Source organism: Haemophilus sp. SZY H8, assembly GCF_018829755.1.
GTDB lineage: Bacteria > Pseudomonadota > Gammaproteobacteria > Enterobacterales > Pasteurellaceae > Haemophilus > Haemophilus haemolyticus_K.
In genome coordinates this window covers 57672-115342 of the sequence record NZ_JAHKJY010000004.1, presented here as the reverse complement: position 1 = coordinate 115342, position 57671 = coordinate 57672, and the positions used below count along the sequence as shown (strand labels likewise).

Below are 57671 nucleotides of genomic sequence, written 5' to 3'. Positions count from 1 at the left end.
TACTGCACTTTCTTCTCGTTCTTCTTTTAAGAAATCACGCCATTTATTTAACCAATCTGTTAAAAATTGTTTCGAGCCCAGCAAATAACCACGCTTCGCTTTACTTGCGCTACTAAAATAAATATCTCTTTCGAAAGGCAAAGTTTCCACAAAATCAAAAAGATCCTGCACATTGTCAGATTTCAATTCAAACTCAATTTCACAAATAGGCTGCTCAGATTCGCCTGCAATAATTTTGCCTTGATCGAATGCCACTTCAATTTTGGATTGTTGAAATTCAACTAACCAAAAAGTGCGGTTAAAATCTGTGGAGAAAATAGGTTGTAGTGTAGAATTAGGTAATTCTTCAAAAGGATAAAGTTCTCTTAATTGGGCATTGGTTGGGGTTTCTTTTTCGGTTAATGGTAAATTATATTCTGGGCGACTATGCAATCCACCAACAACTTCGCCGTTAGTTTTAAGCGTTAATGTAAGTTCTTGATCTTCTTGACGAATACGTAATCCCATCTTTTGTTTAGCAAGGAAATGATCAGGATAATCATAATAAGTATTGCTCAGAAACTGTTTTTTATGCACTAAACAAGTAAAGTTTTTTAAATGTTCTTCTAATTCATTAAACGCTTGGTCAGATACCGCTAATTTAATTTCAATTTCATTACTCATAAAATTATACTCCCTTCAACTTAAAACTGTTCAAATATACAGATAAAAATAGATAAATCAAGGTTTTTGTGGTGTTTTACTTTACATATTAAACAGCTATAAATTAATTTATATTTATTGTGCAGTATTTTCCTATAATTAAAATATAGGAAATTATAAATGAAAGGTTCATTCAAAAATTATGTGAAAAATTTTCATTATATGAAATTGAATAAATTGGAAATCAAATGTTTAGATTTATAACTGAAAGATTTCATTTAAGCGGAGAATATGATTCGGACTGTTCTCGAATCTATATTAAAAAGATTTAGATAATATATGGAAAATACTAACCAAGAAAAAATTAGGTGAAAAAGTCATCTTTTTCACCTATCTAACATTTTCTGAGTTTTTCTATACAAAATTTATCCCTCTTTCGGATAAAGCACTTCAGCATTAATCCAATTCACCCAAGTGCTTTCCAATAATGGAATTAAGGGGGTGCTATCTTCAACTACGGTATTTAAGGCAGATAATACCTCTTCTAAAGACGAAGGTTGTTCTTGTATATAACTTAATAGCCAAAAGTCAAGTTCAGATAAGCGTTGTTGTAGAATATTAAAATCGCTATCCCGCCATATAACAGCTTGCATAGGGTTTTCATCAAATTGTTTAAAATCGCTTGATAAAAAATCGACTTCATAGCGTTTTAAATAAGCTGCATCAGATAACTGCATTACGCTATGCTTATCCCACTCAAATTTTTCAGGTACTTTTGCTAAAGAAACTTCTGCAAGTAATTGAGTATTTTCAAAATCCATCAATGCCAGTATATTGGCGTCAAAACTCTCTTTTTCTTGACAAAATAAGAGAAATTCTCCAGCAATATCTTGAAAATAAGGCGAATGTGATTTTCCTTTTAATACAAAAAATTCTTTTGTCTGAGACCAACTCTCAGCAGAAACGTGTTTAGGCGCTTCAACAAAACAACGGTCAATAAAACCAAAGATGTTATTTCGAACTAAACGAGCATAAACAGCAAGGCGATTCGGAGCATAACCATTTAGAGGTTGAGCATTAGCCAATCGAACTGCTGTGGCAAGTGCTTTTTGTGTTTCAATAAGCGAAGGTTTAGGCTGCATAGGATATTACCTCTTTTTGAGCATATTTTTGCTGTAGTTGTGCAATATGTTCAACTTCAGCATAAAGTTCTGCAAATGGAGGGAAATTGAAATCACGCTCTAATAATGTTGGCGGAATGACGGGTAGTCGTTGATAGGCATATTCTAATAAATCCCACACAGTACCTTTTACCGCCTCACCGTGCGTATCAATTAATAACTCGGGTAAATGGCGATATGCTCCTTTTATTTTATTAAATGATTCTCCTTCTAAATCCTCCACAACTTGTGCCGCAGAATGTTCTTCGTCGTGTCCGGCAATATGAATGTAATTGACACGTTTTACATCTACTTGATCTAAAAAAACATAAGGATCAAGTAAACCGTGATTGACGCCATTTACATAAATATTATTTACATCTAAATGAATACCACAATCCGCTTCTTGTGCAATAGCATTTAAAAATTCTACTTCATTCATTGTGCTGGTGGGAGAGTGTAAATAATAAGAGGTGTTTTCTAATGAAATTTGTAATCCTAAAAAATCTTGTACATAGCGGATTCTCTGTGCTACGTGTTTTACAGCTTCTTCTGTAAATGGCATGGGTAATAAATCATATAAATGCCCTTCACATTCACAATAACTTAAATGTTCAGAAAAAAATGTCGAATTATATTGAGTCATTAATGCTTTAGTATTTTTTAATAACTCTCGGTCAAGTGGTGCTTGCCCGCCTAATGAAAGTGATAGTCCGTGTACCGCAAGTGGATATCTTTCAGCGGCTTGATCAAATTTATAACGAGCAGCTCCTCCCATTTTTACCCAATTTTCTGGAGCAACTTCCATAAACTGAATCGCATTATTTGATGATAAATTCAAAAAATCATCCGCTAAATCTCGACGATACCCTAATCCTGCACCTTGTAACATAATTATTTACTCCTTTTAATACAACACTGGTGTAAATTTACACCAGTGCTATGTATGGCATCTAGATTTAAATACGATTATTTAGAGCCGCATTTACCTTCACCACATTTACCTTCTGCGGCTTTCGTTTCGTTTGCACCACATTTGCCTTCTCCGCATTTACCTTCTGCAGCTTTTGTTTTCACACATTTATCACCTACACAAGGTGTTGCAGCTTTATCCATACTGCTTGATTTTGATTCAGCGTGCGTAGCAGTAGCTACTGTCATCGTTAATGCTCCAGCTAATGCGGCTAAAGTGGATAATTTTTTCATTTAAGTCTCCTAGAGTTTGATCTTGAATATATAGTTAGAGGAATTTCAACCAGCTTTTAGTTGGATAAACCTTCTTAATAAGCGTGTCTAAAGAGAGTTTCCCTGCTCCCTGCGTAATTAAGATTAATAAAGTTACCACATAAATTAATGGTAATTTATAACCATTATCACAAACGTTATAACCTGAATCAGCATGAATACTATACCACGCAACAGAGATTAAAATCGTTAAACCTAATGCACTAAAACGAGTTAGTACTCCGAATATTAGCAAGAAAGGGAGAATTAATTCCGCCCCCATTGCAACGTGCCAATTAATATCAGCAGGAATAAGATTAAACGGAAAAGGAAAACGATCTTGTATTTCAGTAAACCAATTTTGACCATTCCATTTTTCTAACCCGGCCTCTAAAAATTCCCACGCAAGAAAAATGCGTAAAATCAATAAACTCACACCGCTGCTGATACCTTGCATCTTACAATCCTTCATTTTTTACCTTTCAAATTTTCTCGCTTTTAAAGCGAAAAGTGTATTGAGTTACTTATCCTACCACACTGGGAAATATTACCCAGTTATTTAGTTAGTCGAAGACAAACCTTTTTTCTTACAAATTTTTTTGAAAAATTTTAAATATCAACAAAAATCGGGTAATATGCGCACGAATTTTTAACCCCTTATGGAGTAAATCACTTATGGCAATGAATAATATTCTCGGATTATTTGCCCATTCGCCTTTAAAGCCATTGCAAAAGCATTCGGAAAAAGTCACTGAATGTAGCGATCTTTTAATTCCTTTTTTTGAGACCACCTTCTCAAAGGATTGGGAAAAAGCGGAAGAAAAACGCTTAGAAATCTCTCAGCGTGAACGTGAAGCGGATAGCTTGAAACGTGAGATTCGTTTGAAATTGCCACGTGGTTTATTCTTACCTATCGATCGTACTGATCTCTTAGAATTAGTCACGCAACAAGATAAATTAGCAAATTTTGCTAAAGATATTGCAGGGCGTATGATTGGGCGCCAATTTGGTATTCCTGAAGAAATGCAGGAAGAATTCTTACATTACGTAAAACGTAGTTTAGATGCCATTCATCAAGCTCATCGAGTAATCGAAGAAATGGATCAACTTTTAGAAACAGGTTTTAAAGGCCGTGAACTAAAATTAGTTAACGATATGATTCAAGAACTCGATGCAATTGAAGATGATACCGACCAAATGCAGATCAAATTGCGTAAAATGCTTTACACCATCGAAAGCCGTTATAACCCAATTGATGTGATGTTCTTATATAAAATTATTGAATGGGTTGGCGTGCTAGCTGACCAAGCTCAACGTGTTGGCTCACGCATTGAATTAATGCTGGCGCGTTCATAATCAACAAAACATAGGAAATTAACTATGGAAGTTATTAGTCAATATGGTTCATGGTTGGTGTGGATTACAGCAGCCTTCGGCTTTTTTATGGCTTTCGGTATTGGAGCCAATGATGTTTCAAACTCAATGGGGACATCCGTAGGATCCGGTACTATAACAGCCAAACAAGCAATTATTATCGCGTTAATTTTTGAATCTGCTGGCGCATATCTAGCTGGTGGTGAAGTAACTGAAACGATTAAAAGTGGCGTAATCGATCCAATGCAATTTGTTGATACGCCCGATATTTTAGCACTGGGTATGCTTTCTGCTTTATTTGCATCTGGCGCTTGGTTATTTATCGCAACGAAAATGGGCTGGCCGGTTTCAGGTACTCACACGATCATCGGTGCAATTATTGGATTTGCGTGCATTACGATTGGCCCTGGCGCAGTAGATTGGTCAAATATTGGTAGCATCGTTGGTAGCTGGTTCATCACGCCAGTCATCGCAGGTATTCTCGCTTATGCAATCTTTGCAAGTACACAAAAACTTATTTTTGATACCGAACACCCTCTGAAAAATGCACAAAAATATGGTCCTTATTACATGGGGATAACCGTATTTGTGCTGTGTATCGTAACAATGACAAAAGGTTTAAAACATGTTGGTTTAAATCTTTCCAATAAAGAAACTTTGGTTATTTCACTTATCATTAGCCTTGTAGGCATGTTGTTTTTCCATTTCTATTTTAAAAGCAAAACATTCACTCAATCGGCAAGCAAAGGGACTTTTGGTGCGGTAGAAAAAGTCTTCAGCATTTTAATGTTATTAACAGCCTGTGCGATGGCTTTCGCTCACGGTTCGAATGATGTAGCTAATGCAATTGGCCCACTTTCAGCGGTTGTATCTATCGTTGAACAAGGCGGTAAAATTGTTTCAGGCGGAGCCTTAACTTGGTGGATTTTACCATTAGGTGCATTAGGTATTGCTGTAGGCTTAATTACTATGGGACAAAAAGTGATGGCGACTGTTGGATCTGGGATCACCGATTTAACGCCAAGCCGTGGCTTTGCCGCTCAATTTGCCACTGCGATGACGGTTGTAGTTGCATCCGGTACAGGCTTGCCGATCTCAACAACACAAACACTTGTTGGGGCAATTTTAGGTATCGGTTTTGCTCGCGGTATCGCGGCACTCAATTTAACGGTTATCCGAAATATTATTAGTTCTTGGATAATCACTTTACCAGCCGGCGCATTCTTCGCAATTATTATCTTCTATTTACTGCGTACGGTGTTTAATTAATTTATTGCAACAAAAAGTGCGGTTTATTCAGCCGCACTTTTGTTGTTTTTATTTTTAAGGAGAAAGCATGAAAAAAATCTACAATACACTTTTATCTTGCGCCTTACTTGGTGCAGGTATTGCAACTGCGCACGCAGAAACGCAATATGTTACAGAAAATCTTAGTACATTCTTACGCCGCGGTGCTGGTGAACAATTTAAAATTGCAGGTTCAATTCAAGCGGGCGAAGAGGTGAATGTATTAGATCGTCAAGGCAAATACACACTCATTCGCGACAATAAAAATCGTGAAGCTTGGATTTTAAATTCAGACTTAAGCAACACGCCAAGTAGTAAAGAAGAAAATCCAAAATTAAAAGCTCAAGTTCAAGAATTAACCTTAAAACTTAGTCGTTTAGATGGGGATTGGCAACAGCGTACCGTAGAAATGCAACGTCGAACCAAACAAGCTGAGCAACAAAGTGCAGATCTTTTAGAACAAAATTCACAATTGAAACGTGAACTTGAAATGACCAAAAATAAAAATCGTGATTTAGAAGCGATGCTTGATGCAGGTAAACGAGAAATTGCTATCCAATGGTTTATTTATGGCGGTTCAGTATTGGGCGTAGGCTTACTCTTCGGCTTACTTATTCCTTATGTTTTACCAAAACGTCGCCGTCGCGATGGCTGGGCATAATCACGAATGAAAGTTTATTTAGTTGGTGGGGCTGTTCGCGATCAATTATTGGGTTTACCGGTAAAAGATCGTGATTGGATTGTGGTAGATGCAACCCCCGCTACGCTACTCTCTCTCGGTTATCAACAAGTAGGCAAAGATTTTCCGGTTTTTCTCAATCCTAAAACAAAAGAAGAATATGCGCTTGCCCGAACAGAACGTAAATCTAGCGCAGGTTACACTGGCTTTATTTGTGATTTCTCCCCAACAATTACATTAGAACAAGATTTAATTCGACGAGATCTCACTATTAACGCCATGGCTCAAAGCGAAGACGGTGAAATTATCGATCCTTATGGAGGAAAACAAGATTTAGAAAATCGAATTTTACGCCATATTTCTCCAGCTTTTTCAGAAGATCCTTTACGTGTCTTGCGTGTGGCACGCTTTGCATCCCGTTATCATTCTCTCGGTTTTAAAATCGCATCGGAAACGCTATCCCTAATGGCAGAACTTGCACAATCGGGAGAATTACAACATCTCACGGCGGAACGAGTTTGGTTAGAAACAGAAAAAGCCTTAAACGAAAAAAATCCTGAAATTTATTTTGAAACCTTACATAAAACAGGCGCATTAAGAGTTTTATTTCCTGAAATCGATGCCCTTTATGGTGTGCCAAATCCAGTAAAACATCATCCAGAAGTGGATAGTTTTATTCATACCATGTTGGTATTAAAACAAGCGGTTAATTTGACTGAACATAACCCTATCTTAAATAAAAGTGCGGTCCGTTTTGCCGCAATTTGTCATGATCTTGGCAAGCCTCTTACACCTCAAAATATTCTTCCTCATCATTATGGGCATGAACAAGCTGGCATAAAACCGACTAGAACATTGAGCAAACGCTTGAAAGTGCCAAGTTATTTTCAAGAACTTGCAGAACTGACTTGTGAATTTCATACACATATTCACAAAGCCTTTGAGCTTCGGGCTGAAACCGTCATAACGCTGTTTAATCGTTTTGATGTGTGGAGAAAACCTCAACGCTTTCAAGAATTTCTACAAGTATGTCTAGCTGATACTCGAGGTAGAACAGGTTTTAAAAATAAAGACTATCCACAAATAGATTACGTCAATCAATTATTACAATCGGCCAATGAAGTAGATGTCCAGCAAGTTATTGCAGATGGATTTGAGAAACAAGAAATCAGAAATGAATTGACGAAACGAAGAATCTTAGCGGTTAAACAAACAAAAGCAAATTACCCAAAAAATTAACAAATAAAAGTAACTTTACTCAATTCAACTAAATCCTTAAAATACGCGAGCTTATTAACTTGATGAATAATATGAAAACGTTTAAATTTCTCACCGCACTTTTTGTAACCAGCATACTTACAGCCTGTACGATGGATGCTGAACGCCCAGTTAACGTGCAATACATCGATAAAGCTGACGCTACATGGCAACAGCATTTACAAAAGATTCAAAAAATTCAATCCTATCAAGCCAAAGGACAAATTGGTTATATCAGTCCTACAGAACGTTTTTCTAGCCGCTTTGAATGGCAATACCAAAATCCAAAATCTTATACGCTTAAACTCTATTCTTTAATCAGTAAATCTACTCTTTGGATTCAAATGCATCAAAGTGGAATGACAATTTCCGATAACAACGGCAATCAACAATCTGCAGCCAATGCTAAACTACTATTACAAGAGATCATTGGCATGGATGTGCCATTAGAGCATTTAGCTTATTGGTTAAAAGGTCAACCTGCAATAAATGCAGATTATCAAGTCGGTACCAACCATTTACTTGGCGCATTTACTTATCATGTGGATGGTTCTCAATGGACAGCAGATTATCTAACTTATCACTCAAATAATTCGATGCCTGAAAATATTCTACTAAAAAATGACAGCACGAAACAAACTCTAAAGATTCGCGTAGATGAGTGGATTTACTAATGAATACATTAATGAAATCACATCAATTTTCTACCGCACTTTGTCAAAATACCACACAATCAAATGGGAAACCATTGCGCTTCCCTAGCCCAGCCAAGCTGAATTTATTTCTTTATATCAACGGAAAATTGTCGAACGGCTATCATGAATTACAAACACTTTTCCAATTTTTAGATTTCGGCGATTGGTTAGAAATGAGTATCCGTGAAGAAGATAATCAAATTCTTTTAACCCCAGAAATTCCAAATCTAAAAACGGAAGATAATCTGATTTATCGAGCTGCAAAACTTTTACAAGAAAAAGCCAATATTCAATTGGGTGCAAATATTCATTTAGATAAAATTCTTCCAATGGGAGGCGGTGTTGGTGGTGGTTCATCTAATGCAGCAACCGCATTGGTCGCATTAAATTATTTATGGCAAGCCAATTTATCCATTGATGAACTGGCAAAATTAGGATTAACACTAGGCGCTGATGTGCCAATCTTTATACATGGACACGCTGCTTTTGCTGAAGGTGTCGGGGAAAAAATCACTTATTGTGAACCTGCTGAAAAATGGTTTGTTGTATTAAAACCCGATGATTCAATATCGACAGCTGCCATATTTCAAGATCCAAATTTACCACGTAATACACCGAAAAAATCCCTAAAACAACTTTTGAGCGAGCCTTATGTAAACGATTGCGAAAAAGTTGTGATAAATCATTATTCAAACGTTGAAAAAGCGCTAAACTGGTTGCTACAATATGCGCCGGCAAGATTAACAGGAACGGGAGCATGTGTTTTTGCTGAATTTGATCATGAAGCAGAGGCACAAGCGGTACTTAGACAAAAACCAGAAGAATTTTTTGGCTTTATCGCTAAAGGACTCAATGTTTCTCCCTTGCTCGCAATGTTGAAGCAGCTATCACCAATTCATACTCATCGACAATCTAAACCTGAGGTTTTATAAAATGCCTGACATTAAACTCTTCGCGGGTAATGCAACACCAGAACTTGCAAAACATATTTCTAAACGTTTATATATTTCACTAGGCGATGCCACTGTTGGCCGTTTCAGTGATGGTGAAATCCAAGTTCAAATCAATGAAAATGTGCGTGGTGCAGATGTATTCATTATACAATCAACCTGTGCACCAACCAATGATAACCTAATGGAATTGATTGTGATGGTGGATGCATTACGTCGTGCATCTGCAGGTCGTATCACGGCTGTTGTTCCCTACTTTGGTTATGCTCGTCAAGATCGTCGCGTACGATCAGCACGTGTACCTATTACCGCTAAAGTTGTGGCAGATTTACTTTCAACTGTTGGTATTGACCGCGTATTAACCTGCGACCTACACGCAGAACAAATCCAAGGTTTCTTTGATGTTCCAGTCGACAACGTATTTGGTTCTCCAGTTTTGATTCACGATATTTTGAAAAAATCTGATCTTGAAAATCCAATTGTTGTATCTCCAGATATTGGTGGTGTTGTACGTGCTCGTGCGGTAGCTAAATTATTAAACGATACCGATATGGCTATTATTGACAAACGTCGTCCACGCGCAAACGTAGCACAAGTAATGCATATTATTGGTGATGTAGCAGGTCGCGATTGTATTCTTGTAGACGATATGATCGATACAGGTGGTACGCTTTGCAAAGCAGCTGAAGCATTAAAAGAACGTGGTGCAAAACGCGTATTTGCTTATGCGACTCATGCTGTATTCTCTGGTGCTGCCGCGAAAAATTTGGCTAGTGGCGCTATTGATGAAATCGTTGTAACAGATACAATCCCACTTTCTGATGAAATCAAAGCATTAGGTCGCGTACGCGTACTTACTCTATCTGCAATGCTTGCTGAAGCTATCCGTCGTATTAGTAATGAAGAGTCAATTTCAGCTATGTTTAATTAAATTAAAATGCTAGACAATGATCTTTAAGAATTGTGGGAATTTTAACAATATTTGTGAAATTCCCACTTTTGTTGAGATGCACTTTATAATCTTGCAATTTCGTTTAACGAACCATCCTCTTTTAGAAATCCATAGAAAAACTCCACCGCACTTTTTACAGCTTCACTCATCGGAAAACCAAAAGAAACAAGATCGGGTTGAATACCAATAAAAATAACCTCAGGAATATCTTCCTCTAATTGCTCGATTAAAAAATTAAGTGGCAAATTATGCGTGCTGACGAAGAACATTTCGGCGATAAGTTCTTTGTCGATAATGCGAATTTTGCCAACGGGCAGTTCCATTTCTGTTGCATCAAAGATAATTAAACGCTTTGCTTTCATGGCTCGGATCTGATGCACAAGATTTTCTGGTGCTGAACCGCCATCAAGTATGGTCCAATTTGGCAACGGATTTTCACTACAAAGCTGAGCAAGATAAGGACCAGCCCCATCATCGCCCATCATTGTGTTACCAACAGTTAGGATTACATTTTCATTCATCACGACGTTTCACCATAATATACATCACAGGTTCACGCTGGATGGAAGCAAGCGTGTCCATTAAAATATCGACCCATTTTTGATGTTCCGGAGAAAAATTGGCTCTATTTTCATCAAGTGCCTTAGCCAATAAATTCACATGACTTGAATCAATCACTATTTCACCAAATTTCATTAAACCCGCAAACTTACGTTTTGCATCCCCTTCAGGGAAGGTATCTACAAAACGTTGGTAATCTGCATAATCGCAGATGAGTAATTTTTTAAAGCAATCAATTACACCAACATGATGACCAATCGCAAGGGAATAATACATTACTTGCTTGGCTTGCTCTGGGACTTGCTCATCGTTGTCAACAAAACGCTCATTGAGTAAATAGAAAAAAACTTGGGTTGTCATGGTACGTCCTATAAAACTTGTAAAGTAATAACGTAATTTCTTCGCTAATCAATACTGCCAAATCTCCCCTTACCCCTCTTTGCTAAAGAGGGGGATTTCTCTTTAGCAATAAAGAACTTCTCTCTCATTTTAGTTTTCTGTTGTTAATGCAGAAAACTAGATTAAAATCAACCGCTCTTATTCCCCTCTTTAGCAAAGAGGGGTAAGGGGAGATTTGGCAGAAATCAAAACGGAGCTATTAGTTTATTTAGCAATCGTTAGACTATCCCGAAAACGGCATACTAATTGCATGTAATCGATTTACGATTTCACTCAAGCGTGGATCTGCTTCACGTTCCAAAAATTCGCCAAGGCGAACACCAAATGGAACCTGATCTTTTTCAGACATCATACTCATAAATTGATTAGCAATGTCTCCACCTTGTCGATAGCCCGCTAAACGACGCGCTTCACGTTCTAATTCCACGCGTAAATCTAATGGAATATTTGGGAAACGTAATTTAGCCTCAGCATTAGGATCGGCAATTTCTTGTTTACCTTTGAGTTTTTGATCAAGTAAACCTAGTGCCATTGCAAAACCATAAATAGTCGCAGCTGGAGTTGGAGGACATCCAGGAATATACACATCAATTGGCACAATTTGATCGCTACCGCCCCACACGCAGTACAAGTCATGGAAAATACCGCCACCACAACCGCACGCACCATAAGAAATACAGATTTTTGGATCGGGTGCAGCTTGATAAGCACGCATTGCCGGTGTACGCATTGCACGAGTTACCGCGCCAGTAAATAATAAAATATCCGCATGGCGAGGTGATGCAACAACCTTAATCCCAAAACGTTCTGCGTCAAAGGTTGGTGTAATAGTACTAAAAATTTCAATTTCACAACCATTACAACCGCCACAGTCAACGCGATAAACATAAGCGGAACGTTGAATATTTTTCAACAAAGTTTGTTTCATTTTCGCAATGTTTTCATCCACACTAAATGGCGTTGAAATACCATTCACGGGCATTGGGATTTGTGTGTTCATCTTGCAATCTCCCTAACGTGATCAAATAACGCCAATTTCACGCGCATATTGGATTCCATATCGGCGGTTTTTTCCAAACTGTTTTGGCGTTTACAGGTTGGGCAAGTGTTGAGCACCGCTAATTTATGTTTAACCAGTTCATCGTTATCCAATGTTTGTTTGAATAAATCCACTGCATAATTGAGTTCTTTATGAGAAACAAAAGGCTGACCACATTGATGACAAATCGTTGTAGTGAAGGTTGTTTCTTGATAAAGATCCTGTTTATTGCTGACTGATAATTCAAAATCTTGGCTTAAACGAATGGCTTTTGTTGGGCAAACTTCTTCGCAACGGCCACAGAAAATGCAGCGGCCTAAAAATAATGACCAAGTACGTTCGCCTGTTTCTGGATCGGTACGCATGGTAAGCGCATTAGCCGGACACGCCATTGTACAGGCTGCACAAACAATACATTGATCAGAATTCAGTTCTGGTTTACCACGGAAATCAGGATCAACTTCATAGGGTTTAAACGGATATTTAGTGGTAACATCCCCCGCATTTAATACGGTTTTAAGTAATTTAAACATTGTGCCCCCCTATTTTAATGGTGAATTTTTACGTTCAATGCCGTAGCGTTCGATTTCTTTATAAGAAACCGTTTGTGCTTTTCGTTTACGTACATCCACCACAGTCACACGGTCAGTACAAGAATAGCAAGGGTCAAGGCTACCAATGATAAGCGGCGCATCTGATACTGTATTGCCACGCAACATATAACGTAAAGTTGGCCAGTTTGCATAAGTCGCTGCACGACAACGCCAACGATATAATTTTTGGTTATCACCAAGCATTGACCAGTGAATGTCTTCACCACGCGGTGCTTCCGTGATACCTAACGCAAAACGTCCAGGGGTGTAATTGAAACCTTCAGTGATAATCGCACCAGTAGGCAAGTTATCTACCATATAATCAATGATATTCATGGATTCAAATACTTCATTTACCCGCACTTTCACACGAGAAATGACATCGCCACCTTGTTCGGTGAACATATTGAATGGTACATCGCCATAGCCAGAGAAGGGATGAATTTTACGCACATCACGTGCGAAGCCGGAACCTCGAATCATCGGTCCGACTGGGCTGAAATCACGCGCAACTTGACGATCAAGCACTCCTACGCCCACAGTACGTTGTTCCATATTTGGCGTATTGAGTAAAATATCTACCAAAGTTTTAAGCTCTTCACGCATTTCTGCAATAAGCTTAATGCATTGTTCACGTTGGTGTTTCAACATATCGCGGCGTACACCGCCGATTAAGTTAATACCATAGGTTTTACGTGCACCAGTAAGCACTTCTGCAAGTGTCATCGATTTTTCACGAACACGGAAGAATTGCATAAAACCTGTATCAAAACCAGTAAAGTGGCTAGATAAACCTAAGTTCAATAAATGACTGTGCAAGCGTTCAACTTCCAACAAAATTGCACGAATCCATTGTGCACGTTCAGGAATTTGAATACCTAATGCATTTTCGACAGAGTTAGCATAAGCAACACTATGGGTAAAACCGCAGATACCGCACACACGGTCAGCCAAGAAATTGACTTGATCGTAATCCATTCGGGTTTCTGCCAATTTTTCCATACCACGGTGTACATAGAATAAACGGTAGTCCGCATCAATAATATCTTCCCCATCGACAAACAAACGGAAGTGTCCCGGTTCATCAGATGTAATATGGAGAGGGCCGATAGGCACAATACGCGCTTCGCCTTTTTCGTTAATAAACTCATAGGTTTCCGTTGCCGTAGTTGGATCTGGACGCAAACGGTAATCCATCGAATCTTTACGTAATGGGTAAAGATCATCTGGCCAGTCATCTGGTAACACTAAACGGCGTTGATCGGGAAGACCGACGGCTTTTAAACCGTACATATCAAATAATTCACGTTCGCCCCACACCGCCGCTTTGACTTTCGGTGTTACGGAAGGAAATTCCAGCGTAACAGGATCTACGAGTGCTTTAATCGTCACAAAAGTTTTGACCACACCTTCCATAGAAAGCACGTAATAAACGGCATAATGACCATGAATTGAGCGTTCATCGTTACCAAAAACTAATGGCAACCAGCCTTCATGTTGATAGTAAAGATATTCCACCACATCAGGTAACATATTGGTTTTCACTGTTAAAGTGACTTGATTCGGTGTAGACCACTCCTCATCTAAAATTGTATTCGGAAATTTTGCATTAACGGCTTCAATATAATTTTTGCCGAGCATTTTTACCGGATCGACCGATGTATTTTTAGTTAATTCCATTTTTTCCCCCAGTTGTCGATCATTTCGCTAAACTTTGCCAAGGTAAAACTAGCATATCGCCAAAGGACACATGTTCAGATCCAAGCACAATTCCTACCGCACTTTTTAGTAACTGCAAGATTGGCTCTGCAATATGGATACCCATTACAAACATTAACAACAATAGTATGGCCATTGCCGCCAAAGAGACTTTACTAACTTCGCCTGCTTCCACATTATCAGGTTGTTTGCCAAGCACTGTTTTTAATAGCATTAAGGCAAGTCCTGCAAGCACGATAGTGAGTAAAATTAAGCATAAAATAACTAACCAAGTTTTACCCGCTGTAATCCCTGCAACCACAACACTAAATTCACTCACGAATACGTTAAATGGAGGGATACCACCCAATGCCAACGCACCACCAGCGAAAAGCACCGCACTCACTGGTGCAACACGCCATAATCCACGCACTTGATTCATATCACGGGTTTTATATTTCAATAGAATATTACCCGATGCACAGAATAATAAGGTTTTCGCAAGGCTGTGGTTGATGGTGTGAAGTAAACCTGCAAATACCCCAATTGGGCCACCAAGACCGAAAGCAAAGCTGATTAAGCCCATATTTTCGATACTTGAGTAAGCAAGCAAACGTTTAATATCAAATTGCACGATGATAAATAACGCCGCCACAAGCACTGAAAGTAAACCAAAGATCAACATTAAAGTTTGTGGAAATTCTGCGCCAACCGCTTTTGAAACCAATGTGTAGTAACGCAACACCACAAGCATTGCACAGTTTAATAACACCGCTGATAAAATTGCACTCACTGGGCTTGGTGCCTCACTATGTGCGTCTGATAACCAAGTATGCATTGGAAATAGACCGCACTTCGTGCCGAAACCAATCAATACGAAAGCGAATGCGATATACATCAACATTGGGTTTAAACCAGTGGCTTGTTGATTCACTGCTGACCAAAAAATCGCTTGGCTTGGATCGGCAAGCACGCCATTTGCATTAGCAAAGGTTAAAAGTGTGCCGTATAAACCGAAGGCAACGCCCACAGAACAGATGATGATGTATTTCCACGCGGCTTCAAGGGATGTTTTTTGTTTGTAAGTACCGACCAAAAACGCAGAGCTTAATGTTGTCGCTTCAATTGCAACCCACATTAAAATCAAGTTATTGGTGATAACTGACACAATCATCGTAAAGAAGAATAAGTGTAAGAAACCGTGGTAATGAGCATAGGTTTTAAAATCAATATGCCCTTCTTCCAATTCTGTGTTCATATAACCGATGGAATACACCCCAGCAATTGAACCCACTACAGCAATTAAGCCTAAGAAAATGGCAGAAAGACTATCAACATACACCCAGTTGTTAAATGCACTGATACTGCCTTTTTCCAACACGCCAGAAATGACTTGTACGGAAAAGAACAACATCAAAATTAACCCGGTAACATGGAATGCGGTACAAACTGTCCGATTTTTTGTTCCGCGTAGTGCAAAGCTTTCAAAAGCGATGACTAAAGGTGCGACTAATAACGCGATTATCCATTGTTCATACATAGCGTTACCCCTTCAAACTCATAAGTTGTTTAGCATCAACAGTGTTGAAAGTGCGATAAATTTTATTCACTAACACCACCATAATGATGACTGCAAAAATCGCATCGGTGGCAATGCCGATTTCAACTAATTCTGGCGCATTGTTGGCAAGTAAAGCCAACGTTAAATGCGCACCGTTTTCCATTAAACAATAACCGAAAACTTGTTTCACAATATTGCGTTGGCTCACAATACACACTAAACCTAAAAGGAAGTGGCTAAGTGATACTGACAATGCTGGTTTTAAATGTTCAACTAACGGTAAGTTCACTGGAATGACAACAAAGTAACATAAGCAAACGATGATAGATGTGATCGGGATCAACCAAGCGACATTCATTCCTGCAGGAGTTTGACTTTCGTCAATTTTTCGTAAAGAAAAGATTAAAATTCCTGGCACTAATAATACTTTCGTGATGAATGCACTAATGGACCACATATAAAGTTCGTGAGCTTGCATTTCAAATGCCAAATAAACGAATAACACCACCAATACAAAAGACTGTAAGCCATAGCACAACGCGGATTTTTTTGCGGTTTTTGCCATAATGACACAAAGCGATGTAATGATGAGCAAACTCGCTAATACATTGATCATTAACATAATTCTCTCCTTAACCCGCAAGGCCTAACCAATAGGCAGCGATAAAGCTAGAACACACAGACATCACCATTAAAATCACTAAAACAAATGTCATAGAGAATGGCAATGGTTGCGCATTTTGCACATCTTCAGATGGTTTACCGATAACACATTGACCAAATTTATAAAGCAACCAAACAAATGTTGCCGTAGATTCAATCAACGCAATCACCATTAACCAAGTTACCCATGAATATTCTTGTCCAAGGTCGAAACCTGCGGCAAATAATGGGAATTTACTGAAGAAACCATTAAATGGTGGCACACCAGCAATAGCCAACGCGGCAATACCAAATCCTGTACCAACCACAGGCATGGTGCGCATAATCCCTTGTAAGCGAGGCATTGAACGTGTACCTGTGGCATAACTCAATGAACCTGCAACCAAGAAGAATAAGCTTTTCGCAAAGGCGTGGTTAAAGATATAAGCAATCGCTGCAACAAAGGCTAATTTAGAACCTAATGCTGCAAGAGAAAGCCCGATGAAAATGTAAGAAAGTTGAGTAATAGTTGAATACGCAAGTAAGCGTTTTAAATCTGCTTGTGGCAAGTACATTAAGAAACCATAAATCAATGTAATCATTGCCATCACAATTCCCACTTCACCCACAATGTGCGGAATTTCACCAGCTGACATCACGGAACGAGCGAAAATATAGACGCCCACTTTTACCATTGATGCCGCGTGCAAATACGCACTGACCGGTGTTGGTGCTTCCATCGCATTTGGTAACCAAATTTGCATTGGAAGTTGCGCTGATTTACCCCATGCGGCAAACATCACCCCAAACAACACGATAGTTTTCGCTTCTGGCGCAAGATGCTCTAACGCCGTGATAGAGAATGTGCCAGATTGGCTAAATAAATAAGCCGCAGCAAGGTATAAACCTAATGAACCTACGTGAGTGATAATCAACGCTTTCATCGCAGCCGCCATTGCTTTTTGGCTTTGATAATAGCTGATTAATGCCCAAGAACATCCCCCAGTGATTTCAAAGAAAAGCAACTGACCCGCTAAAGTTGATGAATACACCAAGCCTGCCATTGCACCGATGAAAATCAATAAGAAAGCATAAAAACGAGGTAATCCGTTATGCGGATGTTCGCGGTTTTTATCGGTTAAATAACCACAAGAATATAAGCAAATTAAGAAACCTAAACCCACAACGGCAAAGGCAATTAACGTACTTACTGCATCTAAGGTCACGCCGAAGATTGCAGTATCACCAAATTTAACTAAATCATAGGTGACAGATTGTGCGCCATTTGCATACCACTGCCCCGCCACAGCAAGTGTGCCAAGGGTAGCAAGTGCGGCAAAAATTGTGGCAATTTTTGGGAAAGATTGTTTGTTCACCCCCACAATAAACGCACCGACAAACGGCAAAATGATTGTAATTAGTGCTAAACGTTCCATATTTCCTCCTTACAATCCTGTGAAGTAAAACACAAACGCCAACACTGAAATGCCGAAACCGACCACAGTTAAACGTCCTGTTAGCATAAAGCGGGTACGTGCCAATGTGTTTTCAAACACACATGCGGCGATAAATACCACGAGCAATTTCACAAAGAAAGAAACGATACCTAAAATAACCGCACTTACCGTGAACTCTTGTGCTGCACCGAATGGGAAAAGCACGCTCACAAAGATAGAGGCAACCACCATTGATTTTAAACTCAAACCGACTTTCAATAAGGCGAAAGAAGGGCCTGAATATTCAGTAAGTGGGCCTTCTTGAAGTTCTTGTTCTGCTTCAGCCAAGTCAAATGGAATTTTGCCCATTTCAATAAAGATCGCAAAAGCGGCGGCAACTAAGGCAATTACTGTTGCAACAGGATATTGCCAAGGTTGGCTAGAAAGTGCGGTGCTAATTACTGCAAAATTTGTAGAACCTGCAATTAAAGCAATCACAATGAATGCCAACATTAAGATTGGTTCAACAAGTACGCCTAATGTCACTTCACGGCTTGCACCTAAACTTGAAAAAGTACTGTTAGAATCCAAACCCGCAATTGAGAAGAAAAAGCGGAACAACGCGAACAAATAAATAACGGTGATTAAATCACTGCCTGCCCCAAACGGTGAGTGATGAGTAAACATGGGTAAACTCATTGCAACCACCATGACTGTGCTAATTAACACATAAGGCATAGCACGAGATACCCAACCCGCATTATCTGGCCAAATATTTTGACGTGTCATTAATTTAGCAATGTCGCGATAATCTTGTAACAAGCCCGGGCCACGACGAGATTGAATACGAGCCCGAATCATCCGTGAAATGCCTGAAAAGAGCGGTGCCAAAGCGAGAAGAATTAACGCTTGCACAATGGCTAAAAGGAACATTCCAGCGGAAGTGGAAATTTCTGAAGGTAATGAAATCATAATTTCCTCCTACATCAACGCAATGGAAAGTAATAACACAACTAAGGCAATCACGAAGTAAATGCAATAAACGCGGAAGTCGCCTTGTTGTAGCCATTGAATTTTACGACCTAACCATGGGATAAAATGCGCAATCGGCATTGTTACTTTTTCTTCCCAGAATGGTTCTGTTTTGGTCGCACCTGAAATTAATGCATTGATACCTTTTGCACCAGCAGGCGCAGGATCAAGCACTTGACGCAAGGTATAAAGTGGTTTGAAGATAATACGAAGCGGACGAGTAAAACTACCCGCAGATGCGGCCATATCCATTTCGTAAGCATAACCACAAGCCCAAGGATTGCCTTTTGCACGATCTGCCATACGATTGCCTTTGGTGTAAGCGTAATACATAAACGGCAACACAAAGAATGCAATCAACATAATGCTCACCATTGGTGTAGAAAGCACAGTATTCGGTGTATTGCTTGCTACCACTACGCCATTTTCTGCTAAATTAAGCATGTCATTATGAGAAAGTGCGGTTGCAATATTGGCAATAATTGGAGTGACCACAGAAGCGCCTATGCCTAAAAGTACACAGAATAATGCCAAGATTGCCATTGCAATCACCATTGGTTTTGGCACTTCGCGTGCATGTGCTGCTTTTTCGCTGCGTGGTGCACCACCAAAGCTAATACCATACACTTTCACGAAACAAAGTGCGGCAAGTGCACCTGTTAAGGCAAGCATAATGATTGCAACAGGGCCAGCGATACGTAATACCACATCATTGTGTTGGCTTAGGCTGAATAAAGATTGATAAGTAAACCATTCACTCACAAAACCGTTAAACGGTGGTAATGCAGAAATTGCCATGGTACCAATCAAGAAACAGAAAGCAGTAAATGGCATTAATTTGCCAAGTCCGCCCATTAAATCCATATCTTTTGAATGTAAACGGTACATCACAGAACCAGCGCCCAAGAACAATAAGCCTTTGAATACTGCATGGTTAAGTAAGTGATATAAACCGCCAAGTAAACCGACAATAGCAAGTACAGGGTTATGGATTGCCATACCAATCATACCGACACCCACACCCATCATAATAATGCCGATGTTTTCTACGGTGTGATACGCCAAAAGTTTTTTGATGTCATGTTCAGCTAAAGCATAAAGTACACCAAGCACAGAAGAAACTGCGCCAAAAGCAAGCACAATCACACCAAACCACATATTGTGTGCGCCAAGTAGATCAATACCAACTTTGATAATCCCAAAGATACCGATTTTAACCATCACACCAGACATCATCGCAGAAGCATGAGAAGGCGCAGCTGGGTGAGCTTTTGGTAGCCAGCTATGTAATGGAATCATCCCTGCTTTTGCGCCAAAACCAAGAAATGCCAAGATAAATACCGTAAAGGCTAAAGGCATTGAAAGCTCGGTGTGGCGGAAGGCTTCAAATTCAAAGCTACCTGCGTAGCAATAGAAAATAAAGAAAGCGATCATAATCAACACAGAACCAGCGTGAGCAATGAAGAAATACAACAAGCCCGCATTGGTTGCGTTGTCATCTTGTTCGGTTAGTACTAAGAAGTAAGATGCCAAAGACATCATTTCAAAGAACACTAAAAAGTAGAAAGCGTTATCGCTGGTGACTAAAGCAACCATTGAGGCGATAAACAAATTCATAAAAAAGCCCATCGTGCCAGCGCCTTTGCCAATGTATTCTTTCACATAGGAAAAGGAATAAAGTGCGGTGATAATAACCATTAAAGAAATTACACACACCATAAACGCAGCTAATCCGTCAATACGGATTGAAAATTGGGCGAAGTCGAAAGGGGTTGAAAACACATCAACGACCGTATCGTTGCTGATAAGCACGGGAATGCAGGCAACAATGCCTAACAAGCCACCAAGTACACCGGTCACGCCGGATATATTGATTGAAAGTTGTTCATTTTTTCGCACAGCGAGAGAAATAAACGCACCAACGACATAAATCAACAAGGACGTGATGAGTAAACTGATTGAAGAACTCATAATTTCACTCCATTGATTAACGAGTAAACAAACAATAAACTTTTATCTTGGCACGACAGGAGAACCCATCATTGCCATTTCGCGTTTTTTGCGATTTGCTTGTTCGATACTCTCATCACTAATTAAGAATAAAGTTTTTGTTGGGCAAGTTTGCATACAAGCAGGACCTTCTTCACGGAAATAGCAAAGGTCGCATTTCACTGCGATAGCTTTTACACCTGGTTCCCATGCAAGCATATTATGAACATCAGTATTATTCGGTGCAGTGCGAATATCACGTTTTACCGCATCGGTGAAAGAGAAACTGTCATAATGGTTTGGTGCATCTAATGGTGCGCTACCATGCTGTGTAATCGCCCCAAATGGACAAGCGATAGCACAAAGTTTACAGCCAATGCATAAACTTTCATTGAGTTGAATGGTGTCATTATCATGCTTTATCGCGTGCACAGGACATACTGTAGCACAAGGTGAATCATCACAATGACGACATAAGATCGGCACAGTAATATCGTCGTTGCGCATTACTTGTAACCGCGGAAAGGATTGTAATCCAAAAGCTTTGTGTACTTCGCTGCAAGCAGCCATACAGGTATTGCATCCAATGCAATCTTTCGGATCACCTATAACAAAACGGTTCATATTTTCCCCCAAATTATAATAGATAGAAACAGAAAGTAAGTGGAGGGCATTACACCCAAACGTCCAATAACCACTCTGGAAATAAGGATACTCCTTCGGAGTTACCCAGACTAGAGTAAAACAATTGTTTTATTGACTGAGATCATAAATTTTTTCGATTTTTTAATGCGTAAAATAATTATTGAGATTGACTCTTATTTCCATAGGTTATGATTGTAAGCAATTGAATTAATTAGCGTTATAATTATTAATGGAATGTTAAAATGCTGTTGATAATGTTTCATTTAAGTCGATACTTAAATATGAAAGTGCAGCAATTTTAAGTTTAACTTGCGACATAATCTTAAATTAAACTCATTTTATCTTTACTTCTTATCTATTTTTTAGTTTAATTTACTATGTAATCTTAAATTAAACTTAATTTTTTATCATGTCAGACTTTTATTCACGTCAAATACAACCTTTATTGCAAACTTTGATAAAACAATTTCCAGCAATTCTCATTACTGGCCCACGCCAAGTAGGAAAGTACACGTTGTTACAGCATATCAGCAAAGAACATCAATATATTACCTTTGATGATCCTATCTTGCTCGATCAAGCACGTAACGAATCCACCTTATTTATGCTCAATCATCAAGGAAAATTAATCCTTGATGAAGTACAATATGCGCCTGAATTATTTTCCAGTTTAAAACTTGCCATTGATAAACAAAAAATCAATGGGCTCTTTTTGCTCTCCGGCTCACAAGCTTTTCAACTGATGCAAAATGTTACCGAAACCTTAGCGGGTCGTATTGCAGTATTAAAATTACAAGGATTTTCTCTGCGTGAAATTCAAGAAGTAGTGTTTTATTCGCCTTTTCTGCCTAATATGGATTATCTCAACACGCGCGAAAGACTTATTAAACCTGTAGAAAATATTTGGCAAATTATCCACCAAGGCTATATGCCACGCCTATATCAACAAGAAACCAGCTGGGATATTTATTATGCATCCTATGTTTCTACCTATATTGAACGAGACGTACGCACACTCACCAATATCACCAACATCACTGATTTCACGCGATTTATGATCGCTATCGCCGCACGAAGTGGTGAATTACTAAATTACAGCAATGTTGCGCAAGAAGTTGGTGTTTCCGTTGATACCATTAAACGCTGGACGACAATTCTCGAAACATCAGGCATCATTTATCTGCTTCAGCCGTATCACAATAATCATCTAAAACGTGCAATCAAAACACCGAAAGTTTATATGATGGATACGGGGTTAATGGCTTGGTTAACTAAATGGTTGACACCGGAAACTATTCAACAAGGGGCAAAGAGCGGTCAATTTTTTGAGACTTTTGTAATAAGTGAAGTCATTAAATCTTTCTACAATAACGGCATTGAGCCACCCATTTATTTTTATCGCGACACCAATCAAAAAGAAATCGATCTTTTGATTGAACATAATCGTACACTCTACCCTATCGAAATTAAGACTACTGCCGGCCCCAACAAGAAAATGACAAAAGCCTTTGGTATTTTGAAAGATAATCTCCCGCCCGATGAAATCCAAATAGGGAACGGCGTGATTATTAATCAATATCCGCAAAAATTATGGCTGGCAGAAGATTTGGTGGCATTGCCGGTGTGGTGGATTTAAAAATAACAAATTTTGACAAAGATCAGATTTCACTTTTCTATTTCAAGTTACTATAAATACACTCAATATCACATCAGGAAAAATGATGAAAGGAATCGAATTACGTATAAAAGGAAAAGTACAAGGCGTGGGATTTCGCCCGTTTGTATGGCTTATAGCCAATGAATATGGATTAAAAGGCGATGTCAATAACGATGGCCAAGGCGTACTCATCCGTTTTATCGAACCAGAGGAAAAAACTCTTACCGCTTTTCTACAGGACTTACAGACAAAACTTCCTCCTTTAGCATTAATTACGGATATCCAACAGCAAGAAAAATATTGGGAGGATTTACCGCACTTTTCAGAATTTGTTATCCGTGAAAGTGAAAATAATGACATGGATACACAAATTGTACCTGATGCGGCAACCTGTTCTGCTTGTATCGCTGATTTGTTTGACACTCAAAATCGTCGCTATCACTACCCTTTTACAAATTGTACTCACTGTGGCCCACGTTTTACGATCATAAAAAAAATCCCTTACGATCGTAAAAATACATCTATGTCTGATTTTCCATTTTGCCCTGATTGTGAGCATGAATACAAAAATCCCGCAGATCGTCGTTTTCATGCCCAACCTAACGCTTGTAACGTTTGTGGACCACACATTTGGTTACAAGATCAATATCAACAACTTTCAATGCATGAAAATGCGCTAAAACAAACTGCTGATTTACTCAAAAAAGGTAAAATTATTGCGATAAAAGGCATTGGAGGTTTCCATTTAGCCTGTGATGCACAAGCTTTTCATACCGTTCAATTATTACGTGAACGTAAACATCGACCTAGCAAGCCACTTGCCGTAATGGTGCCTAGTTTAGATTTTCTACAAAACCTAACGCCAGCTGAAATTAAATTACTCACTAGCACAGCTGCACCAATAGTCTTATTAAATAAATATAAAGTGCCGAATTTAGCAGAAAATATTGCACCCAATCTAAATGAAATCGGCATTATGTTACCAAGTAATCCATTACAACATTTACTTTTACGAGAGATAAATCAACCACTTGTAATGACGTCTGCCAATCCGAGTGGAGAACCGCCCGTACTAGATAACCAAGGTGCGGTAAAAAAATTAAGTCATTTGGCTGATTTCTATCTTTGCCATAATCGTGATATTTTACAACGCGCAGATGATAGTTTAGTTCGCGTAGCCTTTGACGGTGTGGAAACCTTACGTAGAGCAAGAGGATATGTACCCGATGAAATCGTCCTAAATACCCAAACTGAAAAAAATATTTTGGCATTGGGTTCCGATCTTAAAAATACCTTTTGCCTACTCAAACAAAATAAAGCCATTGTCAGCCAACATATTGGCGACACAGCGAATGAACTGATACAACAACAATTAGAAAATAACATTGATTTATTTTGTCAAATTTATCAATTTAAACCAGATTTAATTGCGATTGATGCTCATACTGGCTACTTTTCATCAAAAGTAGGCAAAAATCTGGCAAAAAAATTTTCTATTCCTTATGTCACTGTCTTACATCATCATGCACATATTACAGCCGTATTAGCCGAACATCATTGCAAGGAAAAAGTTATTGGCATCGCATTAGACGGTATTGGTATGGGCGCGAATGGACAACTTTGGGGCGGAGAATGTTTGCTTGTAGAGGGAGAAACTTGCCAACATCTTGGTGGATTACCTGCCGTGGCGTTACCTGGCGGTGATCTTGCAGCAACTCAACCTTGGCGTAATTGGATCGCCCATTTACAACAATTTGTTCCTCATTGGCAAACATTTGCAACAAAAACTTGCTCTCATTTACCTTGGGAGCCCCTTACCAACGCCATTCAACGAAAACTTAACTCACCACTCATCTCATCAGCAGGAAGATTATTTGATGCGGTCGCCTATGGTTTAGGGATTACAGAGACTAAACTCTCTTGGGAAGGAGAGGCAGCTTGCCATTTAGAAGCGCTTGCTACACAATCTGATTTTATTAAAGAAAACAAAAGCACGATGAATATTCCCGTTAAAATGGCAATTAAAGATAATCAATTAGATTTATCAACTTTCTGGCAAAGCTGGCTTGCTTACGACACATCTAAAGCTAATAAAGCCTTTGCTTTCCATTATGCCTTAGCACAAGGCTTTTCAGAATTAGCCCGGAAACAAGCACTATATCATCATTGTAAAACTATCGTGCTTTCTGGTGGCGTGATGCATAATCAACTCTTACGCAAACTATTAAAAGAAAATTTATCAGAATTTAATGTGTTAAGTGCCCATCAATACCCTATGGGCGATGGCGGGTTGAGTTTAGGACAAGCAATGATAGCAGCAAATTTATCTGACTAATAAAAAACGCGTGGAATACTAAACACGCGCTTTTATTATCAAATATACCAGTAATACTATTTCACATGACAGCTTATAGCCGTTTCAACATAAGCAATTATCTGAGTAGCAATATCAATCCCGCTTGTTTTTTCAATCATTTCCAAGCCTGGGCTTGCATTTACCTCTAAAACCAATAATCCATTTTTTGAATGAATTAAATCCACGCCAGCTACATCTAAACCGATGGCTTTTGTTGCTCTAATGACTATCTGTTTCTCGTCATCGCTTAGGGTAATTTTTTCAGTTTTTCCGCCACGATGACAATTTGCCCGAAACTCACCATCTTGTCCAATTCTCTGCATCGTTGCCACAACTTGATTGCCAATCACAAAACAACGAATATCCGCATTGCCCGCTTCTTCGATAAAATCTTGCTGCAGCATAGATATATTGGTCTGCTTAAAAGCTTCCATAATGCTCACCGCACTTTGTGGCTTTTCAGCCAAAATCACCCCAATTCCTTGTGAACCATTTAGCGTTTTTAAAATTGTCGGCGAACTGATATGAGCTATCGTCGCCAGAGCTTGCACTTCACTACCACTTAAAAGTGAATTGGGAACAGGAATACCAGCCTTCAGCAACAGTTGTAAACTTTTCCATTTATCACGCGCATTTAAAAATGCCTGAGATGAATTTAAACAAAAAGTCCCTTTACCTTCAAAATGCTGTAAGACTGAGCATCCCATTTGCGTACTTGTTGTGCCAAATCGAGGCAAAACAGCATCATAATCAGGTAATAAATAAGGTTTAGACTCTGAATTTTCTTGATAAAAAATCTGAAAGTGCGGTGGATTTTGTGAGAGTTTTAAGAGACAGCGATTCGGATCTAAAATATCCATCTCATGCCCTTGACGTTTAGCAGCTTCTTTTAAGCGTTGGCAACTGTAAAGACGAGGTTCGCGGCAAAGCATTAGTAATTTCATAATATTTAACTCATTATCTACGATGTTCCGTATATTACACGAATAAAAACACTTTATGTAGACGATAAAAATCAGGTAGAATTGCCTAGAATTTTTAACTCAAAAAAGGAAATCTTATGTTCGTTGTTATTTTTGGTCGTCCTGGCTGCCCTTACTGTGTGCGTGCAAAAAACCTTGCTGAAAAATTAAAAGGCGAAGTTGCTGATTTTGACTATCGTTATGTGGATATTCACGCAGAAGGCATTACTAAAGAAGATTTATCAAAATCTGTTGGTAAACCAGTAGAAACCGTACCACAAATCTTTATTGATGAAAAACCAATTGGTGGTTGCACTGATTTTGAAGCATTAATGAAAGAACAATTTGGTATCGTTGCTTAATTTTTCTTTTTAAATTACACAAAAAAGCCACTTTCAATCGAAAGTGGCTTTTTTCATAGAATCGTTTTAACCGTTATAACGTTTAAAAACTAATGTCGCATTTGTACCACCAAAACCAAAGCTGTTTGACATGACAGTTTGTAATCCTGCATTTTCTTTCGTCTCAGTAACGATGTTACAGCCTTCAGCGGCTTCATCTAAGGTTTCGATATTAATACTTGGTGCAATAAAGTCATTATCAAGCATTAATAAAGTATAAATTGCTTCGTGTGCACCCGCTGCACCTAAAGAGTGACCGGTCATTGATTTAGTTGAAGAAATCGCTGGAATTTTATCGCCAAATACATTTTTAATTGCACCTAATTCTTTCACGTCACCTACTGGTGTAGATGTACCGTGTACGTTGATGTAATCAATTGGGGTATCGACAGTTGCCATTGCTTGTTTCATACAACGTTCTGCGCCTTCACCACTTGGTGCCACCATATCGTAACCATCAGAAGTTGCGCCATAACCTACAATTTCAGCGTAGATTTTTGCACCACGAGCAAGTGCGTGTTCTAATTCTTCCACAACCACAACTGCACCACCACCTGCAATAACGAAACCGTCACGATTTGCGTCATAAGCACGAGATGCTTTTTCTGGCGTTTCATTATATTTAGTTGAAACTGCCCCCATTGCATCAAACTCAGTTGCACATTCCCAAGATAATTCTTCCGCACCACCCGCAAAAACGACATCTTGTTTACCTAATTGAATTAACTCAACCGCATGACCAATACAATGTGCAGAGGTTGCACAAGCAGAACTGATTGAATAGTTCACACCACGGATTTTATAAGGTGTTGCTAAACAAGCTGAAACACTTGATGCCATGGTTTTCGTTACCGCATAAGGACCAATCGCTTTTACACCGCGAGGGCCACGTACCGCATCACACGCCACTAACTGATTATGTGCAGAACCCGTACCCGCACCAATCACTAAACCTGTACGATCATTAGAAACTTGATCTTCTGTTAAGCCAGAATCTTCAATCGCTTCACGCATAGAAAGATAAGCATAAGCTGCTGCATCACCCATAAAACGGAACACTTTACGATCAATGTGCTCGCTTGGGTTTAATTTGATTGTTCCGGCAACATGGCTACGCATATTCATTTCAACAAACTCAGGCACAACTTCAATACCTGATTTCCCTGCTTTTAATGAAGCCAATACTTCTTCTTTGTTGTTACCGATACTTGAAATAATCCCAAAGCCTGTAATTACAGCTCTTCTCATTGCTTCTTCCTTATTGTTTTATATATAAAAATAACGGCTCAAAATTACTACGAAATAAAAATATTTCAAGCAATAATTCATTTGTTCGACCAGTTCAGAAAATCGCGTTATTATATGCAAATTTCATTAGGCAAGGAAGGAATAAAAAATGACTTTTAGCGTCCAACATGCTGAGATTCACTTCAATCAAAACCATATTCCCATCTCTGATCAATTCGATGATGTCTATTTTTCTAACGAAAATGGATTAGCAGAAACAGATTATGTTTTTCTACAAGGTAATCAACTTTGGGAACGTTGGATAAGCCACAACAAGGCTAATTTTGTCATCGCAGAAACAGGATTTGGTACAGGATTAAATTTCTTTGCAGTAACCCAATTATTCCGTGAATTTCGCCAGCAACACGAGAATCATCCTTTAAAACGCCTAAATTTTATTTCCTTTGAAAAATATCCGCTAAAAATCACCGCACTTTCGCAAGCTCATCTTGCCTATCCGCAGTTTGAAGATTTAAGCGCTCATTTGCAACGTTATTGGCCTTCATTGATTCTAGGTTGCCATCGTATTCATTTTGGAGAGACAACGTTAGACTTATGGTTTGGTGATGTATCAGAAAACTTGCCACAACTTGGCGATTATATGAATGAACGTATTGATGCTTGGTTTTTAGATGGCTTTGCGCCAAGCAAAAATCCTGAAATGTGGAATGATGATCTTTATAACCTGATGTTTCGTTTCACGAAACCCAATGGTTCTTTTGCCACTTTCACCGCAGCAAGTGCGGTCAGAAAAGGACTTGAATCCGCAGGCTTTAATGTGACAAAACGTAAAGGCTTCGGCAAGAAACGAGAATGTTTAAGTGGGTTAAAAATACAATCTAAATCTACCGCACTTTCGACACCTTGGTATCTTGCTCAGCCTGCGAAAATGGAACAACAAGATGTCGCTATTATCGGCGGCGGCGTTGCATCTCTTTGCGCTGCCATTGCCTTAGTAAAACGTGGAGCAAAAGTCACCATTTATTGTGAGGATGAAGCGCTCGCACTCAATGCATCAGGCAATAAACAAGGCGCATTTTATCCGCAACTTAGCGATGATAATGCGCTCACCGTTGATTTTTACCTGCACGCTTTCAGTTACGGTCACCAATTACTTGATTGGGCAATCGAACAAAACATAGCGTTTGAACACGAATTTTGTGGCGTGGCACTATGTGCTTACAACGAAAAAAGTGCGGTTAAATTAACAAAGATTTCTCAGCTTGGTTTGCCGAACGAAATCTTCCAAATGCTGAATACTGAACAACTCAGTGAAAAAGTAGGATTACCGCTTAATTGCGAAGGCGGTTGGATTGAACAAGGGGCTTGGCTTGCACCAAGACAATTTGTTCAAAATGCCTTTTCATTTCTTGAAAAGCAGGGAGTCATCATTAAAACCTCACAAAAAATTACCGCACTTTCTCAACAAGAAAAAGGCTGGGAACTAGAAAATACGCAAGGCCAAAAATACAGCCATGAAGTCGTCATTCTTGCTAACGGATATAAAATTACTGATTTTGTTCAAACAGAAAAGCTACCGCTCTACCCTATCCGCGGGCAAGTCAGCCAAATTCCAACATCCGAAAACTTACTCAAACTGAAATCTGTGCTTTGTTATGATGGCTATCTCACCCCAGCCGATCAATTAAAAACCTCGCATTGCATCGGCGCAAGCCATGTTCGTGATAATGTTGATCGCCATTTTAACGAACAAGAACAACAAGAAAATCAACAAAAACTCCAACAAAATATCGCCCAACCGTGGACTCAAGATGTGGATACATCAGGTAATCTCGCTCGGATAGGCATCCGCTGCTCCGTAAGAGATCTTGCCCCGATGGTTGGAAACGTACCTCACTTTGAACAGCAACAAGCGGATTATTACAATCTATTCAACCTCCGCCGCCGTAAACAACCAATTCAAAGTGCGGCCAATTTTCAGAATCTTTTCTTAACAGCCGCCTTAGGTTCTCGTGGGCTTACCTCCGCGCCACTCTTAGGTGAAACCTTAGCTTCAATCATTTATGGCGAGCCATTACCAATAAGCGAAGCCATATTACATAATCTTTCAGCTAACCGAGCTTGGGTGAGAAAGTGGTTGAAAGGAAGCATCGTAGAATAATTTTACTTCAAAAAATCACAGCACAGGTATTAAACTTGTGCTGTTAACATAATAAACGTAAATTTTACTTCACGCTTCCACAACTCAAACAATACAAATATTGTCCTTTAGGATCATTAAATTTAGTTAATACATTCAATTCCTTTTGTAATTTTTGAATTGGAGCAGGGATCCCTATCCAGCTAGCAAAAGCACGTTGCGTTGTTTTTTTCGTATCGTGTAATAATGTCTTTACAAAACTATTGCTATCATCATCTATCAACCATTCTACGCTAAAAGATTCCATTGCTTTTTCTTGACGTTGATTCACTAATTGTTCAGCTTTATTGATTGCTTCATTAAAAGAACCAATCTCATCTACCAAACCATTTTGGAATGCATCACTGCCTAACCAAACCTGACCTTGAGCAAGTTTATCTACTTGTGTTTTTGAAATTTGACGGCCTTTGCTGACAATTTCTAAAAATCGGTCATAACCATGCTCAATTTCTGTTTGATAAATATCTTGCACTGGTTTTGCTAACGGAGAAAAAGCGGATGTATTGGCTAATTCAGTAGTTGAAACGCCATCAGCATTCACGCCTATTTTCTTAATGCTATTTTCGAAAGTCGGGAACATCGCGAAAATACCAATAGAACCCGTAATGGTGTTTGCATCGGCAATGATATAATCTGAAGTAGATGAAATCCAATAACCACCCGACGCGGCCATTGCTCCCATAGATACGATAACAGGTTTACCAATTTTCTGTAAATTTTCAGCCTCTTGTCGAATAATTTCCGAAGCGAATGCACTTCCACCTGGAGAATTAACGCGTAAAATCACCGCTTTTACAGCTTTGTCGTCATAAGCTTTTCGTAAAAGACGCGCAATAGTATCTCCTCCGACATTTTCTTCATCACTTTCCCCATCAATAATCGTACCCTCCACATTCACTACGGCAATTTTATTTGGTGAATTATCCTGTGGTGTTAAACGATCAGGGAATTGTGTTAAATAATCATCAAATGCGACTAAATTAGCTTCCCCATCTGCATTTTTGCCAAAAAGTGTAGTTAATTTTTTCTCTAAATCAAAACGTGTTGTCAAATGGGTCACCAAACCACGTTTTTGCGCATAGCGTGTCGAATCCCCTTTCAATGTTTTCAATTCAGCTAAATATTGTTTCGCCGCAGGCAACAGATCACTTGATTTAATATGACGATTTTCGCTTACCATTGAGGTATAGTGATTCCACATTAAATTTAACCAGCGCTGCATATTCGTTTTTGCCTCAACTGACATATCGTTGCGCATAAAAGGTTCTACCGCTGATTTATAAGTTCCTACGCGGAAAATATGTGGTGTCACTGCCAATTTATCGAGCATATCTTTAAAATATAAATTCTCTTGAGCCAGCCCATGTATATCCACCTGACCAATTGTATTAAGATAAATCTCATTCGCAAAGCTAGCTAGATAATATTGCCCCTGTGTATAATTATCTGCATAAGCAATAACAGGTTTTCCACTTTCTTTAAAGCGATTAATCGTTGCACCAATAAAATCTAAAGCAGGTAAATCAGCTCCTTCAAAATGATTAAGATCGAGCACTAATCCTTTAATTTGAGGATCCTGTTGCGCATACTCAATCGCTGACACAACATCAAATGTTGAAATTTTTCTTGTTACATACTCACCGTTCAATTCACTTAGCGCATCTTGCCAACGAAGTGTTTCATCTCGGTTGTCTGCTAGATAGCCATCTAAATTGAGTAATAACGCGCCTTCCCCTGTGAATATTGTAGATTTTTTTCCACCGCTTGAAAAGCTAATAATCGCCATTAGCAATAGGACAAAGCCTAAAAACACAACATTCATCACAAGATCACGAATGAAACACAGCGCTTTCCAACATAATTTCAATACTCGAAACATACAAATTACCTTTAAAAAATTTGCGCTAGCGTATCACAAAGCCTTGTCAAAAACTATGCTATAATCTACCGCACTTTTATTGACAGAGAATAATACAATGGATGCACTTACCCTCTTAACCACAAGAAAATCAAATAAAAAATTAACCGCACCAGCGCCCAATGCTGAACAATTAGAACAAATTTTCCAAGCAGCAATGCGTGCACCTGATCATGGCAAATTAAAACCCTATCACTTTGTTGTCATGGAAAATGAAGGACTTAATAAATTAGAAAAGCTGCTTAAAGCTGCGGTTATCGAATTTGATCTTGGTGAAGAGCGATTAAAAAAAGCTGAAAATTTAGCCCATCGAGCACCTATGGTAATCGGTGTTGTAGCAAAAGTTGATCCTACAATCGCAAAAGTACCAGGATGGGAACAAATGCTAAGTGCAGGTTGTGCAACTTACGGAATACAGTTGGCTGCACAAGCACAAGGGTTTGATAATGTGTGGATTTCAGGGAAATGGATTAATGGCACTGCATTACGAGAAGCTTTCGGATGTCGTGAGCAAGATCGAGTGATTGCGTTAGTCATGGTTGGCACGGGCATAGAGAAAGCAGAACGCGAATACCGTGTTATCGAGACAAAATATTTTGTAAGCTATCTATAAAACATTTCTTGCCTTCCTCGAAACTCTGAGGAAGGCAAAATATTGCTCTACTCTTCTAATTCATCCGCCATCGCTGCCAATATTTCTCGTGTAAGAAGAGCTAATGCACGATAAAAAGGCAAAGTTGCTTGAGTTTCTACTTGAGTTAAAAACTTCGCTGCACAAGGCAATAAAAAGGTTTCAAACAATTCTTGTTGAGCCACTAAAGAATCCGAATTATCTTCAAGCCAAGAGGCGGTAAGCAATAATAAAGCAAAATGATCCGCACTTTCCACTTCTGGCATATTGCGTACAAGGCGAAAATTCATAAATTCTTCAACATCAATGCCATAAGCTGAAATAGAGGTCATAACTTTACCATTGGTAGCAAATAATTTTTGATACTCTTGGTTCAATAAATCGAGATCAATTTTAGCTTGTAGGCTATTCAGCGCTAATTCACTTTCTTTATCAGTATCTAACGCCCAAACTTGACTCAAACCTTTTTGTTGTAACCAAGCAAACGCGCCTGCAAGTACGTCATCGGTAGGAGAACGATAAAAAAGATTACCGAATAATCGACTAATTAATGAAAAATTATTAATTTGTTTTTCAGACATTACGCTTTTTCCTTTAAAAGTGCGGTCAATTTTTCTTTTGTTTTTTGAGCGGCAAGTTCAATCATTGCTTTACGCGCCTCATCATCAATTAAATGAATATCACCGAATAATTCAAACTCGACATTTTCAATGCCACAGTAATTAAATAATCCATTAATTAAACAATGATTGAGAGATTTATCTACACCAAATTCTTTATATTTATCAACATTACTGCCAATCGTAATAAATTGCTGCATTTGCTTATTTTTGAGCAATCCAACCGATTCGCCGTTTTCCGTTTTATAGGCAAATCCATGGCTTAATACGCGATCTAAATAGCCTTTCAAAATTGATGGAAATCCCATCCACCAAAGGGGATAAACCAACGTAATTAAATCCGCTTGAAGAATAAAATCATGCTCTTGCTGAATATCTTCTGGAATAATACCTTTGTTAGTATTCTGCAATTCTTCATGAGATAAAATTGGATTGAAATTCATTTCATAAAGATCACGAAAAAATACATTTACACCCTTCTCTTGACTGATTTGCTCAATACGATTGGCAATCGCTCGCCCAAAACTACGCTCTGAATTAGGATGAGCAAAAATAATTAAGTGGTTCATTTTTCTTATCTATTTGTAGGGAAATAAAACTTGGCAGAAGTCTATCAAAATAGACTGCACTTTGCATATAAAATCACATAAAAAAAGCGGGCATAGCCCGCTCTCTTATTTGCATCATCATTATGCTGCGTTTTTACGTTCTTCTTCCATACATACTGCCGCAGTAAATAATACGTCAGTTGATGAGTTTAATGCCGTTTCAGTTGAGTCTTGTAAAATACCGATAATGAAACCAACACCGATCATTTGTGCTGCTACATCATCAGAAATACCAAATAAGCTACATGCTAATGGGATTAATAATAATGAACCACCCGCCACGCCAGATGCACCGCAAGCACAAAGAGAAGCGACGATACTTAATAAAATCGCACTAACAAAAGATACTTCCACACCTAATGTGTGTACTGCAGCTAACGTTAAAATTGTGATCGTGATTGCAGCACCCGCCATATTGATGTTCGCACCCAATGGAATAGAAACAGAATAAGTTTCTTCATCAAGGTTTAAACGTTTTGCTAATTCAATATTCACTGGGATATTTGCCGCAGAACTACGTGTGAAGAACGCTGTTACACCACTTTCGCGTACACAAGTCCATACTAATGGGTACGGATTACGACGAATTTTCCAATAAACTAATGCTGGGTTAATAACAAAAGCAGTAAATAACATTGTACCGATTAATACTGCAAGTAACTGCGCATAACCGCCTAATGCGACTAAACCTTTATCAGATAAGGTTTCAGCCACTAAACCGAATACACCAAATGGTGCAAAAGAAATAATGACATGAACAATTTTTGATACGCCTTCTGCAAAATCAGATAATACGTTCTTAGTTGCATCAGATGCATGACGTAACGCTAAACCTAAACCGATAGACCATGCTAATACACCAATAAAGTTTGCTTTGAAAATCGCATTTAATGGATTGTCTACCACATTTAAAATAAGGGTAAATAAAACTTGACCAACAGCTTGCGGCGCTGAGCTGGCATCTTCTTTGGTTGCAAGAACCACTTCCGTTGGGAATACGAAACCCGCAATAACTGCAACAATCGCTGCTAAGAATGTACCGAGAAGGTAAAGCACAATGATTTCTTTCATATTGCTTTTCGTACCAATCTTACGGTTTGCAAGCGCAGCCATAACAAGGAAGAAAATCAAAATTGGCGCAACCGCACGCAATGCTTTAACAAAGATGGTACCTAAAACGCCTACTTTTTCCGCAATATTAAAACCTAAAGCACCTTCAAGTGCCGGTCCAACAAGCGCAATAATGATCCCTAGAACTAAACCAGTTGCAATTCTTTTTACTAAATTGCCCTGGAATAACAGACGAAATAAACGAGATGTGTTCATACTTTTATCTTTCTTTTTAATAAATTTAACTTCAGATTGTTACCAATCCACCTACAAGGGAATTAAAGATAGCGTAAATTCTTATCGAAAGAAAATATTTTTTGTTATTTTTTATCCAACAAGTGAACTTTTTTCTAAATTTATTAGATATTTTCTAAAAACATACTTATAAAAAAATTTTTTATTTAAGCTATTGACACCCTGTATGAAACACCAGTAAAATTTAACTGTACAAAAAAACAAGGTAAAAGGTTATTTATCCATATTATTTAACAGGAGATAAGAGAATGAACAACCAAACTTTGACTGCGCAATATGAAATGGATTTTTCTTATAATCCACTCCCTTTTTTCAGTGATATGGATGACAGCCTTAAATTCAATAAAAAACTAGACTTGAATCTTTATTGCATTAAGCGTCCAAAGCAAACCTGTTTTATTCATGTCACCAATCCAAACATGTTAGCTTGGGGGATTGAAAGTGGAGATATGCTAGTCGTTGAAAAAAATGACAATCTTTATACAGGTGATCTTGTTGTGCTAGAAGAAAATAACGAATTTCATGTCTATGAATTTATGGCGCATAGCGGCAATTACCTTTTCATGGCATTGGATTCCACTACACCCAATATAAATACAAAAGATTGGTCGAATTTACCCATTGTCGGCACCGTAACCAATACGATTCATCAAATGAAACGTCGCGATAAAATGAAATGGGCTGCGTAGTTAAAGGCGAATAAAAAAGTGCGGTGAAAATCAACCGCACTTCTATCTAGTATCTAGATTATATTTCAATTAATTACTCGTCACTTTACGTCTAGCAATCACCGCATCAGAAAGCTGTTTAAGAAGAATTTCAGAATCTTCCCATCCAATGCAAGCATCCGTAATACTTTGTCCGTAAGTTTGCGCTTTGCCATCAACTAAATCTTGACGGCCTTCCACTAAATGACTTTCCACCATTACGCCAAAGATTTGTTTAGAACCAGCTGCAATCTGATTGCATACATCTTGGCAAACGTCCATTTGTTTTTTAAATTGTTTACAGCTATTTGCATGGCTGAAATCAACCATAACATGTGGAATACGACCAGACTTCTCAATATCCGCACAAACTTTTGCCACATCTTCAGCGTTATAGTTTGGTCCTTTATCACCGCCCCGTAAAATAATATGGCAATCTTCATTCCCTTTTGTAGAAACAATCGCAGAATGACCAAATTTAGTGACAGATAAGAAATAATGAGGTGCTTCTGCTGCGCCAATTGCATCTAAAGCGACTTTCGCGCCCCCATTAGTTGCATTTTTAAACCCAACCGCACAAGATAAACCTGAAGCTAACTCACGGTGAACTTGTGATTCAGTCGTACGCGCCCCAATTGCGCCCCAGCTCATAAAATCTGCAACATATTGTGGCGTGATCATATCTAAAAATTCACCAGCAGATGGCACACCTAAATCATTAATATCAGAAAGTAATTTTCGTGCAATGCGTAAACCATCATTTAAACGATAAGTATCATTTAAATACGGATCGTTAATTAAACCTTTCCAGCCCACCGTTGTACGTGGTTTTTCAAAGTACACACGCATAATAATTTCAAGGCTATCTTTATATTTTTCACGTAATGGTTTTAAACGGTTTGCATACTCAATTGCCGCTTTAGGATCATGAATAGAGCAAGGACCAATAATCACTAATAAACGATCATCTTTACCATGAATAATATTATGTGCTTCATGACGCGTTTGTTTTACTAATTTAGCCGCATATTCACTAGCTGGGTATTTTTCTAATAAGGCAATAGGCGGTAAAACCTGATCGACTTTCTCAATACGCGTATCATCGTTTGCCACGACAATTTCAATTTTTTCTTTAGCCATACATCACTCTCTTGCTTTCAAATGTTGTGTTTAATTATGTTGTTACTCTACACTTATTTTTTGTACTAGTAAACTAGTTCATTATGTTTTTTTTAAGCTTATTATGAGAACAGTCTTATTAAACAATCTTTAATAAAGCATTGCAAGTGAAATGGCATGACATAATACGGGCATATTTTTCCCTCTTTTAATGTTAATTAAAGCATATTTTAAAAGCCGATATAAAAAAACACCGCAAAGTGCGGTGTTTTTTCATTATGTTTTTGCTATCAGCTGATTACCATTGGTAACCCACGCCAGCTGCAACGCCAGTTTTACCTTGGCTATTTGCCGTACCAGATAAACGGATGATGATCTTACCATTATCAGAGATACGAGACATCCCTACTGCAAGACCGTTTTGACCTTGGTAACTACCCGCTGCAATACCAACTAAGCTCTTACCTGGTGTATAAGCCTGCGGAATATTCGCCGCTGCCAATGCACTTGCAGTACCTGCATCACCACGTTTTCCAACTTTGTTGATCTTGTTATCCAAGTCACCAAGTTTATGCCCAATACCTGCAGCTACAGCATACAACTGGCTACCGTTAATCGCATCTGTTGAAGTTTTAGAAATTTCACCCGCTGCTACGTTTTGGATACGACGCTCATTACCCGCAGCACCTACAGATACTACACCATCAGCTTTATCACCTTGGAAACCACCATAAGTCATATGACCAACTGTTGCAGTACTTACAGTACCTGTTGAACCAGCTGTTGTGCTCGCACCCTGAGTGCCATCCTGTTTCAAGTTACGTAAAGTACCAGTTTTAGAACCATTACCGCCACGAGCTGTTGATTTAGCACCCAAGATAGCAGAATTTTCTACAGTATGTTTCACTTCATTACCTAACACAAACGTATCATTGGTTGCGACGGTATTATTGTTACCCACAGAATAGCTTCCTTGGCCACTAACTGTGCTTGGGTCACCAAATGCACCAGAATTATTACCTGTTACACGGTTGCCTGTACCAATACTGATTGAATCATTACCCGTTACAACAGAATTAAAACCTATTGCTACTGCATTTGTTCCATCCGCTTTTGAACGTGAACCTATCGCTGTTGCAAATTTACCACTTGCACTTGAGTCAAAACTATTTGTTTGCTCTTGTTTAGGACGTTCAACTCCATCATTTGAATGGAAGAACTTAATACCTTGCTCATTCATATTGTGGATTGCTTCAACAACAGAGTTAGTCACAATCTCTTTTTGGCTATGAACGTTATAAGTTTTCAACACAGGAACATCATGACCATTATCATCTTTTGCCGTCACAACTGTTTTCCCAGCAGGTGCATTTACTGTTGTGTAACTTGGTTTACCATTTTCATCCAAATCCACTTTAGTGTATGTTGGACTTGTTTGGTTAACATTACTTTGATCACCAACCAATGCATAAATTTGTGCACCATTTACGGCATCGGTGCTATTTGGTGAAATATCACCCGCAGCAACACCTGTAATCTTAGTTGGTGCTTTACCATCTGCGCCACTTACATTGATGTTACCACCATTGTTTGTGATCTTAGGACCATTAGCATCACCAAACTGTACGCTGTTGAATTGAACATCGTCTTTGGTTTTATAGGTATATGCCACATTGCCATCTTTATCGACAGTTTGTGCCACTTCCATATTTTTACCAGCTTCAAAGTTCACAGCCTTACCTGGATTGATTAGCGTATCTTTCGCTCCGCCTGTTGCAGTGGTAGAGTTTGTTCTCCAGCCTGAATTGTTGATAGCTTCAGCAACATTTTGTGCGGTTGCCACTTTGTTCAACGGAGCTGCCGCATCTTGGGCTACTTTAAGTGCATCTTGGGCAGCTTTTTTCGCTTCCGGGGTTGCATCCGCAGGCAAATCTTTTACTGCCTGTTCGGCTTTCTTCAGATCGTCTGCCAGTTTCTTCGCTTCATCTGCAGTAACAGGACCTTTTACCATACCAGGTTTGGTTGTGTCCGCAGTAATTTCACCCGCATCCACATCAAACTTCACATAAGTATCAGTCACTTTCTTACCGAACTCATCAACACGCTCAACAGTTGCAACAGCTGCTTTTGTACCTTTACCATCAGCAAAACGAACATTGTCATTTGGATTGACTTTCTCAAGTTTATTTGCTGATAAGGCTTTATCTTTATCACTAAATGCTGCGTTAGCTTTGGATGAGTCAGCCAAACCAACATTCCAACCAGACTCTTGGATTGCTGTAGCGACAGCGTTACCACTTACAAATTTAGAACCTTCGTTGTTAACCTTATCTCCTTCAGCAAGAGTAATTTCTTTAGAAGTATCTGGCTTACCATCGGGACCTTTCTTATAAAGTTTACCATCAGGACCTTTTACACCATCTATAACTGTGCCATCAGCTTTAGTAACCTTCACATCATTTGTTACTTTACCTTCAGCAACAGAGATGGTGATTTCACGAACGCCCTTATCATTAGTTTTACCCGTTACAGAAATACCGTTTTCGCCTTTAAAGTCTACTTTATTTGCATTTTTCACAGTATCTACATAACCATTTTCAGGCGCACCAACAATCCAGCCCATATTTTGTAAGTCACCTACCGTAGCCGCCGCGTTTTTGTTGACAGGTGCTTTATCAGTACCGACCAAGTCAACCAGGTTAGGACGTGCATCACCCGTTGTCGCCGTACCATTCGGATTGGTATCCACAGGATTCACGTTCAGAGTAGAACCCACACCCGTAATCTGAGTCGGTTTGCCGCCTGTAGAAGAAACATTCAATGCCGTTGTCGGTTGGTCTTTCGCCTCATTGCCGTTATTCGTTGCAGGTTTGGCTTTTTCCGCTTTCATTGCAACTGGTGCCACTTTAGTTACTTTGCTTTCTTCAATTGGCTGACCATTTGCATCTACGTAAGTGCCATCTTTTTTCTTAGTAACAGGGTTACCTTTTTCGTCTATATAAGTGTTGTCGTCACCTACATTTACCGTATTGAATGACACATCATCTTTCGTTGCGTAGGTCACTTTACCGTTTTCATCTTGTTTCACAGACATATTTTTGCCTGCTACCATTTCAACGGTTTTACCCGGATTAATTAACTCTCCATCATCTTTCGTTCCAGCAACTTTTTTACCACCGTCAACTTCAGATGTTTTCAGCGTAAAGCCAGATGAGTTAATCATATCTGCAACGTTTTGAGCGTTAGCAACTTTATTGCCACCAGCTTTATTCACTGCATCTTCCGCAGCTTTTAACGCTTCTTGCGCAGCTTCATCATTAGGATTTTCATCAACTTTTGCTTGAGCTGCATCTAATGCATCTAACAAATCTTGAGAAACCGGACCTTTCACCGAACCATCACTTTCAGGTGTCATTTCCGCCATATCAACATTGAACGTTACGTTACTTGTTGAAGCTTTATCATTTGTTTCAACAACTGCTACAGTTCCTGTCCCATTGACAAAATTCACCGTGTCATACGGTTTCACAAAGTCGCGGTCTTCGCCGTTGTTTTGCAGGTTCCAACCCGCATTTAATACATCACCTACAGTCGCTGCGTTATTTCCTGATTTATTGACAATATCTGCTGCTTCTACAGCTGTAATTGGTGCTTTTGTATTTCCTATTACATTATTTCCATCTTTTGTATAAGGTTTTCCATCTGGCCCATTTACAGTCTTATCTTGGTCATTTACTTGCGGTAAGTTTCCTTTTACATTTTTTAATGTTGTTGGTGTTGTTGTACCCTCTGGGCCATTGATTGATGTAATTACATCACCTTTTGGTATTTCTTTATCTCCCTGACCTTTTCCATCTGGCGTTGTGTGATATGTTACATTACCCTTTTCATCCTTCACTGGATACACTTTAGTACCATCTGCTGTTGTGTAATTTACAGGCATTTGTGCATTATTTGTAGATACTTGGTCATCTACTTTCACAGTAATCGTGCGAACGCCATTCTCATCTGTTTTACCCGTTACTGAAGCTGTGCCTTCACCTACAAATTTAACTTCGTTAGCATTACGTACTTGATCTGAGTAGTCATTACCTTTTGCAGATACAATCCAACCTAAGTTTTGTAAATCACCTACAGTAGCTGCATTGTTAGGATTAGACTTGCTAAAATCAATTAAACCTGCTTTACCAATGTTATTTGGTACAGCTACTGGAGATGCATCTTTCTTAGGTTGACCATTAGACTCAACTTGATCAGCTGGATACCATTTACCATCATTTCCTAATTTCTTGTCCTCTACTGGAGCAAACGTATTTGCACCGCTTGCAACATTTCCTAATTGTGTTGCATTGCCAGCTTTGTTTGCTTCTGCATTTGGATTTACTAAATTAGTTTTTACAGTATCTCCAGCTACTTCTTTTGGTTGCTCATTCAATGCTGTTCCATCTGCATTTTTAAACTGCTTAGTTTTTGGATCATATACTTTTCCAGCTAAATCACTTTCTTTGTAATATTTTCCATCTGCTGCTTTAACTACTTTATCTCCAGCTTCATTTGTATATGCGACCGGTAAGTCTTTTACATCTATTTGTACATTACTTACTTTTCCTTCTGCATCCGTGGTTACTACCGCTTTGGTATTGATTCCATCTACAAAATTCACCGTGTCGTAAGGTCTCACAAAGTCGCGGGCTTCGCTGTTGTTTTGCAAGTTCCAACCCGCATTTAATACGTCACCTACAGTAGCCGCATTGTTAGGATTTACATAATTAGGAGCTGCTGCGTCTGCTGTATTTACAGGGCCATGTTCAGTAGTTGGCGCTGTTGTACCTTTTTTAGCACCATCTAAGTTGCCTGCTACATTGGATAATGTAGTTGGTGCCTTAGTACCTTCTGGACCATTGATAGATGCAATCACATTCTCTTTAGGAATTTCAGTGCCTGTACCTTCTGGATTTGAATAGTATTTAGTTTCCTTAGATCCATCTGGTTTTGTTACCGTCTTAGGATATACTTTTGTACCATCCGCAGTTGTATAACTTACAGGTTGCTCAGGCATTTCTTGAGCCTCTGCTTTCACAGTGATAGTACGAACACCATTCTCTGTTTTACCAGATACAGTAACGCCACCTTCTCCTACGAATTTCACTTCATCAGCATTTTTTACTTGGTCTGTGTACGCTTTTGTTAATTCACCTGTTGTTTTGTCAGAAGATACAACCCAACCCATATTACGTAAATCACCTACAGTAGCTGCTGTAGTATCAGGAACAGTTGGATTTCCTGTAGCTGGTTTACTTAAATCTACAAGACCTTCTTTTGGTGTTCCAGGACCATAATTTGTCAAACCGGATGTAACATTTTTAATTGTTTTGCCACCATTATCTAAGCCATCTTTTGTTAAAGATACAGGGTTTGCTGGCGCATCTTTTGGAGTGATTTTCATGCCATCACTGTTGATTACAGTTGTATCACCAGCTTGGTTTTTAAATTCAGCGCTTGTTAGACCAGTTAATTCTTTTTGTAAAGAATAGATAAAGTTTTTACCATCTTGTTTAACGGCTAAATTATCACCAGCTTTGAAAGTTACTGTATTACCTGCTTTGATCAACTCTGTAGCAGCACCAGACACAGTACCAGAGCCATCTTTACCTGCTGTCGCTTTCCAACCCATTTCTGTTAAGGTATTCACCAATTGATCAGCAGTAACCAATTTGCCATTTGTCGTATCCGCTGTTGGCACGCCATCAGCTCCTGTTGTAAGCGTCGCTGTTTTCGGTGTCAAAGTGATCGTATCATTTGCTGCAGTCACTTCTAACAAAGTACCATCGCTAGATTTAACAGTGAAAGCGATACCATTTTCTTTATTTAACGCTTGTTTATTAGTTTCTGTAACAGCATTATCACCTGTTTGGCCTTTTAATTGGATAGTATTATTCGCTAGTTTATGGAATTGACTACCGTTAATAGCATCTTTGGAATCTGCAGAAATATCTCCATCTTTTACATTCGTAACTTTTACTGGATCTGTACTATTAGGACCAGATACTTTCAGATCTCCCGCATCGGATTTACTCAATTTAGGACCTTGATCTCCACCTACTTGCACGGTATTGAATGTCACATTTTCTTTCGTAGCAAACGTGAATTTACCGTCAGCTTGAGCAATCTTGATGTTTTTATCGGCTTCGAAGGTTACCGTATCGCCTGCTTTGATTTCTTGGTCTTTCTTGCCGGTATTTTCACCGCTTGTTGTGGCAGCCGAAGTTGCCTTCCAAGCAGCTGCTTTAATAGCTTCTGCTACGTTACCTATGGTAGCGATTTTGTCTTTATCGGCATCGGCTACGGTTGGTACAGATGAAGCAGTGATGTTGCCGGTATTAACTTTTAAGCCGTTGGCATCGGTTGTAAGGGTGTTGTCGGCAGCTTTTACTTTAACGCCTTCATTTGTTACTTCTAAAGACTTATCGGCTGCTTTTACCTTGATTTTATTGTCGTTGGTTTTTTCCAAACCATCGCCAAGGTTTGCGCTGTATTTGATTGTGCTGGTTTTGCCATCTGTATTTGTAACAGATACAGTTGTGCCTTCGCCGTCAACAAAATTAACGGTGTCATAGGCGGTAACAAAATCTTTTTCGTTGGTATTTTCTTTCAAGTTCCAGCCTGCATTCAATACATCGCCTACGGTTGCAGCATTGTTTGGATTAATGTATTTATTACCATTTTTATCCGTTGTATTTGGTGCTGTCGCATTAGTCGTTGGTGCTTGAGTATTTGCTTTTGCACCGTCAAGATTGCCGGCTACGTCGGTAATCGGATTACCACCGTTGTTTAAGCCGTTTTCAGACAATGAAACTGGGCTCTTACCTGCTGTTACTGGAGTAATAGTAACACCTGCATTAGTCAGCTTGGTTGTCGGCGCATTTGCATCTGTGCCTTTAAACTCTGCGCTGGTCAGGTTGGTTAATACAGGATTCAGGCTGTAGGCAAAATCGGCTTTTCTGATTTTCTTTTTAACTGTTTTGGTTTTATCAAAATCATCCGGAGCATCAACTTCAGATACGGTTTCATCACGGTCTAACTTCAAGTTGTTGCCGACTTGGAATTGGACTTTGTCTTCCGAACGGATTGCGGTTTCATAAGCTTTGTCCGCTGAATTCGCATTTGCTTTTTTAGATGTAAATACACCTGAAGATCCCGCTACTTCATTACCGCTGGTGTTAAAACCTGCTGCAATTTTTTTGGTGATGGAGTTTAACTGAGAGCCGTTGATTGCATCGGTAGAGTCTTCTGCCACGCGACCGGCTGCCACGTTTTTCAATTGACGTTCTGCGCCAGAGCTACCGAAGGACACCACGTCCCCTTCAGAAGTATTGGTACCGCCAGCCCATTTAAATGTGTAAGCAATCTTGTCTGAATTATCAGAAACAATATTGCCGTCGCTGTCGTAGTTCACGCTTAATTGGCGTGTACCCACCAACGCGGTTGTGGAGCCTGTACCGATTGCTACCGCATTTTGTTTAGTCGCATGTGCGCCAACACCTAACGCCACAGAACCAATCGCATCTGCACGAGAACTTGCACCAATCGCTGTACCTAAATCACCTTTTGATAAAGCATGTACACCTAAAGATGTTGAAGCGTGGCCGTTTTTATTATTGGCATCAGCAAAATTAATGGAATTCGTTTCCATTTGAAGGCCTGTCAACTCCTTATATGCATCTGCAATCGTACCACTTGCCTCTTTTGTCTCCGAAAAACTATAATGGCGGGTAACATCCTTACCGTTAATTTTTTCAGTAACGTCTCTACTTGTTGTTCCCCCTGTTGCCTTTTGATATTCAATAGTCCGAGCAGACGCCGATTTAATATCTGCCCCGCCAATCATAATAGAGGAATCGCCTTGCGCATTGGTACCCAAGCCCATGGCAATCGCACCTTGATTACCTGACGCTTTTGCCCCTTGACCAACTGCAATATCAGCCTCTTGCGTTGCTTGTGCTAACTGGCCGACAGCCACAGAAGAGGTTGTCGCATTAGAACTATCGCCGATAGCTACCGCAGATTTATCAGCATTTGCCTTATAACCAGCAGCTACCGCGGATTGCTCTGCCCTTGAAGCAGTACCTGCAGCTACGCCAAACTTGCCATTTACCCAAGAACCCATACCGATGGCTACTGCAGCTTCCGCATTTGCTTGTATAGCAGAACCAGATCCAATAGCCGTGGCACCATAGGCTCCCTTACGAACTAACGCATTCGTACCGATAGCAACCCCTAATGGAGTAGTAGAATGAGCTTGCATACCAATGACAGTAGATCCATTTTGCGCATATGTAGCTTGATATGCTGTATTTAACGCAGCCCCAACAAGTTCTTGGTACTTTTGACTAATGGTTTTACTTGCTAACGTTCCACTTTGATCATGATCAGACACGTCTGCCACGCCAAAATTATCTCTATTTGACATAAAATATCTAGCATTTGCAAATTGAGTAATATCATTACCCCCAATGGCAATCGCACCTTGACCAGCTATCGACTGAGCACCTAAGGCTACCGCTTGGTCCCCGATAGCGCGGGTATTACGACCAACCGCAGTACCTTCATTAATATCCACTCCTTTATAGTTAAAGCGATTTGCTTCATCCTTATTTCCTGCTTCTGTCGGTGTGTTACCAAAGGCCTTAGATAGCACAGTTGCATTATCATCAGGATCAGTACCATTTCCTGTTGGTATGCCGTCTGCATTAATCGCACGAAACCCCGCGCCAGCACCAGCACCAATGGCTACCGAAGAATTAATGGCAGCATTATTTCTATTAAGCCCCGTATAAGATGAGACACCAATAGCTACGCCACCTGCAGCCTCATTAGTACCTGTTCTCGTGACATCAGTAGCTGCTCCAGTTTTAGTAGAGCCGGCTGTTGCATTATAGCCGACAGCAACACTATGTCCGCCCCTTCATCACGGCTTTTGGCTTCTTTACCAATGATAATATCGTTATTTTTCTTTGCTTCGCTAGATGAACCAAAAGCAATTGTATCATTCGCTGTAGCTTTTGCTTCATTACCAAATGCCATCGAGCGCTGCCCAGCCGCTTCTGTATTTCTACCAAGAGCTACCGTATATGTATTTGTAGATTTTGAATTTGTGCCTAAGGCAATCGTATCATCTTGGGTTGCCTTAGAGTTTTGACCTATCGCACTGGCACGCGCCCCTGTGGCTTGCGCTCCTTGACCAAGAGCAATCGCCTGACTCTTAGTAGCTTGCGCATTTTGACCAATCGCAACAGCTTCGTTTCCTTCTGCTTTCCCCTGATTGCCTATCGCTACGGATTTAGCACCAGTTGCCTTAGCACCAACGCCGATTGCCTCTGCCAAAGCTCCTGATGCATTAGAGTCAAGACCTACTGCAATTGCACTATCCTCTGTGGCTTGTGCTTTTCTACCTACAGCAACGGCATTATTTCCTGAAGCATTTGACGATTGCCCCCAAGCGACATTAGTATCACTACCTGTGCCCGCTTCATTGACGACAGCATAAGCCGAATGGCCGCTTAATAACGCCAAGGCGATGGCTGAAGATTTAATAAAATTGCCTGAAAATTTAACCGCACTTCCTTGTGAATTTGATGAACTTTGTTTTTTGTGTGCTTTGGTTAATTCTGAAACGACCACCCAAGATTGCGTTGCTTGGCTCCAAACGATACGGAAGATTTTATTCATAAATGTCTCTCTAACGATGTTAAAAAATACCTTTAATCTCTTATTCAATTAATAAAAGAAGTCAAGCGTAAATAAAGTGGAAAAATTATACAGATTTAGTCATGAAGTTCAATTTAAAAATACAATCTTTACGATAATTTACATTTATCAAGTGTAATGAAAAACAATAGCAAACGTTTGCTTTTTTTTGCACAAGAAGTAAACAAAAGTGCGGTGAGTTTTAGGGGCATTTTTTATTGAGAAAAAGCAAATAGGCTTATCAAAAAACAAAGGCCGCAACGTGCGGCCAATTTTTTTAGAATTCTTTTGAAATTAAACTTTCTGCTAATTGCAAATCAAGTGTGGAATCAATATCAATGGAACGATAAGTTGGCATTAAATAAAAACGCATTGGCGCAATAAACAAAAAACCGCCCCAAAGGAGCGGTTTTATTTATAAGAGTGCGGTGAAATTACCAGAAGTATCCGACTGCTGCACCACCTGTCACTTCACCTTGAGTATTAGCACCCATTGAGAAACGAACACCGTATTTACCGTTATCAGAAAGACGAGAGTAACCCACTGCTACCGCAGATTGGTTTTTGTGTTGACCTACACCTGCTGTTACCACAGATTGACCCGATTTATGCGGTTGTAATAAGTTTGCCATAGCTGCAGAAGTTGCCATGCCCGCATTCATACGCTTGCCTAATTTATTAATTTGGCCCTGTAACTTATTACCCATCGCATATAACTGGCTACCATTTACCGCATCTTTTGAAGTTGCTGAAATTTCACCTGGTGCTACGCCTGTAATCTTAGTCGGTGCTCCTGTCGCTGTACCAACATTGATATTTCCACCATTGTTAGTAATCTTAGGACCATTATCACCAAATTGAACACTGTCAAAGGTTACATTAGAAGCAGTTGCGTAAGTCACTTTACCGTTAGACTCTTGTTTCACGGTCATATTTTTACCTGCAACCATTTCAACTTTTTTACCTGGATTGATCATTTCTGGCGTACCTGAAATTTTCTCACCACCATTTGCTGAAGTGGTTAATGTAAAACCTGACTTGTTGATTGCATTTGCTACATCTTGTGCAGTCGCCACTTTATTTGCAACATTTGCAATATTATTTGCCGCATCTGCAACTGCTTGTTCAGCAGCCTTACGTACCGCAGCTGGTGCAGTAGCTGGCAAGTTATTTAATGTATTTGTCGCATCTTCTAATGCTTTAGTCATTTCTGGTGTCACAACTGGGCCTTGAACGCTACCATCAGCATTATTGGTGATGCTACCTGTATCAATGTCAAACTTCACGTTGCTTGTTGTGCCATCTTCTTCAGTTTTTACAACAGCTTTAGTGCCTTTGCCATCTACAAAGTTTACAGTGTCATAAGGTTTTACAAAATCCTTCGCTTTACCATTGTTTTGTAGGTTCCAACCTGCATTCAACACATCAGATACGGTTGCTGCATTATTGCCTACATTTTTTGCAATATCTGCTGCTTTTGCCGCATCAATTGGAGCAGACTTATTGTCTTTACCTGCAATAGGGTTACCATCAACATCTTTAGCGTTCTTATCTGCATCATTTACAGATGGAAGATTAGATTTCACATTACCTAATGTCGTTGGTGCACCAATTTCATTCGGTTTTGCCGCTGGATTAACCATATTAGTAGTTAAGTCCGCAGGTGCAACTTCTGTTGTAGTCGGGTTACCTTTGTCGTCAACGGTAAAGTATTTGTCGCCCACTTTAGTTACCGGCGTATCCTTTCCATTGACTTTGGCGGTATATTGGACAGGCAAACCGGTCACATCGACTTTTACTGTCGTTGTGGTTACTTTATTGCCATCTTTATCAACAGACTCTTTCGTCGCCAACTTAACTTTCGTGTTGTTGCCGTCTGCAAAACGAAGTTCGTCGTCAGGGTTGACTTTCTCATCTTCGTCTTTGAAGTCTGCCGCAGATAGAGCATCTTTCTGTTTGCCAACCACAAAGCCTGATTTTTGAATCGCAGCAGCTACCTTATTACCTGTTACGTAACCGTCACCCGCATTAGTCGGGGTCGTACCCGCGTCAGGAGTTACCGGTTTTTTATCGGCTTTTGGCTTACCAGTTTTCGGATCAATATCTGCGGTATTGTAATATTGGTCTCCTACTTTGGTTACCGGAGTATCCGTTCCATTGACTTTAGCAGTAAATTGATTTGGTTTAACTACTTCACCATCTTTAACTGCGATAGTAATTTCACGAACGCCCTTATCATTAGTTTTACCCGTTACAGAAATACCGTTTTCGCCTTTAAAGTCTACTTTATTAGCATTCTTCACAGTATCTACATAACCATTTTCAGGCGCACCAACAACCCAGCCCATATTCGCTAAATCACGAACAGTTGCTGCAGAGTTTAATACATTATCAGGTAATGGTGTTACCTTACCATTTTCATCTGGTTTCGTTCCTAAATTTACTAACTTAGGTTGTTTATCTTGAGCTGTTGGTGTTCCATTAGTATTAGTAGGAATACTTTCATTACTCAATACAGAACCAACACCAGTAATTTGTGTAGGTTTACCATCTGTAGACGTAACATTTAACGCAGTTGTTGGCGCTTTACCATCCTGATTATTATCAGCTGGTATCGCTTTTTCTGTTGCTAATTTAACTGGTGATACATTACTTGTAACGACATCCTTTTCAGGAACTTCGTTACCATCTGGATCCGTATATTTACCATCTTTAGTTTTAGTTAATGGTTTCCCATCTTTATTTGTATAAACTTCAGCTGGTTTACCAACAGTTACAGTATTAAACTCAACATCGTCTTTAGTTGCATAAGTTACTTTACCATCAGCATCTTGTTTCACAGACATATTTTTGCCAGCAACCATTTCAACAGTTGCACCCGGATTGATTAATTCTCCGTTATCCTTAGTACCGCTAACTTTTTCACCTGTATCAGCAGAAGTCTTTAAGTTAAAACCAGATTTATTAATCATCTCTGCAACATTACCTGCAGTTACTAATTTGTTAGCATTATCACCTTCAGGATTTGTAACCGTTCCGCCTGTCGATGTTAAAGTTGCAGTTTCTGGTTGTTTTACATCTACTGTAATAGTACGAATACCATCTACAGTTTTACCTGATACCGTTGCTGCGCCAGTGCCAACGAATTTTACTTCATTCGCATTTTTTACTGTATCTTTGTAGGCTTTATCTAAAGCATCAGTTGTTTTATCCGAAGATACAACCCATCCCATGTTTTGTAAATCACCAACTGTCGCCGCTGCATTTTTATTTACAGGAGCATCCTTAGTACCAACCAAATCAACTAAGTTTGGCTTATCTGCCTCAGGTGTTGGCGAACCATCAGGAGTTGTTGTTACTGGCGTAGTATTTAATGCAGACTTCACTCCAGTAATGTTCTTATCACCTAAATCCACACCTTCAGGTTTAAAAGTCATAGTGGTTCCCTTTCCACCAATACTTGTAATATCGGTTAGCTCAGGGTTTAAAGAATAAGTAAAGTTTTTACCATCTTGTTTTAACTTGATGTTTTTACCAGCTTTAAATGTTACTTTATCACCAGCTTTTACTTGTTCTTCTGTTGTTGTATTGCCGTCAGCAAATTTACCGCCATCTTCAGCGCCAGTTACTTTCCAGAAAGCATTATTAATTGCATTAGCTACATCTCCTACGCTGGCGACTTTATTTTCATCACCTTTATTAGGGGCTACCTGACCAGACTTTTTATCACCCTCATCTTGGGTTACAGGTGCTATAACACCAGTATTTACTTTAATGCCATTGTCACCAACAGTAATACTATCGTCAGCTGCTTTAACGTCATATTTAATATGGCTTACTTTACCATCAGCATCTGTAGTGACATTAACGCTAGTGCCTTTACCATCAATAAAATCAACAGTGTCATAAGGTTTAACAAAATCACGTGCTTCACCTTTTTCTGTTAAGTTCCAACCAGCATTCAATACATCGCCTACAGTTGCCGCATTTGAGGTATTAGGTGCATCATCTCCCTCTGGTAATGTACCTGAGGTTGTAGGGGCAGTAGAGCCATTTTTTGCACCAGGTAAGTTACCTGCGATATTAGCCAATGCCATAGGCGTTTTCGTATCATTACCAGCATTATTCATTGAGGCAATTACATCACCGGCTGCTACAGGTTGAACTCCTGTTTTTGGTTGACCTTTATCATCTAAGTCAGTTGTTTTATAGAAGTTATCGCCAACTTTAACCAACTTGTCACCAGCTTTATTGGTATAAACCACAGGCTCTTGTTTATTTTCAACACGATTCATCAATGCATATAACTGAGAACCATTGATTGCATCTGTAGAAGTCGGGGTAACAGCACCTGCAGCTAAGTTTTTAATTTGGCGCTCTTTACCTGCTTGACCAATACTTACATAGTGACCAGCATCAGCAGGTTTCCCTGCAAAACCAGAATAAGTAAAGTTAGGACCAGCAATAGTACGAACTGTTGCATCTGTTACTTCTTTAACTTCATGAGATGCACCTGTTGTTCCAACAACTTCTGTTGAGTTAGCACCCAATACAACTGAATTTTCTGTTGTTAATTTAGTAATATTCGCACCCAATGCTACGGAGTTTGCACCGCTTACATTTGAGCTAGTACCCACTGCAATAGCGTTTTCAGCCGTTGCCTCTGCTTTACGACCTTGAGCAATAGCATATGAGCCCGTAGCTTTTGTTTCAGTACCTTGCGCAATCGCATCTTCTCCAGTTGAATTAGCTTGTGTCCCCTGCGCAATCGCACGTTTACCTGTTGCCGTAGCACGATCACCTTGCGCTAATGCACTTTGATTTGTGGCTTTTGCTTGGTTACCGATTGCAATAGCAGAACTAGCATCAATCTCTTCTGCTGCATTAAATTGCAAATCATTTTCTAAACGTGCAATGGCTAATTTAATGCGTTCAACGGCAGCTTTTGCACTTGCATAATTAAATTTATTTTCTGCACTAGCATCAGCCTCCAATTTAGCTTTAGCCGCTTCTAAACGCGCCTCTGCTTTTACAAGAAAATTCTCGCCTTTCAATTCCTTAATTTTAGCTTGAATGGCTTCTTTCTCCGCAGCTGTATAACCACCTGCAACCGCATTATTACCCATTGCTACAGCATTTTCTTTGATTGCTGTTGCGAATGTACCAACAGCAACAGCATTTCTTCCATAACGAGAGGTATTTGCTTGTCGCCCAACAGCCACTCCACTATCTGCTCTAGCTACTGCCTTATGACCGATAGAAGTAAGTGTATTACCATCATTCTCATTAATATTATAAACAGCACCATTTCCTCCACTTCCTGTCACCTCACGGTCAAAGAATTGACGAGTTGCGCCGGATAATTGACCAATAGCAACAGAGCCATTTTGATCGCCTTCTGCAATGGCACCAATAGCAACCCCGCCATTTTGATTACCGCCAACTGAAGCAAACCCTCCCAATGCGACACCACCATTTTGTACAGCCTGCCACCCCGAAGCATCAGCGATATCTGAACGAGCCCCAATACCAGCTGCCAAAGAAGGACCTGCGACTTGAACTCCATAACCCAAAGCAGTACTCATTGAATCACTACCGCCACCGCCTAAACGTATACGGTTACCGATTAACGTATCTGCCGCAATACCACTTGCTGATGAAGTAATATCATTTCCAATTACAATTCCTTCATCTGCAACTCCATTTCTATTCCCAATAATAATTACATTTTTAACTGATTTGCCCGCAGTTTGTGCTGTTGCAGAAGTTTTACCTTTAGGCCCAATAAAAATACCATTATCACTTGTTGAAATAGCAGCCGCAGGAATATTTGCTGTCTCGGCGGCTATTACATCCATAGAAAGCGCCCCAGCCACCACTGAAAGTGCGGCTAATTTTGAAATTGTTTTTGATTTAGTTTTGCCCTTTGCTGAAGTAAGCTCAGAAACAGCAACCCAAGATTGTGTCGCGTGATTCCAGATTACACGGAAAATTCGATTCATAGATGTATTCCTATTGAAAGTTAAAAATTATAAAAAATTAAAGCGACTTACTCTCTTTCATAAACCACCCTAAACGTGAAAAATACTGCGGGATAGTAACAGCGAAAAACTATAAGTCAAGAAATTTAGCCTGAAATTTACACATATTTACATATGTAAACGTTTACTTTCAATAAACTCACTATTGCAATTAAACTGTCTGCCTCATAAACCTATTATAATGCCAAATTAATATAAAAAAATAAGCCTCCGCATATACGGAGGCTTTAAATCAAACATAGTGTAAAATCGAATTACCAGAAATAAGATACGCCAGCACCTGTGCTTACTTGTCCTTGTGTATCTGCACCCATGGATAATTTTATACCATATTTACCATTATCAGAAATACGAGAATAACCTACGGCTAATGCTGCCTCTCCACGATGCTGCCCCACTGCAGCCATCGCCGCAGACTGTCCTGGTTTGTGAGGTTGCATTAAGTTAGCAGCAGCCATCGCACCTGCTACACCAGCATTCATACGTTTGCCTAATTTATTCACTTGGCCTTGTAAGTGGTTAATACGGTTGCCCATTCCTTTTGCCACACTATACAACTGACTTCCGTTAATGGCATCAGTAGAAGTTGATGAAATTTCACCCGCTGCTACATTTTGGATACGACGTTCATCCCCTGAAGCGCCAACTGAAACAACACCATTTGCCTTCGCTCCTTGGAAACCACCGTAAGTCATATTACCTACCGTTGCGGTGGTTACCGTACCTACAGAACCCGCTGTAGTGCTTGTGCCCTTCGTCCCATCTTGTTTAATGTTATATAAACTTGCGGTACGGCTTCCATCTCCAGCGGTTGCGGTTGATTTAGCTCCTAAGATAACTGAATTTTCCACAGTGTGTTTCACTTCATTACCTAACACAAACGTATCATTGGTTGAAACGGTATTATTGTTACCCACAGAATAGCTGCCTTGACCACTGACTGTGCTTGGGTCACCAAATGCACCAGAATTATTACCTGTTACACGGTTGCCTGTACCAATACTGATTGAATCATTACCCGTTACAACAGAATTAAAACCTATTGCTACAGCATTTGTTCCATCTGCTTTTGAGCGTGAACCAATTGCTGTGGCAAATTTACCGCTGGCACTTGAGTCAAAGGTATTCTCAGTTTCCACTTTAGGACGATCTACGCCATCGTTAGAATGGAAGAATTTGATACCTTGCTCATTCATATTGTGAACAGCCTCAACAACTGAGTTAGTAATAATTTCTTTCTGACCTTGTACATTATAGGTTTTTAAGATTGGTGTACCATTCTCATCAACAATCACGTTGTTGTAAGTATTGCCTGCAGCATCAGTAATATTTTTTACATTTGGTACGTTTCCACGACTCAATGCATAAATTTGAGCGCCATTTACCGCATCTGTACTTGTTGGAGAAATATCACCCGCTTTAACACCCGTAATTTTTGTTGGATTACCGTCTTTATCACCAATATTGATGTTATCACCTGCAGCATTAATCTTCGGACCATTATCACCGAATTGAACGCTACTAAAGTTTACTTCATCCGCGGTTGCATAAGTGACTTTACCTTCAGCGTCTTGTTTCACAGTCATATTTTTGCCTGCTGCAAGATCAACTTTCTTACCTGGATTGATAATTTCATCATCACCAGAAAGTTTCTTACCACCATTTTCTGAAGTTGTTAAAGTAAAGCCTGACTTATTGATTGCATCCGCAACGCCTTGAGCGGTTGCAATTTGGTTACCAGCATTATTGATATTAGCCTGAACAGCATCAATCTTATCTTGTGCAGTCTTCTTCGCTTCAGGTGTCGTTGCATCTGCTAATGCTTTTTTAGCATCATCTAAGGCTTTCTTCATGTCAGGCGTAACTGGGCCTGAAACAGAACCATCTTTATTACTTGTAACCGTGCCAGTATCAACATCAAATTTCACGGTTGTGGTCGTAACCTTATTGCCTTCCCTATCAACAGTGTCTTTCGTTGCCAACTTAACTTTTGTATTTTTACCGTCTGCAAAACGAAGTTCATCATTAGGATTCACTTTTTCATCTTCATTTTTAAAGTCTGCATCCAATAATGTCTCTGTTTGCTTACCAACAACAAAACCAGATTTTTGAATCGCTGTAGCAACTTTATTACCTGTTACATAGCCATCACCTGCATTAGCAATTGGTGTAGTGCCTTCATCTGGCGTTACTGGTGATACTTTCTCATCAACGGGCTTACCTGTTTTAGGATCGATATCAGAGGTTTTATAGTACTTATCTCCCACTTTAGTTACTGGGGTACTTTCACCATTTACGACTGCAGTAAGATCACCGTCTTTTACGACTTCACCCTCTTTAACAGCAATAGTAATTTCGCGGATACCATTTACAGTTTTACCCGTTACAGAAACGCCAGAACCAGCTTTGAAGTCTACTTTATTCGCGTTCTTTACTGTATCCACGTAACCATTTTCAGGTGCGCCGACAATCCAGCCCATGTTTTGTAAATCACCTACAGTTGCAACTGCATTTGGCGTAGTGGCATTTGCCAAATCAACTAGATTTGATTCAGGTTTAGCCCCATCCTTACCATTTGGCGCAGTTGTTACTGGTGCTTTATTTAATGATGAAGCCACACCTGTAATTTGTGTAGGTTTTCCATCAGCAGAACTTACATTTAACGCAGTTGTTGGATTATTGTCTCCATTATTACTCGCCGGTTTAGCCTTTTCTGTTTTGAACTCAACTGGAGATTTACCATCCTCTTTGCCGCCAACTTTTACTGTATTAAATTCAACATCGTCTTTAGTTGCAAATGTAAACTTACCATCAGCTTGAGTAAGCTTGATATTTTTATCTGCTTCAAATGTCACAGTATCGCCAGCTTTCACTGGTTGTACTTTAGTACCAGATACCTCCCCATTTATAGTTTTTGCAGAAGTTGCATTCCAGAATGCACTATTAATAGCTGTCGCCACATCATTTGCTGTCGCAAAACTATCCCCTGCATTACCGGCTGATACCGTACCTTTATCAGCATCTGCAGTAAGGGTCGTTTTTTTCACATCAAATTTAACCGCACTTACAGCACCGTTTTCAGTGACTGTTACATTCGCAGTGGTACCAGTACCATTAACAAATTTCACTGTGTCATAAGCTTTAACAAAATCTTTGTCTGTATTATTTTCTTTTAAATTCCAACCGGCATTTAAAATATCGTTTACAGACGCAGCTTTTGTTCCATCCACTTTGGTTGGTGCTGCTTGATTGGTTGTTGGTGCAGCTGCATCATTTTTTGTTACTGGCAATGTACTAGCTAAACCAGTGATGCTGTTAATGCCTGTTAAATCAGAATCTAATCCATAAGTGAATACCTTACCTTTACGTTGTAAACGTAAGTTTTTACCTGCATCTAGCGTTAATATACCGTCTGCACCAATAGTTTCAGCGGTATCATCGTCATCAACCGTATCATCGTCTAAATCAATTCCTGAGTTATTCGCTTTCGCTTTCCAAGTTACCTGATCTTTGATTTGTTTTTTACCAGCATCGGTAATATTGCTTAAATTCTTATCTGCAGCATTATCAATTTTATCTTTGGTAGTATCATCCAATTTAACGGTTACATCCTTACCACTTGCGGTTGTGGTTAAGCCATTTTCACCTTTGATATTAAATTGTAAGCCACCATCTTTATCTAATTGCTGCTCCTCTGTCTCTCCAGAATTTCCAGCTAACTTAATTTTATTGGTTGCTACTTTATCCAACTGTGACTTATTAACTGCATCAGTTGGAGCTTCACCTGGCGCTAAACCTGTAATTTTTTTACTACCTAAATCAACACCCTCAGGATTAAAGGTCATCGTAGTTCCATTACCACCAATACTCGTGATATTACTTAACACAGGATTTAAAGAATAAGTAAAGCTTTTACCATCTTGTTTTAACTTGATGTTTTCACCTGCTTTAAATGTGACTTTATCGCCAGCTTTAACTTTTTCTTCTGTCTTATTACCCTCTAACACTCCGCCATCATTCTCGGAAGTTACAGTCCAGAATGCACTATTAATCGCATTTGCAACATCGTTCGCTGTCGCAAAGCTATCTCCTGCATCACCCGCTTTCATCGTACCCGGTTTAGCTATATCCTCGGCAATCGTTGTTTTTTTCACATCAAATTTAACCGCACTTACGGCTCCATTGTCAGTGACTGTTACATTCGCAGTGGTACCAGTACCATTAACAAATTTCACTGTGTCATAAGCTTTAACAAAATCTTTGTCTGTATCATTCT

General features: G+C 39.4%; 41 protein-coding genes and 1 pseudogene (2 of these 42 cut by a window edge). 14 read left to right on the top strand and 28 right to left on the bottom strand.

Translation table 11 applies throughout. The annotated features are described in order from the left end of the window. The 5 genes from KKW16_RS07595 to KKW16_RS07575 form a co-directional block, all read right to left on the bottom strand. Positions 1 to 663 carry the 5' portion of a CYTH domain-containing protein gene (locus KKW16_RS07595; RefSeq protein ID WP_215768153.1) on the bottom strand. The gene continues 375 nt to the left of window position 1, outside the view, so the window shows 663 of its 1038 coding nt (coding positions 1–663); the start codon lies at positions 661 to 663; its stop codon lies off the left edge, out of view. A gap of 404 nt (positions 664 to 1067) precedes the next feature. Next, a complete protein-coding gene (locus tag KKW16_RS07590; RefSeq protein ID WP_215768152.1) occupies positions 1068 to 1784 on the bottom strand; it encodes an HvfC family RiPP maturation protein in 717 nt (238 codons plus the stop codon). After that, a complete protein-coding gene (locus KKW16_RS07585; RefSeq protein WP_046953480.1) occupies positions 1774 to 2694 on the bottom strand; it encodes an HvfB family MNIO-type RiPP peptide maturase in 921 nt (306 codons plus the stop codon). The genes KKW16_RS07590 and KKW16_RS07585 overlap by 11 nt, the downstream gene beginning before the upstream one ends. Positions 2695 to 2771: 77 nt before the next feature. Beyond that, the gene (gene hvfA, locus KKW16_RS07580; RefSeq protein ID WP_048953593.1) at positions 2772 to 3008 is read right to left on the bottom strand and encodes an oxazolone/thioamide-modified RiPP metallophore HvfA; all 237 of its coding nucleotides are present in this window, start codon (positions 3006 to 3008) and stop codon (positions 2772 to 2774) included. Between the two features lie 34 nt (positions 3009 to 3042). Further along, positions 3043 to 3483 (bottom strand): HvfX family Cu-binding RiPP maturation protein, encoded by a 441-nt coding sequence (locus KKW16_RS07575; RefSeq protein ID WP_080950713.1) that lies wholly within the window; start codon positions 3481 to 3483, stop codon positions 3043 to 3045. Positions 3484 to 3701: 218 nt separating this feature from the next. On the opposite strand from KKW16_RS07575, the gene KKW16_RS07570 reads away from it, so the two are divergent. From KKW16_RS07570 to KKW16_RS07540, 7 genes are all read left to right on the top strand, one after another. Next, the gene (locus tag KKW16_RS07570) at positions 3702 to 4382 is read left to right on the top strand and encodes a TIGR00153 family protein (RefSeq protein ID WP_005638079.1); all 681 of its coding nucleotides are present in this window, start codon (positions 3702 to 3704) and stop codon (positions 4380 to 4382) included. 24 nt (positions 4383 to 4406) lie between these two features. Beyond that, positions 4407 to 5669 carry an inorganic phosphate transporter gene (locus KKW16_RS07565; RefSeq protein ID WP_140578102.1) on the top strand — a complete coding sequence of 421 codons (1263 nt, stop codon included), beginning with the start codon at positions 4407 to 4409 and terminating at the stop codon, positions 5667 to 5669. Between the two features lie 67 nt (positions 5670 to 5736). Further along, positions 5737 to 6348 carry a TIGR04211 family SH3 domain-containing protein gene (locus KKW16_RS07560; protein WP_215768151.1) on the top strand — a complete coding sequence of 204 codons (612 nt, stop codon included), beginning with the start codon at positions 5737 to 5739 and terminating at the stop codon, positions 6346 to 6348. A 6-nt stretch (positions 6349 to 6354) separates the two neighbouring features. Beyond that, a complete protein-coding gene (locus tag KKW16_RS07555; protein WP_215768150.1) occupies positions 6355 to 7605 on the top strand; it encodes a multifunctional CCA addition/repair protein in 1251 nt (416 codons plus the stop codon). A gap of 71 nt (positions 7606 to 7676) precedes the next feature. Continuing rightward, the gene (lolB, locus tag KKW16_RS07550; RefSeq protein ID WP_288144747.1) at positions 7677 to 8297 is read left to right on the top strand and encodes a lipoprotein insertase outer membrane protein LolB; all 621 of its coding nucleotides are present in this window, start codon (positions 7677 to 7679) and stop codon (positions 8295 to 8297) included. Between the two features lie 11 nt (positions 8298 to 8308). After that, positions 8309 to 9250, top strand: coding sequence for a 4-(cytidine 5'-diphospho)-2-C-methyl-D-erythritol kinase (gene ispE / locus KKW16_RS07545; RefSeq protein ID WP_215768164.1), 942 nt, complete (start codon positions 8309 to 8311; stop codon positions 9248 to 9250). A 1-nt stretch (position 9251) separates the two neighbouring features. Then, positions 9252 to 10199, top strand: coding sequence for a ribose-phosphate pyrophosphokinase (locus tag KKW16_RS07540; protein WP_215768148.1), 948 nt, complete (start codon positions 9252 to 9254; stop codon positions 10197 to 10199). A gap of 83 nt (positions 10200 to 10282) precedes the next feature. Here the strand turns inward: KKW16_RS07540 and hycI are convergent, their stop codons facing one another. The 11 genes from hycI to KKW16_RS07485 form a co-directional block, all read right to left on the bottom strand. Then, complete coding sequence (gene hycI, locus KKW16_RS07535) at positions 10283 to 10741, bottom strand: hydrogenase maturation peptidase HycI (RefSeq protein WP_215768147.1); 459 nt, start codon at positions 10739 to 10741, stop codon at positions 10283 to 10285. Continuing rightward, complete coding sequence (locus tag KKW16_RS07530; protein WP_215768146.1) at positions 10734 to 11141, bottom strand: formate hydrogenlyase maturation HycH family protein; 408 nt, start codon at positions 11139 to 11141, stop codon at positions 10734 to 10736. The genes hycI and KKW16_RS07530 overlap by 8 nt, the downstream gene beginning before the upstream one ends. Before the next feature lie 262 nt (positions 11142 to 11403). Further along, entirely contained in the window at positions 11404 to 12180 is a 777-nt protein-coding gene (locus tag KKW16_RS07525) for an NADH-quinone oxidoreductase subunit B family protein (protein ID WP_005626090.1), read from the bottom strand. Then, complete coding sequence (locus KKW16_RS07520; protein WP_005626087.1) at positions 12177 to 12752, bottom strand: formate hydrogenlyase complex iron-sulfur subunit; 576 nt, start codon at positions 12750 to 12752, stop codon at positions 12177 to 12179. The genes KKW16_RS07525 and KKW16_RS07520 overlap by 4 nt, the downstream gene beginning before the upstream one ends. 9 nt (positions 12753 to 12761) lie before the next feature. Continuing rightward, complete coding sequence (locus KKW16_RS07515) at positions 12762 to 14492, bottom strand: hydrogenase large subunit (RefSeq protein ID WP_005634689.1); 1731 nt, start codon at positions 14490 to 14492, stop codon at positions 12762 to 12764. Positions 14493 to 14511: 19 nt separating this feature from the next. Next, positions 14512 to 16050 carry a hydrogenase 4 subunit F gene (locus tag KKW16_RS07510; RefSeq protein ID WP_048953579.1) on the bottom strand — a complete coding sequence of 513 codons (1539 nt, stop codon included), beginning with the start codon at positions 16048 to 16050 and terminating at the stop codon, positions 14512 to 14514. A 4-nt stretch (positions 16051 to 16054) separates the two neighbouring features. Then, complete coding sequence (hyfE, locus tag KKW16_RS07505; protein WP_048953577.1) at positions 16055 to 16693, bottom strand: hydrogenase 4 membrane subunit; 639 nt, start codon at positions 16691 to 16693, stop codon at positions 16055 to 16057. 10 nt (positions 16694 to 16703) lie between these two features. Beyond that, positions 16704 to 18149, bottom strand: a complete 1446-nt coding sequence (locus tag KKW16_RS07500) for a hydrogenase 4 subunit D (protein ID WP_005640539.1) — start codon at positions 18147 to 18149, stop codon at positions 16704 to 16706. Positions 18150 to 18158: 9 nt separating this feature from the next. Then, on the bottom strand, positions 18159 to 19121 hold the full coding sequence (locus KKW16_RS07495; protein WP_005640537.1) for a respiratory chain complex I subunit 1 family protein: 963 nt from the start codon (positions 19119 to 19121) through the stop codon (positions 18159 to 18161). A 9-nt stretch (positions 19122 to 19130) separates the two neighbouring features. Continuing rightward, a complete protein-coding gene (gene hyfB, locus KKW16_RS07490) occupies positions 19131 to 21152 on the bottom strand; it encodes a hydrogenase 4 subunit B (RefSeq protein ID WP_215768145.1) in 2022 nt (673 codons plus the stop codon). 42 nt (positions 21153 to 21194) lie between these two features. Continuing rightward, positions 21195 to 21794: a 4Fe-4S dicluster domain-containing protein gene (locus KKW16_RS07485; protein ID WP_046938549.1), complete on the bottom strand. Its 600-nt coding sequence runs from the start codon at positions 21792 to 21794 to the stop codon at positions 21195 to 21197. Positions 21795 to 22224: 430 nt separating this feature from the next. Between KKW16_RS07485 and KKW16_RS07480 the strand changes: the two genes are divergently transcribed. Both KKW16_RS07480 and hypF read left to right on the top strand, forming a co-directional pair. Beyond that, the gene (locus KKW16_RS07480; RefSeq protein WP_215768144.1) at positions 22225 to 23451 is read left to right on the top strand and encodes an ATP-binding protein; all 1227 of its coding nucleotides are present in this window, start codon (positions 22225 to 22227) and stop codon (positions 23449 to 23451) included. An 85-nt stretch (positions 23452 to 23536) separates the two neighbouring features. Then, positions 23537 to 25807, top strand: a complete 2271-nt coding sequence (gene hypF / locus KKW16_RS07475; protein ID WP_215768163.1) for a carbamoyltransferase HypF — start codon at positions 23537 to 23539, stop codon at positions 25805 to 25807. A gap of 56 nt (positions 25808 to 25863) precedes the next feature. Here the strand turns inward: hypF and KKW16_RS07470 are convergent, their stop codons facing one another. Continuing rightward, complete coding sequence (locus KKW16_RS07470; RefSeq protein WP_215768143.1) at positions 25864 to 26772, bottom strand: RimK family alpha-L-glutamate ligase; 909 nt, start codon at positions 26770 to 26772, stop codon at positions 25864 to 25866. A 116-nt stretch (positions 26773 to 26888) separates the two neighbouring features. Between KKW16_RS07470 and KKW16_RS07465 the strand changes: the two genes are divergently transcribed. Next, complete coding sequence (locus KKW16_RS07465) at positions 26889 to 27152, top strand: GrxA family glutaredoxin (RefSeq protein ID WP_005628952.1); 264 nt, start codon at positions 26889 to 26891, stop codon at positions 27150 to 27152. A gap of 66 nt (positions 27153 to 27218) precedes the next feature. On the opposite strand, the gene fabB is transcribed toward KKW16_RS07465, so the two are convergent. Then, the gene (gene fabB / locus KKW16_RS07460) at positions 27219 to 28439 is read right to left on the bottom strand and encodes a beta-ketoacyl-ACP synthase I (RefSeq protein WP_215768142.1); all 1221 of its coding nucleotides are present in this window, start codon (positions 28437 to 28439) and stop codon (positions 27219 to 27221) included. A 148-nt stretch (positions 28440 to 28587) separates the two neighbouring features. Here fabB and mnmC point away from each other — a divergent pair, with 148 nt between their 5' ends. Then, positions 28588 to 30600 carry a bifunctional tRNA (5-methylaminomethyl-2-thiouridine)(34)-methyltransferase MnmC2/FAD-dependent 5-carboxymethylaminomethyl-2-thiouridine(34) oxidoreductase MnmC1 gene (gene mnmC, locus KKW16_RS07455; protein WP_215768141.1) on the top strand — a complete coding sequence of 671 codons (2013 nt, stop codon included), beginning with the start codon at positions 28588 to 28590 and terminating at the stop codon, positions 30598 to 30600. 64 nt (positions 30601 to 30664) lie between these two features. Here mnmC and sppA read toward each other — a convergent pair whose 3' ends face one another. Continuing rightward, positions 30665 to 32518 carry a signal peptide peptidase SppA gene (gene sppA, locus KKW16_RS07450; RefSeq protein WP_215768140.1) on the bottom strand — a complete coding sequence of 618 codons (1854 nt, stop codon included), beginning with the start codon at positions 32516 to 32518 and terminating at the stop codon, positions 30665 to 30667. 97 nt (positions 32519 to 32615) lie between these two features. On the opposite strand from sppA, the gene KKW16_RS07445 reads away from it, so the two are divergent. Further along, positions 32616 to 33170 carry an NAD(P)H nitroreductase gene (locus KKW16_RS07445; RefSeq protein ID WP_215768139.1) on the top strand — a complete coding sequence of 185 codons (555 nt, stop codon included), beginning with the start codon at positions 32616 to 32618 and terminating at the stop codon, positions 33168 to 33170. Between the two features lie 47 nt (positions 33171 to 33217). Here the strand turns inward: KKW16_RS07445 and KKW16_RS07440 are convergent, their stop codons facing one another. The 3 genes from KKW16_RS07440 to sstT form a co-directional block, all read right to left on the bottom strand. Then, the gene (locus KKW16_RS07440; RefSeq protein ID WP_140450052.1) at positions 33218 to 33769 is read right to left on the bottom strand and encodes a TorD/DmsD family molecular chaperone; all 552 of its coding nucleotides are present in this window, start codon (positions 33767 to 33769) and stop codon (positions 33218 to 33220) included. After that, entirely contained in the window at positions 33769 to 34377 is a 609-nt protein-coding gene (locus tag KKW16_RS07435; protein WP_140450053.1) for an NAD(P)H-dependent oxidoreductase, read from the bottom strand. Before KKW16_RS07435 ends, KKW16_RS07440 begins: the two co-directional genes overlap by 1 nt. Before the next feature lie 120 nt (positions 34378 to 34497). After that, the gene (gene sstT / locus KKW16_RS07430; protein ID WP_048953555.1) at positions 34498 to 35742 is read right to left on the bottom strand and encodes a serine/threonine transporter SstT; all 1245 of its coding nucleotides are present in this window, start codon (positions 35740 to 35742) and stop codon (positions 34498 to 34500) included. Positions 35743 to 36029: 287 nt separating this feature from the next. Between sstT and KKW16_RS07425 the strand changes: the two genes are divergently transcribed. Then, positions 36030 to 36470: a LexA family protein gene (locus tag KKW16_RS07425; RefSeq protein WP_140450012.1), complete on the top strand. Its 441-nt coding sequence runs from the start codon at positions 36030 to 36032 to the stop codon at positions 36468 to 36470. A gap of 69 nt (positions 36471 to 36539) precedes the next feature. Here KKW16_RS07425 and aroG read toward each other — a convergent pair whose 3' ends face one another. Both aroG and KKW16_RS07415 read right to left on the bottom strand, forming a co-directional pair. Further along, on the bottom strand, positions 36540 to 37628 hold the full coding sequence (gene aroG, locus KKW16_RS07420; protein WP_252347883.1) for a 3-deoxy-7-phosphoheptulonate synthase AroG: 1089 nt from the start codon (positions 37626 to 37628) through the stop codon (positions 36540 to 36542). Between the two features lie 277 nt (positions 37629 to 37905). After that, the gene (locus KKW16_RS07415; protein WP_215768138.1) at positions 37906 to 46305 is read right to left on the bottom strand and encodes a YadA-like family protein; all 8400 of its coding nucleotides are present in this window, start codon (positions 46303 to 46305) and stop codon (positions 37906 to 37908) included. Between KKW16_RS07415 and KKW16_RS07410 the strand changes: the two genes are divergently transcribed. Next, entirely contained in the window at positions 46280 to 46444 is a 165-nt protein-coding gene (locus KKW16_RS07410) for a hypothetical protein (RefSeq protein ID WP_215768137.1), read from the top strand. The two genes, KKW16_RS07415 and KKW16_RS07410, sit on opposite strands and share 26 nt — an antisense overlap. Before the next feature lie 16 nt (positions 46445 to 46460). On the opposite strand, the gene KKW16_RS07405 is transcribed toward KKW16_RS07410, so the two are convergent. The 4 genes and pseudogenes from KKW16_RS07405 to KKW16_RS07390 all read right to left on the bottom strand — a co-directional run. Then, positions 46461 to 47336 carry an ESPR-type extended signal peptide-containing protein gene (locus KKW16_RS07405; RefSeq protein WP_215768136.1) on the bottom strand — a complete coding sequence of 292 codons (876 nt, stop codon included), beginning with the start codon at positions 47334 to 47336 and terminating at the stop codon, positions 46461 to 46463. A gap of 295 nt (positions 47337 to 47631) precedes the next feature. Next, positions 47632 to 47739 (bottom strand): annotated as a pseudogene (locus tag KKW16_RS07400) (acylneuraminate cytidylyltransferase); the annotation flags it as partial. A gap of 49 nt (positions 47740 to 47788) precedes the next feature. Continuing rightward, positions 47789 to 53356 carry an ESPR-type extended signal peptide-containing protein gene (locus KKW16_RS07395; protein WP_215768135.1) on the bottom strand — a complete coding sequence of 1856 codons (5568 nt, stop codon included), beginning with the start codon at positions 53354 to 53356 and terminating at the stop codon, positions 47789 to 47791. A 293-nt stretch (positions 53357 to 53649) separates the two neighbouring features. Continuing rightward, on the bottom strand, positions 53650 to 57671 hold the 3' portion of the coding sequence (locus tag KKW16_RS07390) for an ESPR-type extended signal peptide-containing protein (protein ID WP_215768134.1). The gene runs 2341 nt beyond the window's last position; 4022 of the gene's 6363 nt are visible here — the last part of the coding sequence; the start codon falls outside the window, past its right edge; its stop codon occupies positions 53650 to 53652.

Excerpts from the sequence above, each read along its gene's own strand:
- KKW16_RS07590 (WP_215768152.1), bottom strand. The coding sequence starts at position 1,784 with ATGCAGCCTAAACCTTCGCTTATTGAAACACAAAAAGCACTTGCCACA.
- KKW16_RS07585 (WP_046953480.1), bottom strand. The coding sequence starts at position 2,694 with ATGTTACAAGGTGCAGGATTAGGGTATCGTCGAGATTTAGCGGATGAT.
- hvfA (WP_048953593.1), bottom strand. The coding sequence starts at position 3,008 with ATGAAAAAATTATCCACTTTAGCCGCATTAGCTGGAGCATTAACGATG.
- KKW16_RS07575 (WP_080950713.1), bottom strand. The coding sequence starts at position 3,483 with ATGCAAGGTATCAGCAGCGGTGTGAGTTTATTGATTTTACGCATTTTT.
- KKW16_RS07570 (WP_005638079.1), top strand. The coding sequence starts at position 3,702 with ATGGCAATGAATAATATTCTCGGATTATTTGCCCATTCGCCTTTAAAG.
- KKW16_RS07565 (WP_140578102.1), top strand. The coding sequence starts at position 4,407 with ATGGAAGTTATTAGTCAATATGGTTCATGGTTGGTGTGGATTACAGCA.
- KKW16_RS07560 (WP_215768151.1), top strand. The coding sequence starts at position 5,737 with ATGAAAAAAATCTACAATACACTTTTATCTTGCGCCTTACTTGGTGCA.
- KKW16_RS07555 (WP_215768150.1), top strand. The coding sequence starts at position 6,355 with ATGAAAGTTTATTTAGTTGGTGGGGCTGTTCGCGATCAATTATTGGGT.
- lolB (WP_288144747.1), top strand. The coding sequence starts at position 7,677 with ATGAAAACGTTTAAATTTCTCACCGCACTTTTTGTAACCAGCATACTT.
- ispE (WP_215768164.1), top strand. The coding sequence starts at position 8,309 with ATGAAATCACATCAATTTTCTACCGCACTTTGTCAAAATACCACACAA.
- KKW16_RS07540 (WP_215768148.1), top strand. The coding sequence starts at position 9,252 with ATGCCTGACATTAAACTCTTCGCGGGTAATGCAACACCAGAACTTGCA.
- hycI (WP_215768147.1), bottom strand. The coding sequence starts at position 10,741 with ATGAATGAAAATGTAATCCTAACTGTTGGTAACACAATGATGGGCGAT.
- KKW16_RS07530 (WP_215768146.1), bottom strand. The coding sequence starts at position 11,141 with ATGACAACCCAAGTTTTTTTCTATTTACTCAATGAGCGTTTTGTTGAC.
- KKW16_RS07525 (WP_005626090.1), bottom strand. The coding sequence starts at position 12,180 with ATGAACACACAAATCCCAATGCCCGTGAATGGTATTTCAACGCCATTT.
- KKW16_RS07520 (WP_005626087.1), bottom strand. The coding sequence starts at position 12,752 with ATGTTTAAATTACTTAAAACCGTATTAAATGCGGGGGATGTTACCACT.
- KKW16_RS07515 (WP_005634689.1), bottom strand. The coding sequence starts at position 14,492 with ATGGAATTAACTAAAAATACATCGGTCGATCCGGTAAAAATGCTCGGC.
- KKW16_RS07510 (WP_048953579.1), bottom strand. The coding sequence starts at position 16,050 with ATGTATGAACAATGGATAATCGCGTTATTAGTCGCACCTTTAGTCATC.
- hyfE (WP_048953577.1), bottom strand. The coding sequence starts at position 16,693 with ATGTTAATGATCAATGTATTAGCGAGTTTGCTCATCATTACATCGCTT.
- KKW16_RS07500 (WP_005640539.1), bottom strand. The coding sequence starts at position 18,149 with ATGGAACGTTTAGCACTAATTACAATCATTTTGCCGTTTGTCGGTGCG.
- KKW16_RS07495 (WP_005640537.1), bottom strand. The coding sequence starts at position 19,121 with ATGATTTCATTACCTTCAGAAATTTCCACTTCCGCTGGAATGTTCCTT.
- hyfB (WP_215768145.1), bottom strand. The coding sequence starts at position 21,152 with ATGAGTTCTTCAATCAGTTTACTCATCACGTCCTTGTTGATTTATGTC.
- KKW16_RS07485 (WP_046938549.1), bottom strand. The coding sequence starts at position 21,794 with ATGAACCGTTTTGTTATAGGTGATCCGAAAGATTGCATTGGATGCAAT.
- KKW16_RS07480 (WP_215768144.1), top strand. The coding sequence starts at position 22,225 with ATGTCAGACTTTTATTCACGTCAAATACAACCTTTATTGCAAACTTTG.
- hypF (WP_215768163.1), top strand. The coding sequence starts at position 23,537 with ATGAAAGGAATCGAATTACGTATAAAAGGAAAAGTACAAGGCGTGGGA.
- KKW16_RS07470 (WP_215768143.1), bottom strand. The coding sequence starts at position 26,772 with ATGAAATTACTAATGCTTTGCCGCGAACCTCGTCTTTACAGTTGCCAA.
- KKW16_RS07465 (WP_005628952.1), top strand. The coding sequence starts at position 26,889 with ATGTTCGTTGTTATTTTTGGTCGTCCTGGCTGCCCTTACTGTGTGCGT.
- fabB (WP_215768142.1), bottom strand. The coding sequence starts at position 28,439 with ATGAGAAGAGCTGTAATTACAGGCTTTGGGATTATTTCAAGTATCGGT.
- mnmC (WP_215768141.1), top strand. The coding sequence starts at position 28,588 with ATGACTTTTAGCGTCCAACATGCTGAGATTCACTTCAATCAAAACCAT.
- sppA (WP_215768140.1), bottom strand. The coding sequence starts at position 32,518 with ATGTTTCGAGTATTGAAATTATGTTGGAAAGCGCTGTGTTTCATTCGT.
- KKW16_RS07445 (WP_215768139.1), top strand. The coding sequence starts at position 32,616 with ATGGATGCACTTACCCTCTTAACCACAAGAAAATCAAATAAAAAATTA.
- KKW16_RS07440 (WP_140450052.1), bottom strand. The coding sequence starts at position 33,769 with ATGTCTGAAAAACAAATTAATAATTTTTCATTAATTAGTCGATTATTC.
- KKW16_RS07435 (WP_140450053.1), bottom strand. The coding sequence starts at position 34,377 with ATGAACCACTTAATTATTTTTGCTCATCCTAATTCAGAGCGTAGTTTT.
- sstT (WP_048953555.1), bottom strand. The coding sequence starts at position 35,742 with ATGAACACATCTCGTTTATTTCGTCTGTTATTCCAGGGCAATTTAGTA.
- KKW16_RS07425 (WP_140450012.1), top strand. The coding sequence starts at position 36,030 with ATGAACAACCAAACTTTGACTGCGCAATATGAAATGGATTTTTCTTAT.
- aroG (WP_252347883.1), bottom strand. The coding sequence starts at position 37,628 with ATGGCTAAAGAAAAAATTGAAATTGTCGTGGCAAACGATGATACGCGT.
- KKW16_RS07405 (WP_215768136.1), bottom strand. The coding sequence starts at position 47,336 with ATGAATAAAATCTTCCGTATCGTTTGGAGCCAAGCAACGCAATCTTGG.
- KKW16_RS07395 (WP_215768135.1), bottom strand. The coding sequence starts at position 53,356 with ATGAATCGAATTTTCCGTGTAATCTGGAATCACGCGACACAATCTTGG.